The organism is Polynucleobacter campilacus, from assembly GCF_002206625.1.
Lineage (GTDB): Bacteria > Pseudomonadota > Gammaproteobacteria > Burkholderiales > Burkholderiaceae > Polynucleobacter > Polynucleobacter campilacus.
In genome coordinates, this window is record NZ_NGUP01000003.1 from 568,454 (window position 1) to 626,124 (window position 57,671).

At 46.5% G+C, this 57,671-nt stretch carries 52 protein-coding genes, 3 tRNA genes, 1 rRNA gene and 3 pseudogenes (1 of these 59 cut by a window edge); 35 read left to right on the top strand and 24 right to left on the bottom strand.

From position 1 onward, the window contains the following. The 8 genes from CBI31_RS06350 to def all read right to left on the bottom strand — a co-directional run. Positions 1-1,953, bottom strand: partial view of an OsmC domain/YcaO domain-containing protein gene (locus tag CBI31_RS06350; RefSeq protein ID WP_088525552.1) — the 5' portion only. 243 nt of this gene lie to the left of the window's left edge; only the first 1,953 of its 2,196 coding nucleotides appear in the window; its start codon is at positions 1,951-1,953; its stop codon lies beyond the left edge, outside the window. A gap of 91 nt (positions 1,954-2,044) precedes the next feature. Then, entirely contained in the window at positions 2,045-2,728 is a 684-nt protein-coding gene (locus CBI31_RS06355; RefSeq protein WP_088525553.1) for a response regulator, read from the bottom strand. A 2-nt stretch (positions 2,729-2,730) separates the two neighbouring features. Continuing rightward, the gene (locus tag CBI31_RS06360) at positions 2,731-5,040 is read right to left on the bottom strand and encodes a sensor histidine kinase (protein WP_088525554.1); all 2,310 of its coding nucleotides are present in this window, start codon (positions 5,038-5,040) and stop codon (positions 2,731-2,733) included. Continuing rightward, entirely contained in the window at positions 5,037-5,618 is a 582-nt protein-coding gene (locus CBI31_RS06365; RefSeq protein WP_088525555.1) for a DUF4390 domain-containing protein, read from the bottom strand. The genes CBI31_RS06360 and CBI31_RS06365 overlap by 4 nt, the downstream gene beginning before the upstream one ends. Then, complete coding sequence (gene rsmB, locus CBI31_RS06370; RefSeq protein WP_088525556.1) at positions 5,615-6,931, bottom strand: 16S rRNA (cytosine(967)-C(5))-methyltransferase RsmB; 1,317 nt, start codon at positions 6,929-6,931, stop codon at positions 5,615-5,617. The genes CBI31_RS06365 and rsmB overlap by 4 nt, the downstream gene beginning before the upstream one ends. After that, the gene (gene htpX / locus CBI31_RS06375; protein ID WP_088525557.1) at positions 6,924-7,799 is read right to left on the bottom strand and encodes a zinc metalloprotease HtpX; all 876 of its coding nucleotides are present in this window, start codon (positions 7,797-7,799) and stop codon (positions 6,924-6,926) included. The genes rsmB and htpX overlap by 8 nt, the downstream gene beginning before the upstream one ends. A 2-nt stretch (positions 7,800-7,801) precedes the next feature. After that, entirely contained in the window at positions 7,802-8,800 is a 999-nt protein-coding gene (gene fmt, locus CBI31_RS06380) for a methionyl-tRNA formyltransferase (protein ID WP_088525558.1), read from the bottom strand. 9 nt (positions 8,801-8,809) lie between these two features. Further along, positions 8,810-9,325 (bottom strand): peptide deformylase, encoded by a 516-nt coding sequence (gene def, locus CBI31_RS06385; protein WP_088525559.1) that lies wholly within the window; start codon positions 9,323-9,325, stop codon positions 8,810-8,812. A gap of 71 nt (positions 9,326-9,396) precedes the next feature. Between def and dprA the strand changes: the two are divergent. Beyond that, positions 9,397-10,059, top strand: a pseudogene (dprA, locus tag CBI31_RS06390) (DNA-processing protein DprA); the annotation flags it as partial. 233 nt (positions 10,060-10,292) lie between these two features. Further along, positions 10,293-12,956: a DNA topoisomerase III gene (locus CBI31_RS06395; RefSeq protein WP_240553771.1), complete on the top strand. Its 2,664-nt coding sequence runs from the start codon at positions 10,293-10,295 to the stop codon at positions 12,954-12,956. Here the strand turns inward: CBI31_RS06395 and mnmC1 are convergent. The 7 genes and pseudogenes from mnmC1 to rpmH all read right to left on the bottom strand — a co-directional run. Beyond that, a pseudogene (gene mnmC1 / locus CBI31_RS10510) lies at positions 12,929-14,017 on the bottom strand (FAD-dependent 5-carboxymethylaminomethyl-2-thiouridine(34) oxidoreductase MnmC1); the annotation flags it as partial. The gene CBI31_RS06395 and the pseudogene mnmC1 sit on opposite strands and share 28 nt — an antisense overlap. 20 nt (positions 14,018-14,037) lie before the next feature. Beyond that, positions 14,038-15,903, bottom strand: coding sequence for a phosphoenolpyruvate carboxykinase (GTP) (locus CBI31_RS06405; protein ID WP_088525562.1), 1,866 nt, complete (start codon positions 15,901-15,903; stop codon positions 14,038-14,040). An 87-nt stretch (positions 15,904-15,990) separates the two neighbouring features. Beyond that, a complete protein-coding gene (gene mnmE / locus CBI31_RS06410) occupies positions 15,991-17,346 on the bottom strand; it encodes a tRNA uridine-5-carboxymethylaminomethyl(34) synthesis GTPase MnmE (protein ID WP_169709866.1) in 1,356 nt (451 codons plus the stop codon). Positions 17,347-17,366: 20 nt separating this feature from the next. Then, entirely contained in the window at positions 17,367-19,079 is a 1,713-nt protein-coding gene (gene yidC, locus CBI31_RS06415) for a membrane protein insertase YidC (protein WP_088525564.1), read from the bottom strand. A gap of 15 nt (positions 19,080-19,094) precedes the next feature. Next, the gene (gene yidD / locus CBI31_RS06420) at positions 19,095-19,328 is read right to left on the bottom strand and encodes a membrane protein insertion efficiency factor YidD (RefSeq protein ID WP_088525565.1); all 234 of its coding nucleotides are present in this window, start codon (positions 19,326-19,328) and stop codon (positions 19,095-19,097) included. Position 19,329: 1 nt separating this feature from the next. After that, positions 19,330-19,584, bottom strand: a complete 255-nt coding sequence (rnpA, locus tag CBI31_RS06425; protein WP_240553773.1) for a ribonuclease P protein component — start codon at positions 19,582-19,584, stop codon at positions 19,330-19,332. Positions 19,585-19,655: 71 nt separating this feature from the next. After that, positions 19,656-19,790 carry a 50S ribosomal protein L34 gene (rpmH, locus tag CBI31_RS06430; protein ID WP_011903922.1) on the bottom strand — a complete coding sequence of 45 codons (135 nt, stop codon included), beginning with the start codon at positions 19,788-19,790 and terminating at the stop codon, positions 19,656-19,658. A 222-nt stretch (positions 19,791-20,012) separates the two neighbouring features. On the opposite strand from rpmH, the gene dnaA reads away from it, so the two are divergent. From dnaA to CBI31_RS06480, 10 genes and pseudogenes are all read left to right on the top strand, one after another. Further along, positions 20,013-21,440 carry a chromosomal replication initiator protein DnaA gene (gene dnaA / locus CBI31_RS06435; RefSeq protein WP_088525567.1) on the top strand — a complete coding sequence of 476 codons (1,428 nt, stop codon included), beginning with the start codon at positions 20,013-20,015 and terminating at the stop codon, positions 21,438-21,440. A gap of 251 nt (positions 21,441-21,691) precedes the next feature. Next, a complete protein-coding gene (dnaN, locus tag CBI31_RS06440; RefSeq protein ID WP_088525568.1) occupies positions 21,692-22,807 on the top strand; it encodes a DNA polymerase III subunit beta in 1,116 nt (371 codons plus the stop codon). 11 nt (positions 22,808-22,818) lie between these two features. Then, positions 22,819-25,317, top strand: coding sequence for a DNA topoisomerase (ATP-hydrolyzing) subunit B (gyrB, locus tag CBI31_RS06445; protein ID WP_088525569.1), 2,499 nt, complete (start codon positions 22,819-22,821; stop codon positions 25,315-25,317). A 2-nt stretch (positions 25,318-25,319) separates the two neighbouring features. Beyond that, positions 25,320-25,815: pseudogene (locus CBI31_RS06450) on the top strand (SET domain-containing protein). 14 nt (positions 25,816-25,829) lie between these two features. Then, positions 25,830-26,054 carry a DUF3717 domain-containing protein gene (locus tag CBI31_RS06455; RefSeq protein WP_088525570.1) on the top strand — a complete coding sequence of 75 codons (225 nt, stop codon included), beginning with the start codon at positions 25,830-25,832 and terminating at the stop codon, positions 26,052-26,054. Positions 26,055-26,142: 88 nt separating this feature from the next. Next, positions 26,143-26,910, top strand: coding sequence for an ABC transporter ATP-binding protein (locus tag CBI31_RS06460; protein ID WP_338047336.1), 768 nt, complete (start codon positions 26,143-26,145; stop codon positions 26,908-26,910). Next, complete coding sequence (locus CBI31_RS06465) at positions 26,907-27,611, top strand: ABC transporter ATP-binding protein (RefSeq protein WP_088525572.1); 705 nt, start codon at positions 26,907-26,909, stop codon at positions 27,609-27,611. Before CBI31_RS06460 ends, CBI31_RS06465 begins: the two co-directional genes overlap by 4 nt. Positions 27,612-27,640: 29 nt before the next feature. Then, the gene (locus tag CBI31_RS06470) at positions 27,641-28,837 is read left to right on the top strand and encodes an ABC transporter substrate-binding protein (RefSeq protein WP_088525573.1); all 1,197 of its coding nucleotides are present in this window, start codon (positions 27,641-27,643) and stop codon (positions 28,835-28,837) included. A gap of 2 nt (positions 28,838-28,839) precedes the next feature. Continuing rightward, on the top strand, positions 28,840-29,724 hold the full coding sequence (locus tag CBI31_RS06475; protein WP_088525574.1) for a branched-chain amino acid ABC transporter permease: 885 nt from the start codon (positions 28,840-28,842) through the stop codon (positions 29,722-29,724). After that, the gene (locus tag CBI31_RS06480; protein ID WP_088525575.1) at positions 29,721-30,680 is read left to right on the top strand and encodes a branched-chain amino acid ABC transporter permease; all 960 of its coding nucleotides are present in this window, start codon (positions 29,721-29,723) and stop codon (positions 30,678-30,680) included. Before CBI31_RS06475 ends, CBI31_RS06480 begins: the two co-directional genes overlap by 4 nt. Before the next feature lie 2 nt (positions 30,681-30,682). Here CBI31_RS06480 and CBI31_RS06485 read toward each other — a convergent pair whose 3' ends face one another. The 3 genes from CBI31_RS06485 to CBI31_RS06495 are packed head-to-tail and all read right to left on the bottom strand — an operon-like array spanning position 30,683 to position 33,643. Continuing rightward, entirely contained in the window at positions 30,683-31,690 is a 1,008-nt protein-coding gene (locus CBI31_RS06485) for a phosphotransferase family protein (RefSeq protein ID WP_088525576.1), read from the bottom strand. Positions 31,691-31,703: 13 nt separating this feature from the next. Next, positions 31,704-32,474: an SDR family NAD(P)-dependent oxidoreductase gene (locus tag CBI31_RS06490; protein WP_088525577.1), complete on the bottom strand. Its 771-nt coding sequence runs from the start codon at positions 32,472-32,474 to the stop codon at positions 31,704-31,706. Further along, positions 32,474-33,643: an acyl-CoA dehydrogenase family protein gene (locus CBI31_RS06495; RefSeq protein WP_088525578.1), complete on the bottom strand. Its 1,170-nt coding sequence runs from the start codon at positions 33,641-33,643 to the stop codon at positions 32,474-32,476. The genes CBI31_RS06490 and CBI31_RS06495 overlap by 1 nt, the downstream gene beginning before the upstream one ends. Before the next feature lie 147 nt (positions 33,644-33,790). Here CBI31_RS06495 and CBI31_RS06500 point away from each other — a divergent pair, with 147 nt between their 5' ends. The 16 genes from CBI31_RS06500 to priA all read left to right on the top strand — a co-directional run bounded on the left by CBI31_RS06500 (position 33,791) and on the right by priA (position 49,650). Beyond that, complete coding sequence (locus tag CBI31_RS06500) at positions 33,791-34,540, top strand: sulfite exporter TauE/SafE family protein (RefSeq protein WP_240553774.1); 750 nt, start codon at positions 33,791-33,793, stop codon at positions 34,538-34,540. Positions 34,541-34,646: 106 nt separating this feature from the next. Next, complete coding sequence (gene mnmG / locus CBI31_RS06505; RefSeq protein WP_088525580.1) at positions 34,647-36,566, top strand: tRNA uridine-5-carboxymethylaminomethyl(34) synthesis enzyme MnmG; 1,920 nt, start codon at positions 34,647-34,649, stop codon at positions 36,564-36,566. After that, positions 36,563-37,231 carry a 16S rRNA (guanine(527)-N(7))-methyltransferase RsmG gene (rsmG, locus tag CBI31_RS06510; protein ID WP_088525581.1) on the top strand — a complete coding sequence of 223 codons (669 nt, stop codon included), beginning with the start codon at positions 36,563-36,565 and terminating at the stop codon, positions 37,229-37,231. Before mnmG ends, rsmG begins: the two co-directional genes overlap by 4 nt. 16 nt (positions 37,232-37,247) lie before the next feature. Further along, positions 37,248-38,018 carry a ParA family protein gene (locus CBI31_RS06515; protein ID WP_088525582.1) on the top strand — a complete coding sequence of 257 codons (771 nt, stop codon included), beginning with the start codon at positions 37,248-37,250 and terminating at the stop codon, positions 38,016-38,018. Between the two features lie 22 nt (positions 38,019-38,040). Further along, positions 38,041-38,934 carry a ParB/RepB/Spo0J family partition protein gene (locus CBI31_RS06520; protein ID WP_088525583.1) on the top strand — a complete coding sequence of 298 codons (894 nt, stop codon included), beginning with the start codon at positions 38,041-38,043 and terminating at the stop codon, positions 38,932-38,934. A 32-nt stretch (positions 38,935-38,966) separates the two neighbouring features. After that, positions 38,967-39,455, top strand: a complete 489-nt coding sequence (locus CBI31_RS06525; RefSeq protein WP_088525584.1) for an ATP synthase subunit I — start codon at positions 38,967-38,969, stop codon at positions 39,453-39,455. Positions 39,456-39,486: 31 nt separating this feature from the next. After that, positions 39,487-40,377 (top strand): F0F1 ATP synthase subunit A, encoded by an 891-nt coding sequence (atpB, locus tag CBI31_RS06530; protein WP_088525585.1) that lies wholly within the window; start codon positions 39,487-39,489, stop codon positions 40,375-40,377. Between the two features lie 42 nt (positions 40,378-40,419). Next, positions 40,420-40,686, top strand: a complete 267-nt coding sequence (gene atpE / locus CBI31_RS06535) for a F0F1 ATP synthase subunit C (protein ID WP_028818346.1) — start codon at positions 40,420-40,422, stop codon at positions 40,684-40,686. A gap of 63 nt (positions 40,687-40,749) precedes the next feature. Then, positions 40,750-41,220 carry a F0F1 ATP synthase subunit B gene (locus CBI31_RS06540; protein ID WP_088525586.1) on the top strand — a complete coding sequence of 157 codons (471 nt, stop codon included), beginning with the start codon at positions 40,750-40,752 and terminating at the stop codon, positions 41,218-41,220. A gap of 1 nt (position 41,221) precedes the next feature. Beyond that, positions 41,222-41,758, top strand: a complete 537-nt coding sequence (locus CBI31_RS06545; RefSeq protein WP_088525587.1) for a F0F1 ATP synthase subunit delta — start codon at positions 41,222-41,224, stop codon at positions 41,756-41,758. A gap of 45 nt (positions 41,759-41,803) precedes the next feature. Beyond that, a complete protein-coding gene (gene atpA / locus CBI31_RS06550; RefSeq protein ID WP_088525588.1) occupies positions 41,804-43,345 on the top strand; it encodes a F0F1 ATP synthase subunit alpha in 1,542 nt (513 codons plus the stop codon). 17 nt (positions 43,346-43,362) lie between these two features. Beyond that, complete coding sequence (gene atpG, locus CBI31_RS06555; protein ID WP_088525589.1) at positions 43,363-44,232, top strand: F0F1 ATP synthase subunit gamma; 870 nt, start codon at positions 43,363-43,365, stop codon at positions 44,230-44,232. Positions 44,233-44,287: 55 nt separating this feature from the next. After that, complete coding sequence (gene atpD, locus CBI31_RS06560; protein ID WP_088525590.1) at positions 44,288-45,688, top strand: F0F1 ATP synthase subunit beta; 1,401 nt, start codon at positions 44,288-44,290, stop codon at positions 45,686-45,688. 21 nt (positions 45,689-45,709) lie between these two features. Continuing rightward, entirely contained in the window at positions 45,710-46,126 is a 417-nt protein-coding gene (locus CBI31_RS06565; protein ID WP_088525591.1) for a F0F1 ATP synthase subunit epsilon, read from the top strand. 9 nt (positions 46,127-46,135) lie between these two features. Further along, complete coding sequence (gene hemE, locus CBI31_RS06570; RefSeq protein WP_420812075.1) at positions 46,136-47,251, top strand: uroporphyrinogen decarboxylase; 1,116 nt, start codon at positions 46,136-46,138, stop codon at positions 47,249-47,251. A 266-nt stretch (positions 47,252-47,517) separates the two neighbouring features. Beyond that, complete coding sequence (gene priA, locus CBI31_RS06575; RefSeq protein ID WP_088525593.1) at positions 47,518-49,650, top strand: replication restart helicase PriA; 2,133 nt, start codon at positions 47,518-47,520, stop codon at positions 49,648-49,650. Between the two features lie 8 nt (positions 49,651-49,658). Here the strand turns inward: priA and gcvH are convergent, their stop codons facing one another. The 4 genes from gcvH to CBI31_RS06590 all read right to left on the bottom strand — a co-directional run bounded on the left by gcvH (position 49,659) and on the right by CBI31_RS06590 (position 51,644). Then, positions 49,659-50,051 (bottom strand): glycine cleavage system protein GcvH, encoded by a 393-nt coding sequence (gene gcvH / locus CBI31_RS06580; RefSeq protein ID WP_088525594.1) that lies wholly within the window; start codon positions 50,049-50,051, stop codon positions 49,659-49,661. A gap of 68 nt (positions 50,052-50,119) precedes the next feature. Continuing rightward, complete coding sequence (locus CBI31_RS10280) at positions 50,120-50,305, bottom strand: hypothetical protein (protein ID WP_129560400.1); 186 nt, start codon at positions 50,303-50,305, stop codon at positions 50,120-50,122. 42 nt (positions 50,306-50,347) lie between these two features. Continuing rightward, positions 50,348-51,490 carry a fatty acid desaturase gene (locus tag CBI31_RS06585; RefSeq protein WP_169709857.1) on the bottom strand — a complete coding sequence of 381 codons (1,143 nt, stop codon included), beginning with the start codon at positions 51,488-51,490 and terminating at the stop codon, positions 50,348-50,350. 78 nt (positions 51,491-51,568) lie between these two features. Further along, positions 51,569-51,644 (bottom strand) — tRNA-Arg (locus CBI31_RS06590). Positions 51,645-51,746: 102 nt separating this feature from the next. Between CBI31_RS06590 and CBI31_RS06595 the strand changes: the two genes are divergently transcribed. Continuing rightward, complete coding sequence (locus CBI31_RS06595; protein WP_240553776.1) at positions 51,747-51,959, top strand: hypothetical protein; 213 nt, start codon at positions 51,747-51,749, stop codon at positions 51,957-51,959. A 50-nt stretch (positions 51,960-52,009) separates the two neighbouring features. On the opposite strand, the gene rsmI is transcribed toward CBI31_RS06595, so the two are convergent. Continuing rightward, entirely contained in the window at positions 52,010-52,906 is an 897-nt protein-coding gene (rsmI, locus tag CBI31_RS06600; RefSeq protein WP_240553778.1) for a 16S rRNA (cytidine(1402)-2'-O)-methyltransferase, read from the bottom strand. A gap of 85 nt (positions 52,907-52,991) precedes the next feature. Between rsmI and CBI31_RS06605 the strand changes: the two genes are divergently transcribed. The 3 genes from CBI31_RS06605 to CBI31_RS06615 are packed head-to-tail and all read left to right on the top strand — an operon-like array spanning position 52,992 to position 54,656. Beyond that, positions 52,992-53,594, top strand: coding sequence for a phosphoheptose isomerase (locus CBI31_RS06605; protein WP_206075457.1), 603 nt, complete (start codon positions 52,992-52,994; stop codon positions 53,592-53,594). A gap of 35 nt (positions 53,595-53,629) precedes the next feature. Then, positions 53,630-54,280, top strand: a complete 651-nt coding sequence (locus CBI31_RS06610; RefSeq protein WP_088525595.1) for a BON domain-containing protein — start codon at positions 53,630-53,632, stop codon at positions 54,278-54,280. Positions 54,281-54,323: 43 nt separating this feature from the next. Continuing rightward, a complete protein-coding gene (locus CBI31_RS06615; protein WP_240553780.1) occupies positions 54,324-54,656 on the top strand; it encodes a c-type cytochrome in 333 nt (110 codons plus the stop codon). On the opposite strand, the gene CBI31_RS06620 is transcribed toward CBI31_RS06615, so the two are convergent. Continuing rightward, on the bottom strand, positions 54,653-55,309 hold the full coding sequence (locus CBI31_RS06620) for a GNAT family N-acetyltransferase (RefSeq protein WP_088525597.1): 657 nt from the start codon (positions 55,307-55,309) through the stop codon (positions 54,653-54,655). The genes CBI31_RS06615 and CBI31_RS06620 overlap by 4 nt on opposite strands. 410 nt (positions 55,310-55,719) lie before the next feature. Between CBI31_RS06620 and CBI31_RS06625 the strand changes: the two genes are divergently transcribed. From CBI31_RS06625 to CBI31_RS06635, 3 genes are all read left to right on the top strand, one after another. Then, positions 55,720-57,252, top strand: a 16S ribosomal RNA gene (locus CBI31_RS06625). 59 nt (positions 57,253-57,311) lie between these two features. Continuing rightward, positions 57,312-57,388, top strand: a tRNA-Ile gene (locus CBI31_RS06630). A gap of 28 nt (positions 57,389-57,416) precedes the next feature. Further along, positions 57,417-57,492, top strand: a tRNA-Ala gene (locus CBI31_RS06635). Positions 57,493-57,671: the final 179 nt, after the last annotated feature.

Below are 57,671 nucleotides of genomic sequence, written 5' to 3' on the forward strand. Positions count from 1 at the left end.
CTGATAAAACAATCTACGCTCTACTGTGTTGTCGTTATATTGAAGGAAGGCACCGACTAACTCATGCGCTTCATCAAGTTTTTTTATTGCTAGATTAATCAACAACTTTAATTCCAGAACAGTCAACTGACCCCAAGGGGTGTTCTCGTCAAACTCAATACCAATCAATGTAGCAATATCGCCATACTCATCGAGCTCGTTATTCTCTAGGCGCTCAAGCAGCGCACTTAAGCCTGCATTATCAAGCCGATGTAAATTCAAAATATCATTTCGGAACAACAAAGCCTTATTGGTGTTATCCCAAATCAGATCCTCTATCGGATAAACCTCAGAATAGCCTGGTACTAAAATTCTACATGCAGTCGCACCTAGCTGATCGTATATCGCTACATAAGATTCTTTGCCCAGGTCCTTGAGGATGCCAAATAAAGTTTTTGCCTCTTGTGCATTAGCGTTTTCGCCATGGCTAGAGAAATCCCATTCAACAAAATCGTAATCTGATTTAGCGCTAAAGAAACGCCACGATACGATACCGCTTGAATCAATGAAGTGTTCAACAAAGTTGTTTGGCTCAGTCACCGCTTCACTTGCAAAAGTCGGTGGCGGCAAGTCATTCAAGCCCTCTAAGCTGCGCCCCTGTAGTAATTCGGTCAAACTGCGTTCAAGCGCTACCCCTAAACTTGGATGTGCGCCAAAAGATGTGAACACTCCGCCTGTTCTTGGATTCATTAAAGTAACGCACATCACTGGATAGATGCCACCTAGCGATGCATCTTTTACTAATACTGGAAAGCCCTGTTCTTCTAAGCCCCGAATGCCTGCCAAAATACTCGGATATTTTTCGAGCACTTTTTGCGGCACGTCAGGCAGCGCGATTTCACCTTCCAGAATTTCACGCTTCACTGCCCGCTCAAAAATCTCTGATAGGCATTGCACCTGCGCTTCAGCCAGCGTATTACCAGCACTCATGCCATTACTGACATAAAGATTTTCAACCAAATTAGATGGGAAGTAGATCGTTTCTCCATCTGACTGGCGCACATACGGCAAGGAACAAATGCCACGCTGCGCATTGCCAGAGTTCGTATCAATGAGATGTGAGCTGCGCAAATCGCCTTCGGGATTAAAAATTTTCAGGCAGTACTCATCCAAAATTTCTTCTGGTAACGCATCGTCCTTACCTGGCTTGAACCAGCGCTCATTTGGGTAATGCACAAAAGCGGCATTGGCAATGTCTTCCCCCCAAAATGTGCCAGCATAGAAGTGGTTATTGCTGAGGCGCTCGATATACTCGCCTAAAGCTGATGCCAGCGCGCTTTCTTTTGTAGATCCCTTCCCATTCGTAAAGCACATCGGCGAATGCGCATCGCGGATATGCAAAGACCACACGTTAGGAATGATGTTGCGCCACGAGGCGATTTCAATCTTGATTCCTAGATTAGCCAACACACCAGTCATATTACTAATTGTTTGCTCGAGGGGAAGGTCTTTGCCGACAATAAAAGTGCTAGTGTCAGAAGCCGGATTTAAGGTCAACAAGGTCTGCGCATCTGCATCGAGATTCTGTACTTCTTCGATCACAAACTCCGGCCCAGCTTGTACTACTTTTTTAACTGAACAACGTTCAATGGAGCGCAAAATACCTTTGCGATCACTTGCAGAAATGTCTTCTGGTAATTCAACCTGAATCTTGAAAATCTGTTGATACCGGTTTTCAGGATCAACAATATTATTTTGTGAGAGGCGAATATTTTCTGTAGAAATATTGCGAGTGTCGCAATAGAGCTTTACAAAATAAGCGGCGCATAAGGCAGAGGATGCTAGAAAATAATCAAAAGGACCGGGCGCAGAACCATCGCCCTTATAGCGAATAGGCTGGTCAGCAATCACCGTGAAGTCATCAAACTTGGCTTCAAGACGTAGCTTATCGAGAAAGTTGACCTTAATTTCCATGGGAAAATTCTAAAGATAATGGGAGGGCGATATGGACATCATTGTCCCTTGCAACGCCAATGTAAAGAATCGGCGCTTGCTGCGCAAGGCCTTATTGCTCACCCTTGTTGCGAGAGGTATCAATTCCTAGGGCTTTGAGCTTGCGATATAAATGCGTTCTCTCCAATCCGGTGTACTCAGAAATCTTTGTCATGCTGCCACCCATAATTTGCATTTGATGCTCAAAGTAGGCCTTCTCAAAGAGGTCTCTTGCCTCTCTTAACGGCAAATCGAAATAAGTTTTTGCAATGCCGCTAATGAACTCGCCCTCCAAGGGTGCTGGGGCTGCTTCATTTATTGCTGGCTTAGGGATCGCCGCTTGATTAGCGCTGGACTGAGCGACTCTCTGCGTTTCCGGTTCAACGTATTTTGGAGAGCTCTCTAGCGCTTTGCTAACCGTCTTTAACAGCTTTTGTAGGGCGATGGGCTTTTCCAGGAAATTCAATGCGCCAATACGGGTAGCCTCAACCGCTGTATCGATAGTAGCGTGACCAGACATCATTACTACAGGCATAGTGAGCTGCCCTGTTTTAGACCACTCTTTAAGTAATGTGATGCCGTCGATATCTGGCATCCAAATATCGAGCAAGACCAGATCGGGGCGCATTTGTTCACGAATAGTTCGAGCCTGAATAGCGCTCTCTGCTGCATACACGGTATGGCCTTCATCGGTCAGAATCTCATTGAGAAGCTCACGAATTCCCATCTCGTCATCAACAACCAAAATACTAGCCATGTTTAGGCTGCCTCTTTTGCTAAATTCATAAACAATATTGATACCTGCGCACCAACTACTTCAGCTCCATGCATACGATTTCGTATTTCAATTTTGGCAGAGTGATCATCAATAATTTTTTTAACGACTGCCAAACCCAATCCCGTACCCTTGCTCTTTGTTGTGACATAAGGCTCAAATGCTCTTACCAATATCTTAGCTGGAAATCCTACCCCAGAATCGCTTATTGTTAATCGCACTGCCTTTTGCTCTATGCCATTGTGCTCTCCATAGGGAACTAGCTCTGTTTTTACTTCGACTGCTTCGCCAGGATGCGGGCCCTCCAGAGTTGCATCTTGAGCGTTTTGCAATAGATTATGTATCACCTGCCTGAGTTGGGTAGGGTCGCCCATAATGTCTGGGCAATGTGGATCTAGCTGGGTGCGCAATGGACTTCCCTCATACAGACCCAGGATTTCTGAGGTGAGCGTATTGATAGACAGGGGTTTAAGCTGTGGCGCAGGTGTTTTAGCAAAATCTCTAAAGTCATTCACCATCTCCTTCATCGCTTGTACCTGACCAATAATGGTTTCGGTGCTGCGATTGATCATTTCTTCATGCTCGGGAGTCAGTTTGCCAGCAAGCTTGTGCTGCAAACGTTCAGCCGATAACTGAATTGGGGTAAGTGGATTTTTGATTTCATGGGCTAGGCGCCTTGCAACCTCACTCCAAGCAATGGATCTTTGTGCGCTGACTACATCAGTGATGTCATCAAACACCACCATGCGCAAATCTTCAGTTAACTCTGTACCGCGAACAAATAAAGTAACGCCTAACTCATTCTCAAATTCATTAGTCGTGTGTAGTTGAATTTGCTTTTGCCAAACGGGAGCAGCCTTAAGCGTGCCCTGGGAGGTAGGAGCGCCTTCATTGGTAACCGCAAGCCGCATTGTTGCAAAGCCCTCTTTAATGGCGCCCTCAAACTCAGCAAGTGCCGGATTACTGCTTAACGGCTTACCATCTAAATGGGTCAGGTCTTGCGCAAAAATACGGTCTGCGCCTGCGTTGCTGGATACCACGTTATAGCGCTTATCAAAAATGCAAACGCCTGCAGTGAGGTTGCCTAGAACCTTCTCTAGGAAAGCCTTTGATTCTTGCAGGGAGTTACGTGTATCGGCAAGTTGCCGGGTCATCACATTGAACTGACGAGTCAACATTCCCAGCTCATCTCCAGTATCTAACTCGGGCTTTGGAGATAAATCGCCTTGCGCAACGGCCTGGGTTCCTTTGAGCAACATTAATAGTGGGCGAGCCAATTGGCGGCCCAACAATAAGGCCAGGGTGACAGCAACAAATAAGGCAAAAAATAAGGTGAGCGTTAACGTACCAACGAACATTTTTCGCAAACCAGTACGCCCTAAAGATTTCTCTTGATATTCAGTGTAGGCAGACTCAACTGCAAAAATATTTTTAGCCAATGGAGTCGGGATAGTGCGCACTAATTGTAAGAAATATCGATCCTCTGCATCTTTGTTGCCGTCTTGTTTACTAAGGCCGCTCTTCTTGCGCACAATCGGTACGATAGCCCTTACTTGATAGCCCTGCTGTCCACCTTCTATTTCGACTTGATCTAAAAAGGTAATGCCTTTCTTTTTAAAAGCTTCAGCCACTATTTCAGCGCTGGGCGCAGGTAAATATTTTTTGGGCCTTAGCTCGCTAGTCAAAATCAAATTGCGCTGTACATTAAACAGGGTAACCTCTTGAATGCCAAATTGATTACGAATCTTCATAATCATCACGCCAACCTGGTCAGAGCTCGCGCCCGGGGGAACCTGAACAACCTGTTCCGCAATAAATTTTCCCTCAGCTAAAATCTCTTCTTGGGCAATTTGCAAGGTCACACGCCCCAACTCTAGACCAGAGTTCAGCGCTGATTCAACCTTCACATCAAACCAAGTTTCAATGCTGCGTGACACGAACTGCAGTGAGACGCCGTACAAAATCAAGCCCGGGACAACGCCAACCAAAGCAAAAATCATTGCAAGCTTGGCAATCAAGCGAGTACCAAAATGTCCTCTGTACCAACGAATACCAATCACTGTTACCAAAATCAAAATCACTAGAGTTAAGCAAGCTCCAATAACGACATTGGCTGCATAAAGCCAAATAAAATATTTATCAAAAAAATCTGTATTGGATGATGCGATCGATAGTAAAACCAGAAGAAACAAAGCAAATACGCCAATAACACCTATAGAAATGGGAATCGCCTTCTTTCTCCAGACTTTGGATGTAAAAAAAGTGCTCTGAAACAGTGTTGAAAATACTTTCATCGCTTGATGAGATTCGGGCCAGATGGTGAAAAGGGAATGCGCAGCCAATCGCTAGAAACATTCCACTGACGGTTATTTAAGGCATTCACTTGGAAGGGCTTGGGTAGCTTGCTCAAATCTAAAGCCATCCGCAGAGACGCTATATATGACTTGCCTACATCTAACTGACTATTATCAATTACGCGCCAACCACCAACACCACCAACTACTTGCAAGGCCTCTGAAATTGTCTGTGCGGAAAATGTAAATCCCTCTGAAGCAATTCGATATTGTTGAGTTAGGGGCTGGTAAGACAGTCGGGTTTGTCTCTGAATAATCACAGGTTTTTCATCAAACCAATACCAACGCGAGCGCGTTAAATCAAACTCTGTTTGAAAGTAAAGCACTACACCTTTTTGAACCGCATCCTCAAGATCGGGAGAAAGTTCAATCTGAAAAGTGGCATTCATAAGCCAATCAGTATCTACCCTCTCTAACTCAAAGGATTTGATTTTTATTCCTTCTGCGCTTGCATTTATTGAAAATACAGTCAGCGCCATCAAGCATAAAAAGAGGTATTGTTTAATTCTTTGGCTCATTGCCCATTCTTCTTAAACAAAGCATAGTAAAAACCGTCGCTTACGTCAGTCGGCAGAATCTGTCCTGGAGCGCCTAATCGTAACGCATTGCCATGCTGGGCAGCAAACCAAATGGCCTGCTCCTCTCCCTCCTCGGGAAATACCGAGCAAGTAACGTAGAGCATGAGCCCTTCCGGCTTCAACATTTTCCAGGCCTGCTCCAAGATTCCGCGCTGCTTTTGCTGCAAGGACTTGATATCAGCCTCGCGTCTTAGAAAGGGTATATCTGGGTGTCTAGCCACAATGCCTGAGGCGGAACATGGCGCATCGAGCAAGATTTTGTCAAAAGGGCGGCCGTCCCACCAAGATGCTTTTGAAGCGTCGCCCCGCAGCACCTGTACTTTGTCAGAATGCAAACGCAAGCGATCTAAATTACCGCTGACTTTACTAAGGCGCTCGCCGTCAAGCTCCAAAGCCACCATCTCACAATTAGCCAACTCGAGTAAATGCGCAGTCTTGCCGCCAGGCGCCGCACAAGCATCCAAAACTCGCTCACCTGACTGAGGACTTAAGAGGGCTGCTGCCAACTGTGCTCCAGCATCTTGAACCGAGACTGCGCCAGCATAAAAACCTGGTAGATCTGAAACCGGGACCGGGCTAGACAATACCAAAGCTGCAGCCAGCTTTACCCCAGCAACTTCCTCGACTGGAGCGGATGTAATTCCACTCTCGCTTAACAAGGCTTGATATTGATCTCGTGAATATTGTTTTTGATTGACACGCAAAATTAATGGCGCCCGCTTTGCTTGTGCAAACAGAATCGATTGCCATGTCTTTGAGTAATGCCGCTTTAGATTAGCGCGCCACCAAGGCGGAACAAACATTGGAATAGGGTCTGGCGCAAAACGGGTTTCGCCATCTGCTGGCTGAACGACAAGGCTTGCCTTGCGAAGTACCGCGTTCACCAAGCCTTTGGCATACATGGTCTTATCGTAATTGTCACAGGCACTGACAGCTTGATCAACAATAGTGTGAGCTGCATAGCCCTTGCCGTCTGCGTTTTCATTTAAGAACAGCGCAATAGCAACGCTCAACAAATGATCTACCTCTGGAGGGGGGTTCTTTGGGATAAATTGTTTGATGAGCTCATGCGATCGCACCCATTTACGCAAAGCGTCAAAGCTTAAGCTTTGCACAATAGGGCGCTCATGGGGCTCTAATTCATCCAAAACCTCCGTTAGCGACCTCCCACTCATTACCTCACCGACAGCCTGAGCAGCAATAGTGATTGCCTCAGAAAGTGGAAGACTAAGCGACGTTTTTTTATCAGTCAACTGAATTTGCTCTGGGGTATGACCCGGTTTTTGCCATAGCCATCAGGCGCCCCACCCGCTCCTCAGTAGGTGGATGGGTTGAAAATAATTGCGCAAGGCCGCCAGCGCTTAAGGGATTTAGGATCATCATTTGCGCCGTTTCTGGGTGCTGCTCTACTGCTCTAAATGGCATGCCTTGTGCATAGTTATGTATTTTCTCTAGCGCATGGGCCAAAGCCTCGGGATCGGCGCTAATCTCTGCTCCGCCACGATCTGCCTCATATTCTCTTGCTCGCGAAATACTCATTTGAATCAAACTTGCGGCAATCGGCGCCAAGATAGCAACCAATAAACTGGCGATCGGATTGTGGGGTCTACCTTCAGAGTCACGCCCACCAAAAAACATTGCAAAGTTAGCAAGGGCTGAAATTGCGCCTGCCATCGTTGCCGCAACGGTTGAAATCAAAATGTCGCGGTGCTGCACATGCGCTAGCTCGTGAGCCATCACACCACGCAACTCGCGATTAGACAAAATCTTAAGAATGCCCGTGGTAGCTGCTACTGAAGCGTTCTCAGGGTTTCGTCCTGTTGCAAAGGCGTTAGGCGCGTCTTCATCAATTAAAAAAACTTTGGGCATTGGTAAACCAGCTCTATCTGCAAGCTCTTTTACCAATGCATAAAACTGGGGCGCAGACCGCTCATCAACTTGCTGAGCATTTGTCATCTTCAACACCATGGTGTCGGAAAACCAGTAGCTAAAAAAGTTCATGCCAACTGCGAGCAACAAAGCTATCAACATTCCTTGCTCGCCACCTAACATGCCGCCAACCACAATAAACAATGCAGTAATTGCTGCCATCAAAATAGCAGTTTTTGCGAAATTAAACATTCCTACTCCTTTTTATGAAAGCGCAATACTTGTTCACGGAAAGTAAACGCCTGCAAGCAAATACTGGCAGGCATCTTCTTGCCACCCGGCTTTTGCATTTCTAAAATTTCTATCGCTCCCTGCCCGCACTGAATATAGGCGCCGTTTTCACTAAGGCCTAATAGTTCGCCGGGATGTCCAGTTGCGCTAACAGCACCCGCTTTTGGAATACGAGAGTTCCAAAATTTGATCTCGAGCTCTTGGGCATTACTAGTGGCGCCAGGAAAAGGGTTAAAGGCCCGAATCCGTCGATCAATTTCTTGGGCACTCAAGTTCCAGTCAATTTCTGCTTCGCTCTTTAATATTTTTTCTGCATAAGTTACGCCGTTTGTTGCTTGCTGGGTGCGTACTAAAGCTTTGCCTACTTGCAAACAATTTAGCGTTTCCACAATTGATTGGGCGCCTAATTCTGCCAATCGATGATGCAGGCTACTACTGGTTTCTTCAGGCGCAATTTCAAGCTCACTAACAAGGACCGTATCGCCCGTATCAAGACCGACATCCATTTGCATAATACAAATGCCCGTTTTTGTGTCGCCCGACTCAATCGCTCGCTGTATCGGTGCGGCGCCACGCCAACGCGGCAATAAGGATGCGTGAATATTAAAACTGCCGTTTCTTCCGGGCTGCTGCGAAATATCTAAAACATCTTGTGGCAAGATAAGTCCATAAGCAACTACCACCATAGCATCAAAATCTATAGCGGATAAGCGCTCGTACGCCTCTTGAGCCTGAGCTTGTTTTTCGGGATCGGTACTATTACGCTTTAGCGTTTCTGGCTGAAGCACAGGAATATTTTTTTCTAATGCAAACTCTTTGACGGGGCTTGCCTGCAAGTGCATGCCCCTTCCGGCGCGACGATCAGGCTGGGTCAGCGCAAGAACAATTTCATAGCCTGCATCATCAATTGCGCGCATTGCGCACGCCGCAAACTCAGGGGTTCCAGCAAATACAATTTTCATCGGCAGCGCCTAGCGCTCACCCGCAAACTCTTTGGCGCGCTTTTTTAGTTTTTGAGAAATACGAGTTCGCTTGAGTATCGACAAATACGCAACAAATACCTTGCCCTGTAAATGGTCAAGCTCATGTTGTAAACAGACCGCCAATAAACCATCTGCATCAAGCTCGAACTCTTTTCCATCAATATCTAAGGCCTTCACTCGAACTTGTGATGGCCTTTCAACTTCATCATAAAAATCGGGAACCGAAAGACAGCCTTCGCGCCAGGATTTTTTTTCAGGGCTTGACCAAATAATTTCTGGATTAATAAAAACCTTCAAATCATTTTGGTCTTCTGATATGTCGATAACGACAATGCGCTCGTGAATATCAACCTGGGTTGCAGCTAGGCCAACCCCTGGGGCCTCATACATTGTGTCGGCCATATCAGCAACGATTTTTTTTATGCGCGCATCCACTTGCGCTACCGGTTTAGCAACCTGATTTAAGCGCGGGTCTGGGTAACAAAGGACGTTTAACAAAGCCATCTAGGAATTATCTAACAGAGCAATCAGTCTGTCCTGATTGCGGTAATTCCCCTGAAGATCAAAATCTTTTTATGCATCCATTCCCAAAACCAAATCAAATCTCTTGTATTGCTAGGGGCGATGAAAAATACCCGCCCCGTCTTAATGATTTGTATGATCCGCCCGAGCGTCTATATATAGACGGGGATCTTGGCTTACTCAAAACCCCCATGATTGCCATTGTGGGCTCTCGCAAGGCTAGCACTGAGGGCCTTAAAAACGCCGCCGCTTTTGCCAAGGAGCTCTCGCAAGCAGGCTTGCTGATTGTCTCAGGGCTTGCAAGGGGCATTGATGGGGCTGCCCATCAAGCAACCCTTGGGCTCGGCACCAAGCACCTCACCATGGCAGTGTGTGGGACCGGCCTGGACGTGATTTACCCCAAAGAACATCTTGATTTAGCCAGAAACATCAGAAATCAAGGACTTTTAGTCTCTGAGCTGCCCTTGGGCGCCCCGCCCAAATCATGTCATTTCCCTAGGCGCAACCGGATTATTGCAGCGCTATCAATTGGCGTCGTTGTGATTGAAGCAGCCGAAAAATCGGGCTCCCTCATCACAGCAAGGCTTGCATCAGAGCTGGGAAGAGAGGTTTTTGCTGTGCCAGGGTCGATTCGTCACCCCCTTTCTAGCGGCTGCCACCTTCTAATTCAGCAAGGCGCAAAACTGGTGCGCAACCCCAAAGAAGTGCTAGAAGAGTTGGTTTTTTGAGAAAACCCCTATTTAAAAGGGTTTAAATGCGGTTTTTTACCCATAAACGGCCCCAAAGGGGGTCTCTATGTCGTCGAAAAGCTGACCTTTTTGGACTTTTCCCAATTTATCGGTTAATAATAAAAAAGGGGGTAAGCAATTGACCAAACCCTGATTTGGTTTAAATTGTTCATCTTTTTTCTATTAGAAACATCATTTCAGGCTCAAATTTAGGCAAACGCGTGGCTAAAGCATCTACTAAAAGCAGCACCAAGACCGCATCTGTGGATCACCCAAAGACCCTCGTCATTGCGGAGAAGCCATCTGTGGCCAATGACATTGCTAAGGCCCTGGGCGGCTTTACTAAGCATGAGGACTATTTTGAAAACGACGACTTCGTTATCTCCTCTGCAGTTGGCCATCTCTTAGAAATAGCGGCCCCCGAAGAGCATGATGTTAAGCGCGGCAAATGGTCTTTCGCTAACCTGCCGGTAGTGCCCCCCTATTTTGATTTGCGGCCGATTGTAAAAACAGAATCGCGCCTGAAGGTTTTGCAAAAACTCATCAAGCGTAAAGACATCACTGCTCTGATTAATGCATGTGACGCGGGACGCGAAGGCGAGCTGATCTTCCGCTTAATTGCACAACATGCAAAAGCATCGCAGAGCGTCAAGCGTTTGTGGCTCCGGTCAATGACTCCAGCAGCAATTCGAGATGGCTTTGCAAACTTGCGCACTGATGTAGATATGCAACCGCTTGCTGATGCAGCACGTTGCCGCTCAGAAGCTGACTGGCTAGTTGGCATTAATGGCACTCGTGCCATGACTGCATTTAACAGCAAGAGTGGTGGCTTCTTTTTAACCACCGTGGGTCGCGTTCAAACCCCAACCCTCTCGATTGTTGTCGAGCGAGAAGAACTCATTCGTAAGTTTATTTCCAAAGATTATTGGGAAGTAAAAGCGGAATTTATTGCTGCTGCTGGAGTTTATGAGGGTCGCTGGTTTGACCCCAAATTCAAGAAAGATGTCGCCGAACCAGATGCACGTGAGAATCGCCTCTGGAGTGAGGCTGCAGCGCAAAGCATTGTTGCGGCATGTCGCGATAAAAAAGCAAGTGTTACAGAGGAGTCCAAGCCAGCAACCCAGCTTGCCCCGCAACTTTTTGATCTCACCAGCTTACAACGTGAAGCAAATGCCCGTTTTGGTTTTTCTGCAAAAAATACTTTGGGTCTTGCGCAAGCGCTTTATGAACGTCACAAAGTTTTAACGTACCCCCGTACCGATGCAAAAGCACTGCCAGAAGACTATTTAGATACCGTTAAACAAACCATGGAAATTCTTGCAGAGAACTCTCAAGACTATCGTGCGTTTGCCAATCAAATTCTGAAGGGCGATCCGAAAGATCCAAAATCAAAAGCGGGTTATGGTTGGATCAAACCAAACAAACGCATCTTTGATAACTCTAAAATTTCAGATCACTTTGCCATTATTCCAACCCTGGAAACGCCCAAGACCTTAAGCGAGCCAGAGGCAAAGTTATATGACTTAGTGGTCCGGCGCTTCTTAGCAGTCTTTTATCCTGCTGCCGAATTCAAAGTTACCACCCGAATTACCGAGGTTTCTGGACACCATTTCAAAACCGAGGGTCGCGTACTAGTCCATCCTGGCTTCCTCACCGTCTATGGCAAATCAAATCAAGCCGATGATGAGTTGGTGCCCGTTCAAGAGGGTGAGGCCGTTCAAAGCGAATCGATCGCAGCGGTACCACTAAAAACAAAGCCGCCTGCTCGCTACACAGAGGCGACTTTGCTTTCAGCAATGGAAGGCGCCGGCAAATGGGTTGATGATGATGACATGCGTGAGGCTATGGCAGAGAAAGGTTTGGGAACGCCTGCAACGCGCGCAGCAATTATCGAAGGCTTGCTCGCTGAAAGATATATCGTGCGCGAGGCGCGTGAACTCATCCCCACAGCAAAAGCGTTTCAGCTAATGACTTTATTGCGCGGCCTAGATGTTGAAGAACTAACCCGCCCTGACTTGACTGGTAGCTGGGAAAACAAGCTCTCTCTCATTGAGCAGGGCAAAATGAATCGCGATACCTTCATGCAAGAAATTGCACAAATGACTCAGCGTATCGTCAAACGCGCCAAGGAATATGACAGCGATACTATTCCGGGCGACTATGCAACGCTGACCACACCATGCCCGCACTGTAAGGGCTCGGTGAAAGAAAACTATCGTCGCTTTGCTTGTGAAAAGTGTGGCTTTACGATCAGTAAAACTCCGGGCGGGCGGGCGTTTGAATATCCTGAAGTAGAAGAATTGCTGCGTGAGAAAACAATCGGACCTCTGCAAGGCTTCCGCAGCAAAATAGGTCGCCCATTTGCTGCCATTATTAAGTTAAGCGAAATTCCAGAAGATGATGCTGACTATCCAAATGCGGGCTTCAAGCTTGAGTTTGATTTTGGCAACACTCAAGATGAAGAAACTGAGGCAATCGATTTCACGGGTCGCCTGGCTTTGGGTGCTTGTCCAAAATGTTCTGGCGCAGTATATGAAGATGGCATGCGTTACCTTTGCGAGAAAAATACTGGGCCAAGCAAAACGTGTGATTTCAAAACAGGCAAGGTAGTTTTGCAACAAGAAATTTCACCTGAGCAGGTGCAAAAACTGCTGACAGAAGGTAAGACTGACCTCTTGACCAACTTCAAATCAAACCGAACTGGTCGTGGCTTTAAGGCCTATTTAGCCTTAGGCGCTGATGGCAAAATTGGTTTTGAGTTTGAAGCCAAAGCTGCAGGTGCGGCTAAGGCTCCGGCAAAGAAACGTGTGGGGGCTAGTGCCGCAACTAAGTCTACTGCAAAGCCCAAGCGCGTAAGCAAAGCAAAGTCATCATCTAGCAGCTGAGCGGTAATCAGCTTGGCTGCTAGCGCTGACCATAAAATACCTCGTGAGCCCAAAGCGGTAGCTAAAAAGATTCCTGGTCTTTGAGTAAGCGCGCCAATGATTGGCAAGCGATCGCCGGCAACGCAGCGCACCCCAACAAAATCGCCAGCCTTAATCAGCCCCTTGAGATCTCCTTCAGAATAAGCAAGCAAGCCTTGTGCTTGCTCACGATTGAATGCATCGCTGCTATCTCTTGAGCCCAGATCATCTTCGCCCTCATCAAAACTAGAGCCAACCATCCAACGATAGCTACCGTCCTCAAGCCGCTGGGCAGGAAGACAATAGCCATCGCCCGATATTCCAACTCGCGGTAATTTTGATGCCCAAGCATCCTCTTTTTTGATTGAAAAAATACTGAGTTGTCCACGCACAGGTTTTAAGGGCAGCTTTATTCCGATACTGCTCATTAAAACCTTGCTATCCATTGCCGTTGCAAGCACCACCTTATCTGCAGTAAGAATGACTTCATCAGCCTCATTCAATAAAAGCCATTTGCCATTAGCTTGTTCGAGTTTTGCGACACGCGTGTTCCATAAACAAGTTAAATGCTGTTGCTCTTGCAGTAGTGCATTGCTCGCCTCAAATATGTTTAAGGATGCTCCACGAGAAAGCCACACCCCATTTTGTTTAATGCCACAAATTTTTTCTGCTTCTTGGGCATCTAAAGCAACCGCAATATCTTCATCAAGGCCTAATGACTTCAAATAATTGGCAACCTCTACTCGGTCAAAGTGCTTGTCTTTTTTGCTGGGCTGAAAAATACCGTGCTGGTTCCAGACCTTGCCCCATCTAGCCTCAGCCAACAAAAAGGCGATGCGCGTTAAGCGCAATAAACGCGGCGATCCTCTACCTATGTGTGGATGCGCAATAGCATATGCATGACTTGAACAGGCGGTAGCTGCAGATGATGCAGCATCAACAATGCATACAGATTTGCCAAGTTGGAGCAACTCATTTGCGATGGTTGCGCCGCAAATGCCTGCCCCTATCACCACTATTTCATGGTGTTGGGGTTTGGTCATTTAACTAATTAGAAAAAAGCTTAAGCGTTTAAGCGCTGTTCAATTTTCGCGCGAGTTTCTTTGAGCTCTTTTGGTAATCGATCGCCAAGGTGATCAAATAATTCGGTGTGAAGCTTCAACTCGCTCTTCCAGTCATCAACGGAAACATGAATGGCTTTAGCAAATTTCTCGGCTGAATAATCTAGGCCATTCCAATGGATATCGCCGTGCTCTGGGCAAATGCCAAAAGGCGTTTCTTTGCCTTCTGCCTTTCCTTGTGCTCGCTCCAAAATCCAAGAAAGCACGCGCATGTTTTCGCCAAAGCCTGGCCAAACAAATTTGCCATTCTCATCCTTGCGGAACCAGTTAACGCAATAAATCTTAGGCAAAACGGCGCCTTCGGCCTCTAACTTCTTGCCGATATTGAGCCAATGCTGAAAATAGTCGCTCATGTTGTAGCCAGCAAATGCGATCATCGCAAACGGGTCGCGACGCACGACACCAATTTGACCAGTGATCGCTGCGGTCGTTTCTGAGCCAAGGGTAGCAGCCATGTAAACACCCTCAACCCAATCCCGCGCCTCACTAACCAAAGGCACCGTGTTTGAGCGACGGCCGCCAAACAAGAATGCATCAATTGGAACGCCTTCTGGATCGTCCCATTTAGGATCAACAGCTGGGTTGTTGGTGGCAGCAACAGTAAAACGTGAATTTGGATGTGCAGCTTTGCGACCTGCGGCACCATCTGCTGGAGTCCAGTCTTTGCCTTGCCAGTCAATCAAATGGGCTGGCGGGGTTTCTGTCAAGCCTTCCCACCAAACATCACCATCGTCAGTCAAACCAACGTTCGTGAAGATCACGTCCTGATTTAAAGAGTCGATACAGTTTTGATTGGTCTGACGATTTGTGCCAGGCGCTACACCGAAGTAACCGGACTCCGGGTTAATTGCAAACAAACGGGTTTTGCCAGTAACCGGATCCTTACGCGGCTTGATCCATGCAATGTCATCACCAATCGTAGTGACCTTCCAGCCATCAAATCCTTTGGGTGGAATCATCATAGAGAAATTGGTTTTGCCACAAGCCGATGGGAATGCAGCGGCAATATGATGTTTTTTGCCCTCGGGTGAAGTTACTCCCAAGATCAACATATGCTCTGCTAACCAACCTTGTTCACGGCCCATATTGGATGCGATACGCAGTGCAAAACATTTTTTACCTAACAATGCATTGCCTCCGTAACCAGACCCAAACGACCAGATCTCACGGGTTTCTGGATAGTGAACAATGTACTTAGTCTTGTTGTTTGGCCAAGCAACGTCCTTTTCGCCAGCGGCTAGGGGCTTGCCAACAGTATGGACACAGGGCACGAACGCGCCATTAGCGCCCAGCTGATCAATCACAGCTCTGCCCATGCGGGTCATCAGGCGCATATTGATTGCAACATAAGGGCTGTCGGAGAGCTCAACACCAATGTGAGCAATCGGGGATCCTATTGGGCCCATGGAGAATGGCACAACATACATTGTTCTGCCGCGCATGCAGCCATCAAACAAAGGGTTTAGTGTTGCACGCATTTCGCTTGGCTCCACCCAGTTATTGGTGGGGCCAGCATCGTCTTTTTTTGCAGAGCAAATAAACGTTCGGTCTTCGACTCGCGCTACATCCTCTGGGTCTGAAAGGGCTAAAAATGAGTTTTTACGCTTGCTTGGGTTTAAGCGCTTAAATACTCCAGCCTTCACCAGGAGCTCACAAAATTCGTCATATTCAGCCTGGGAGCCATCACACCAACGGATTGCGTCTGGCTTAGTAAGGGCGGCCATTTTGCTAACCCACCCAATCAATTGCTTGTTTTTTACGTAAGCTGGCGCATTCGCATCAATTTGGTCAGTAGTTGCTGTAGTCATATATTTACCCGTGAAAATTTAATTTTTTAATCCGGTGATTTTATCATTTTGGAGATATTTGGCCCTTTAAGCGGATACAAAGGGGCCTTATTTGCCAATACAGAATTGGCTAAAAATTTTGCCCAAAAGATCGTCTGGAAGCAATTTTCCAGTGATTTGTCCTAGGTGATTTTGCGCTAAAAATAGCTCTTCAGCGAATAATTCGAGCGAATTGTTGCCATTTGCAGCGAATTGCTCTGATCTTGCAATATGCTCGGATGCCCGCTCCAGGCAGTCTAAATGCCTTCTTCTAGCCACAATTGCCCCCTCTTGCGAGCCATTCCAGCCCACCATCTCTAATATCTTCTGTTTTAGGGCCTCAACCCCTTCGCCAGTCTTCGCTGAAATCCAAATCGCGTCTTTTGGAGGGGCAACTGAACCCGATGACATCAAATCTGATTTATTAAGCGCCTCTAAAACGGGGCATTTTGGCGGCAGCTCTCGCAGAATTTGTTCTTTCAGACCATCTTCACCAGAACTGGGGTCAGTCAAAAAAATCACGAGGTCTGCCAAGCGAATTGCATCCCAAGATCTTTCAATGCCTTTTGCCTCGACCAAGTCATCCGTCGCTCGTAAGCCCGCTGTATCGATAATGTGCATCGGTACGCCCTGGATGGTAATGCTTTCCTTCACGCGATCACGTGTAGTGCCCGCAATGGGAGTCACGATTGCCACCTCTTCACCTGCAAGCCTATTGAGCAAAGAGCTCTTCCCCACATTGGGGGCGCCTGCCAAAACTAGCTGGATGCCATCACGCAAAATTTTTCCCTGCTTGGCCTCGCTGCGTAGAGACTGTAATTTCTCTTTCACTGCGGCTAAACGTTCGCGCGCTTGCGCATTCTCTAGAAACTCAATTTCTTCTTCAGGAAAGTCTAGGGTTGATTCAACCAAAATGCGTAGCTGTGTAATTTCTTCTATCAGATCGTTGATGTTCTCTGAAAAGATACCCTGCAGTGATCTGGCGGCGCCACGAACTGCGGCCTCACTCTGCGCATCAATTAAATCAGCAATTGCTTCAGCCTGAGCTAAATCGATTTTGTTATTCAGATAAGCGCGAAGTGTAAATTCGCCAGGCTCTGCAATCACCAAGCCCTCATCTTTGCTGAGCTCAAGACAGCGCTTCATGACCAGCTCGAGAAGCTGTGGCCCACCATGACACTGCAGCTCTAAGACATCTTCGCCCGTAAATGAAGCTGGCGCAGCAAAATAAATCGCAATGAGTTGGTCGATAGCTTGACCTGTAGCATCACGCAAAGTGAGTAAATTTGCTTGTCGTGGAGAAAGCACTTTTTGAAAAAGTGCTTTTGTAATTGCACTTAGGTTTTGTCCGCTAATGCGCACAACCCCAACACCCGCCCTACCTGGGGCGGTAGCTACAGCAATGATGGGCAACTTTCTGGTCATCATTGCTATGCCATCAAAAATTACTTGGCTTCTTTTTTGCCAAACATTTGGTTAATCTGCCATTGTTGTGCAATCGACAACAGGTTATTCACCACCCAGTACAAGACCAAGCCAGCCGGGAAGAAAAAGAACATCACTGAAAATATAATTGGCATATACATCATCACCTTAGCCTGAATTGGATCAGGTGGCGTTGGATTGAGTTTGGTTTGCACATACATCGAAATGGCCATAATGATCGGCAGAATTCCGACAGGGAAGTGCTGCGTAAAGCCCAATAGGTCACTAATTGAGGTGTCTGGCAAAGATAGGTCATGCACCCACAAGATCCAAGGGGCGCCGCGTAGCTCAACGGAAGACAACAACACCCAATACAAAGCAATAAATACTGGGATCTGAACTACCACTGGCAAACACCCCCCCAGTGGATTGATTTTCTCTTTGCGATACATCTCCATCATCGCTTGGTTTAACTTCTGTGGATCGCCCTTGTATTGGTCTCTCATGGCCATTAATCGTGGTTGCACCTCTTTCATGCGCGCCATAGATTTATAGCTTGCCGCAGAGAGGGGGAAGAACACTAACTTGATCAAAACCGTGAGGAGAATAATTGACCAGCCCCAATTTCCAACATAGCCATGAATTTTTTCCAAGAGCCAAAAAATGGGTTTTGCCAAAATAGTCAAATAGCCGTAATCTTTCAGCAACTCAAAACCAGGTGCAATCGTTTCTAGAACGCTTTCCTCTTGTGGCCCAACGAAGAGGCGGGACTTTTCAACAACCGTTGAGCCTTGGGCAACTACTCCAAGCGGCGTTTGCATGCCTATGCGATATAAACCGTTATCAATTTTTCCAGCATAAATGTCGCGAGCAAATTTATCGCTTGGAATCCATGCGCCAGCAAAATAATGCTGCACCATTGCAATCCAGCCCGGGTCTCCAGCAGGAACTTGGGTTGGGGTTGTGATTTTATTTTTATCAATCGCCGTAAATTCTAATTTATTGAATTTTTCTTTATCGGTATAAACAGCCGGGCCAGTAAATGTGCTCGCCGAAAAAGCGCCATCAAACGGGCCAATTTTTTGCTCTTGACTGCCATCACGCACTAGCTCTGTATAGAGAACTAAGGGAGTAGCATTGCTGCTTGACTGAGTAACGCGGTGATCAACCTCAACAACATAACTTCCAGGGTTAAGGCTGAAAGTTTTTTCTAGCTTAACCCCGTTGCGATCACTAGCAAGAGTAAGAAAGGGTCGTCCAGCCCCGTCTTTACCAGATTGAGTTAACTTAAATGTACTGGTGTGATTTGGCAAATCATTGTTATTTAGAGAAATCAAGCCAGAGCGTGCAAAATATTTGTGGTTTGGCGTGTATTGAAACAGCTCAATCGGTTTATTGTCAGCGGTCAACGCTTTCAGTAATTTCGCATCGATGACATTGGCGCCATTAGCACTAATTTCTAACACCAACACATCATTTTTTAATGTGAATTTTTCCGCGCCCTCAATTGCGCCTGAGGTAACAATCGGAGCTGTAGCGATTGCTGGCGCAGCTGATATTTGAGTTGGGAGATCTGCTTTGCTGTTTGTGGTGGACTTTTCTGAAGGCGCTGTTGCACTGACGGGCGTTCCGCCAAATAAAGATGGTTTACCCTCATGAACCTGCCAATTGCTGTAGAGCATCAGGCCCGACATCGAGAACACTGCCCAAAGAATTGTTTTTTTAAAGTCCATTTGTATTCACTTAAGTTAAGGAGATGTTTGTTTTACTGCAGGATCATAACCACCGTGTGACCATGGGTTACAGCGCAGAATGCGCCAACCAACCAGGCCTAAGCTTTTGGTAAATCCATAATGATTGAAACAGTCGCAGGCATATTGAGAGCAGCTTGGTACATATTTACATTGCATGCCCAGGTAGGGGCTCAAAGCCAGTTGATAAATTTTGACCAACTTTACAGCGGCATTATTTAGAAATCGCACTTTAAATTAATTCCAAGATCTCTGAGCGCAGAAGTTCTTTTTCTTTTTTTCTGAGCCTGCCCTGCGTTTGGCGACCAATTGGTTTTTTTAGCTTGACCACCACATCTTTGTTCAGTGTGTTGGCTTGCGCAGTCCAAACCAACTCTCGAATCATTCTCTTTAGGCGATTGCGGTCGACAGCTCTTTTTGCTAATTTTTTAGCTACCGCAACACCTAAATCCGGTTTGCACCCGTCTTGAGTGGGTGCAACATACATACCCCAAAACAAACTTGTTTTAGGGTGTATTTTTAATAATTCAGAAATCCTGGCGCTGTTCAATGGTTAAATTAAACGGCCAAACGCTTGCGACCTTTTGCGCGGCGTGCGTTTAATACTGCGCGGCCGCTCTTAGTTTTCATGCGAATACGAAAGCCATGTGTGCGCTTACGACGTGTTACTGATGGTTGGTAGGTTCTTTTCATGATATATCCTGGGAAAACCGATTATTTTCCTTGTTGCAAGGCAAAAGGTCAATCTATCTTGATGAATATCTAGGTGTTTTTCTCTATTTTGCTTCTGTTTTATCTTAAACCATTAATTTATATGGCTTTTTTGTCTTTATACACAAGTTATCCACAGTTTTTCCACGTTTTTGTAGCTTGTGGATAACTTTGCAGCATCGCTACAATGGATCCTCTAAAAATATGAGTAACCTACAAAATCCCGCCGCCTTGAATTCAATCAACCCTCTGGGTTTTTGGGATGGTGCCGTTAGCACGCTCTCCCGTGAGTTGTCGCCCCAACAGTTTAAAACATGGATCCAGCCCTTAACACTCGTTTCTTTTGATGAGAGTGAGCACTTGCTAACAATTGGCGCTCCAAACAGGTTCAAGCTTGATTGGATCAAGAAAACGTTTGCAGACCGCTTCCAGGAGCTGGCCTCACAGTATTTTGGTCTGCCTATAAATGTTAGTTTTGTACTTGATCTTGACATGGGTGCACCGTCGGTTGCGACCCCGGCGGCACTCGAGATTTTAGTAGCCGAACCCCAACAAAATAGTGTGGTCGAAGCCGCCACTTCACTAGATGAGGGTGCGTTTGAGATTGAAGATCATTCAAAACTTAACCCCAACCTTACCTTTGAAACCTTTGTTACCGGTAAAGCAAACCAGCTTGCCAGGGCGGCATCAATTCAGGTTGCGCATAACCCCGGTAGCTCATACAACCCCATGTTTTTATATGGTGGGGTAGGGCTTGGCAAGACCCACCTAATTCATGCAATTGGCAACCACCTTTTAAAAGAGAAGCCCAACGCCCGCATTCGCTATATACATGCCGAACAATATGTCTCAGATGTGGTGCGCGCTTATCAACAAAAAGCGTTTGATCGCTTTAAGCGCTACTACCACTCGCTAGACCTTTTATTAATTGACGATATTCAATTTTTTAGCGGTAAGTCGAGAACTCAAGAAGAGTTTTTCTATGCCTTTGAGGCACTGCTTAGCAACAAGGCCCAAGTCATCATTACCAGTGATACCTACCCAAAAGAAATGGCTGGTATTGATGATCGCTTAATTTCGCGCTTTGATTCTGGTTTGACGGTAGCGATTGAGCCGCCAGAACTGGAAATGCGAGTTGCTATTTTGATGAAAAAGGCAATTAGTGAGGGCATCCCCATGAGTGAGGATGTTGCTTTCTTTGTGGCGAAGCATTTGCGTTCAAACGTGCGCGAGCTTGAGGGTGCGCTGCGAAAGATATTGGCCTTTGTTCGCTTTCACGGGCGCGAGGTCACCATTGAGGTTGCTAGAGCGGCACTGAAGGACCTCCTCTCAATACAAAACCGTCAAATATCTGTCGAAAATATTCAAAAGTCTGTTGCTGATTTTTACAGCATTAAAGTTGCTGATATGTACTCGAAAAAGCGGCCTGCCAATATTGCGCGCCCACGCCAAATTGCCATGTTTATGGCCAAAGAGTTGACCCAAAAAAGCCTTCCGGAGATTGGCGAGCTTTTTGGTGGCAGGGACCACACGACTGTTTTGCATGCGGTTCGCAAGATAGCGGAGGAGAGGGCCCATGATGGGCAGCTAAACCATGAAATTCATGTTATTGAACAAACCTTAAAGGCTTAGTTTTTACTTGTGGATAAGCCATAGGATAAGTTTGGGGATTGTATGTGGATAAGTTGTGGAAAGTCCGGGCTTCATGCAAAAATAGGATGTTGAAAGAAAGTTGTTCACTTTTTATGCGGTACTTATACAGGGGTTTTCCACAGTTTTTTTGTCTTTCAATGCGCTGATTTATATGGCTTTTTTGACTTATCCACTAAAATAAGAAGCCTTATTACTACTACTAATAAGATATATACAAGGATTTAAAAGCAATGCAACTCGTTAACACTTCTCGCGATAACTTACTAAAACCCCTGCAGGTTGTTAGTGGAATTGTTGAACGTAGACACACGCTGCCAATTTTGGCAAACCTACTATTTAAAAAAAGTGGTGAAAAAGTTTCTTTTATCTCAACTGATATTGAAATTCAAATCACCACGAACGCAAATTTTGGTGTTAGTACAGAAGAGGCAACAACAACGGTTGCCGCCAGAAAACTGCTTGATATTTTGCGCGCACTCCCAGAGGGCCCAGTTTCTCTTAACCTAAAAGATAACCGCATGGTTGTTCAGAGCGGCAAAAGCCGTTTCTCACTGCAAACTCTATCGGCCGCTGAGTTTCCAGTAATGCAAAGTGTTGGTGAAGTTACTGCTACGTGGAAGATGTCGCAAAAAAGTTTTCGTCAGCTCATTAGCCAGGTTCATTTTTCGATGGCGCAGCAGGACATTCGTTACTACCTAAATGGAATGTTGTTAGTTGTAGAGGGTAAGGAGGTTGTGGCGGTTGCAACAGATGGCCACCGTCTTGCCTACTCCCAAGTTGAATTAGCCGAAGCACCATCAGGCCTTGGGCAAAGACAGGAAATTATTATTCCTCGAAAAACTATTTTAGAGTGCCAACATCTTTTAGAGGATTCGGATGAGCCCTTGGAAATAAGCCTAACAACCAACCAGGTGAAGTTTGCGTTTGGAGACATTGAATTAATTTCTAAGTTAGTCGAAGGTAAGTTCCCGGACTTCCAAAGAGTTATCCCTAAGGGACACAAAAATACACTGGTTGTTGGTCGTGACGTATTGCAAGCAGCGCTTCAGCGCGCAGCTATTCTAACTACAGATAAATTTAAAGGTGTTCGCTTTTCTTTATCACCAAACCGTATCACCGTCCAATCTACTAATGCCGAACAAGAAGAGGCCCAAGAGGATATTGAAACCGAGTACAGTGGCGAGACTGTAGAGATTGGCTTTAATGTAAGTTATTTATTGGATGTTTTATCTAATCTAAAGAACGAAAAAATTCAAATTAGTTTGGGCGATGCAAATAGTAGCGCCGTAATTACTCTGCCTGGCTCAGAGAGCTTTAAGTATGTCGTGATGCCAATGCGTATTTAACTTAGAAAAAAATGACTGAAGAAAAAAAAGTAGTAGAGCAGTACGGCGCCGCATCGATTCAAATCTTAGAGGGACTTGAGGCTGTACGTAAGCGCCCTGGAATGTATATCGGAGACACCTCCGACGGAACAGGATTACATCATCTAGTTTTTGAGGTTTTAGATAACTCGATTGACGAGGCCTTGGCTGGCTATTGCTCAGAAATTACCGTTGTTATTCAAACCGACAACTCTATCTCCATTGTTGATAATGGACGTGGCGTTCCAACCGGGATTAAACACGACGATAAGCATGAGCCAAAGCGCAGCGCGGCTGAAATTGTGATGACCGAGCTTCATGCGGGTGGTAAGTTTGACCAAAACAGCTACAAGGTTTCAGGCGGCCTGCACGGTGTGGGCGTAAGCTGTGTAAACGCATTGTCTAAATGGCTAAAACTCACCATTCGTCGCGACGGAAAAGCCCACTATATGGAGTTTGAGCGCGGCGTTATTAAAAATCGCAATATTCAAGAGGAGAACGGCGTTGCTGTATCTCCCATTACCGTTACAGGTGATACAGAGCTATCGGGAACAGAAGTTCATTTCTTGGCTGACGAGACCATTTTTGGAAACGTAGAGTTTCATTATGAAATTCTTGTAAAGCGCATTCGCGAACTTTCATTTTTAAATAATGGCGTACACATCAAACTAATTGATCAGCGCACGGGCCAAGAAGAAGACTTTGCCTTTTCGGGTGGAGTGAAAGGTTTTGTTGAGTACATCAACCAAACCAAAAACGTTTTACATCCCAACATTTTTTATGCGGAAGGTGTTCGCCCATCTGATCTTGGTGGACAAATTACCGCTGAAGTATCAATGCAGTGGAATGACAGCTTTAGTGAACAAGTGCTTTGTTTTACAAACAACATCCCTCAGCGCGATGGCGGCACACATTTAACAGGCCTGCGCGCAGCAATGACCCGCGTTATCAATAAGTATATTGATGAGCATGAGGTTGCTAAAAAAGCGAAGGTAGAAATTTCTGGTGATGACATGCGGGAAGGCTTAACTTGCGTTCTATCAGTCAAGGTGCCAGAGCCAAAATTCTCAAGCCAAACAAAAGATAAATTAGTTTCTAGTGAGGTTCGTGGGCCAATAGAAGAGATCGTTGCAGAGGCGCTTTCGGCATATTTGCAAGAGCGCCCAGCAGACGCAAAAATTCTTTGTGGAAAAATTGTCGACGCTGCACGAGCGCGCGAAGCCGCTCGCAAAGCTCGCGACATGACAAGACGCAAGGGTGTGTTGGACGGTCTTGGCCTTCCTGGAAAGTTGGCCGACTGCCAAGAAAAAGACCCCACCAAATCAGAGCTGTTTATTGTTGAGGGCGACTCCGCCGGCGGCTCCGCCAAGCAAGGGCGTGATCGTCGCTTTCAGGCAATTCTCCCCTTAAAAGGAAAAATCCTGAACGTAGAAAAGGCCCGCTTTGACAAAATGCTGGCGAGCCAAGAAGTTGTTACCTTAATTACCGTTCTCGGGACGGGCATCGGCATTGAAGAATATAAAGCGGACAAACTTCGCTATCACCGTATCATCATCATGACCGACGCTGACGTTGACGGTAGCCACATCCGCACACTGCTACTCACCTTCTTTTATAGGCAGATGCCGGAGTTAATTGAGCGCGGGCACATTTACATTGCGCAACCACCGCTTTACAAAGTGAAATTCGGTAAGAGCGAGCAATATATAAAAGATGATGTGGAGCTTAATCAACTCTTGCTAAAAATAGCACTAGAAACCGCTTCCCTACAAACACCTACCGGCGAAATAGTTGAGGGCGCTGCCTTAAACGAGCTGGCCAAACACTATCAAGTTATTCAATCAATTGTTGATCGCCTATCTCGCACAATCGACGAAGATGCGTTGAGGGCAATTGCCTCGGGCACCCAATTAAATTTAGATACTGAGAAATCTGCAAATGATTCTGCTGACCGCCTAAGGGTTGCTTTGGCAGCATCACTAAACCCGTTGGCTCTACCACCCGAAATCATTGTGCAAAAAGAGGATCGTACTGAGCGCTTTAGATTGTTGTTATCGCGGCGCATCCATGGCAACCTCAAGCTGTCATCAATTAATTCTGACTTTGTCCATGGGGATGATTATCAGAGTCTTGCTAATGCTGCCGCTGTTTTGTCGGGCAAAGTTTTGCCGGGCTCAAAAGTTCGTCGTGGCGATCCCGACAAGAATCAAAAAGAACAAACTATTGGCGACTTTAGGGCCGCATTCTCTTGGTTGTTGTCAGAGGCTGAGCGCGTTCTGAGTCGTCAACGCTATAAGGGCTTGGGCGAGATGAACCCATCGCAGCTGTGGGAAACCACCATGGATGCCAGCTCACGCACCTTATTACAAGTGAAGATCGAAGACGCTATTGCAGCAGATCAAGTCTTTACAACATTGATGGGGGATGAGGTTGAGCCTCGCCGAGCATTTATTGAAAAAAATGCACTCATTGCGCGCAACCTAGACGTTTAAATATGAAATCAAAAAAAATAACACCACCTAAGGTGGATAGATCTTCTATTGTTGTGAAATCCTCACCCATACATGGCAAGGGTGTTTTTGTAGCAAAGCCAATCAAAAAAGGCCAAGCCATTATTGAGTACAAGGGTGAGCGCATTAGTTGGAAGCTGGCCATCAAGCGCCACCCCCACGACAAGAAGGATCCAAACCATACGTTTTACTTTTCTTTGGATGATGGCCGTGTAATTGATGCAAAGTATGGCGGCAATGCTGCGCGTTGGATCAACCATTCTTGTAAGCCAATCTGCGAGACGAAAGAGGGTATTTATAAGGGCGAGCCCCGTGTTTTTATTTATGCCAAGCGCGACCTCAAGGTTGGCGAAGAGCTTTTTTATGACTACTCCCTCGACATAGAGGGCCGCATTACCAAGCAAATGAAAAAAGATTATGAGTGTCGCTGTGGTGCCAAAAAAATGTCGTGGCACCATGCTTGCCCTCAAGGGTAAGTAAGGCACCCAATACACATGTTGTATGTCAGCATTCAAGAGCTTGAGGCCGCGATTAATTATTGGCGGAGTCAGTCGCCCGCAGAAGGTGAGGAGTTGCGTTTGTGTTCCGAGGCCTCTGCCCTTGCAAAGCCTTATGCCTTGATGATTGTCCAAGGATCCCAGCGCGTCCCAATGGATGTTTTAGATGGCGCTGCACAGGCGGCAATTCAGGGCTTTCAAAAAATCACTAAAGCCCCTTAATCAAACCTCTTATTTAGGGTTATCGCTATATAAAGCAAGGCTATCTTGGGTTATCCTCAACATCTTGCCCCGCTTGGGGGCAGAGGACATAAGTTTGCCAGAAACAATATTAGAGACAATTGGATTAGGAAAGTCCTTTAAGGGGTTTTCTGCGGTGACCGACGTAAACCTCAAGGTTGCTCGAGGGGCTATTCACGCCCTAATAGGTCCAAATGGTGCCGGTAAAACCACTTGCTTCAATTTGCTCACTAAATTCTTAGAGCCTAGTAGTGGTCAAATTCTATTTAATGGCGTAGACATCACAAGCGAGGCCCCAGCCTTAATTGCCCGTCGCGGAATTATTCGCTCTTTTCAAATTTCTGCAGTTTTCCCCCATTTAACTGTTTTAGAAAACGTTCGTGTTGCACTGCAGCGAGAGCTGGGGACAGAGTTTTATTTTTGGAGGTCTGGCGACTCCCTTAATGTTCTCAACGATCGGGCCCTAGAACTTCTTCATGAGGTTGGCCTGGAGGAGTTTGCCCATGAGCAAACCCTAAACCTGGCTTATGGGCGTAAGCGAGCACTCGAAATTGCAACCACCTTAGCCATGGAGCCAGAGCTAATGCTCTTAGATGAGCCGACGCAAGGCATGGGCCACGAGGATGTTGAGCGCGTAACAGAGTTAATTGATCGCGTTGCTAAGGGCCGGACTATTTTGATGGTTGAGCACAATATGAAAGTTGTTGCCTCGATTGCTGATCGGATTACCGTTCTCCAGCGCGGGGCCGTTTTGGCAGAAGGCTCATATCAAGAGGTTTCTAAAAACCCACTCGTAGTTGAGGCCTACATGGGCAGCCACGGGGGCGACAATTTATGAGCAGCATGGCGCTAGAGGTTAAAAATTTAGAGTCTTGGTATGGGGAGTCCCATATTTTGCATGGCGTCAATTTTGCGGTGCGCGATGGCGAGGTTGTAACGCTTTTAGGTAGAAATGGTGCTGGCAGAAGCACCATTCTTAAAACGATTCTAGGCATGACCAGTAGGCGCAAGGGCGTTATTAATGTTTTTGGAGTGGAGACTGTTGATCTCCCAACCTATCAAATTGCTCGCCTGGGCATTGGTTACTGCCCAGAAGAGAGAGGAATTTTTGGCAGCTTAGATGCCCAAGAAAACCTACTGCTCCCACCAAAAGTTTCTTCTGGTGGGATGGAGTTAGAAGAAATTTATGAGATGTTTCCCAATCTTTATGAAAGACGGAATAGCCCCGGTACTAGGCTTTCTGGTGGCGAGCAGCAAATGTTAGCAATGGCTCGAATTTTAAGAACTGGCGCCAAACTGTTGTTGCTAGATGAGATCACTGAAGGCCTTGCGCCCGTCATTGTTGAAAAGCTGGGCGAAGTGGTTACTAAATTAAGGAATAAGGGCTTTACGATTGTGTTGGTAGAGCAAAACTTTAGATTTGCGGCTGAGCTTGCAGACAGACATTATGTAGTTGAAAGCGGGTTGATAGTAGAGGTGGTTGAGAGGGCGGACTTAAAGGCGAAGGCCGAGGTCTTAAACGGGTATTTAGGCGTTTAGTTGAGAGTTTATTTTTAAAGGAAAAAATAATGAAACGGACTTTAATTTCTATGGCGGTGGCGGCTTTGGCTGCAGTTTCTAGCGGTGCAAATGCGGCGGACCCATCTGCCGTCAAAATCGGCTTTATTACTGATATCTCTGGCTTGTATTCAGATATTGATGGTCAGGGGGGTTTGGAGGCGATCAAGATGGCCATTGCCGACTTTGGTGGTACTGTTTTAGGTAAAAAAATTGAAGTCGTTTCTGCCGACCACCAAAACAAAGCAGATATTGCTGCATCTAAAACTAGAGAGTGGATTGACCAGGACGGCGTTACTGTTGTATTTGGTGGAACTAACTCGGGAACTGCGCTGGCAACTTCAAAGGTGGCTGCAGAAAAAAAACGGATTTACATTAACAACGGCGCCGGTACTTCTGCATTAACCAATGAGCAGTGCACCCCATACACCATTCATTACACCTATGACACGGTTGCTTTGGCAAACGGCTCGGCCAAGGGGATGATGGATAAAGGTTTGAAGACTTGGTATTTTTTGACTGCTGACTATGCGTTTGGCTATGCACTTGAGAAAGATGCAACTAACGTGATTAATGCGAGCGGTGGAAAGGTTTTGGGAACTTCGAAGCACCCACTAAATGCGAGTGATTTTTCATCTTATTTATTGCAAGCACAAGCTTCAAAAGCCCAAGTTTTGGGTTTAGCGAATGCAGGTGGCGACACAATTAATTCCGTGAAGGCCGCCAATGAGTTTGGCATTACCAAAACCATGAAGATTGCTGGTTTGTTGGTGTTTATTACTGATGTACACGCAATTGGTATCCAAAATGCACAAGGTTTGCTTGCTACTGAAGCCTGGTATTGGGATCAGAATGACCAGACTCGCAAGTTTGCAAAACGCTTCTTTGAAAAAATGAAGCGTATGCCAACGATGGTTCAGGCAGGAAATTATTCATCTACGATGACTTATTTGAATGCTGTTAAAGCGGCTGGTACCAGCGATTCAGACAAGGTGATGCAGCAATTACGCAAGGTCAAAATTAACGATATGTTTACAAAAAACGGTTATATCCGCAAGGACGGAACCATGGTTCACGACATGTACTTGTTTGAAGTTAAAACACCAAGCGAAGTTAAAAGCCCATGGGATTACTACAAGCTAGTTGCTACCGTACCTGGTGAGAAAGCTTTTGCTCCAGAGGCCTATTCTCAGTGCGGCAATAAGTAATCTTGGAAATCTTCGGCCTTTCTATTTCCGCCTTGTTAAGCCAGCTCCTTTTGGGGCTGGTTAACGGCAGTTTCTATGCAATCCTCAGTTTGGGATTGGCGGTGATCTTTGGCCTTTTAAATGTTATTAACTTTTCACATGGCGCCATGTTTATGTTGGGCGCCATTGTGACTTGGATGGCCGGACAATATTTTGGAATCAATTATTGGGTGATGCTGATATTGGCGCCAATCGTTGTTGGCTTGATTGGTATTGTGATTGAGCGTTTATTGCTAAGGCATTTGTATAAGCTCGATCATTTGTATGGATTGTTGTTGACTTTTGGTTTAACGCTTTTTATAGAGGGCGTGCTGCGCTCCATATATGGCGCTTCGGGCTTGTCATATAGTGCTCCCGATGCCTTACGTGGGGCCACCGATTTAGGATTTATGGTTTTGCCAAACTATCGCGCATGGGTGGTGTTTGCTTCCCTAACGGTGTGTTTTGCTACTTGGTACGTGATAGAAAAAACTAGCATTGGCGCCTATTTGCGCGCTGGCACAGAAAACCCAACACTCGTTCAGGCATTTGGAGTGAACTTTCCTCTGATGACAACATTGACTTACGGGTTTGGAGTGGCGCTCGCAGCTTTTTCAGGCGTGCTCGCAGCGCCGATCATTCAGGTTTCGCCTTTGATGGGCTCTAACCTCATCATTGTTGTTTTTGCTGTGGTGGTGATTGGGGGCATGGGTTCTATCATGGGCTCAATTGTTACCGGCTTAGGATTGGGTTTAGTTGAGGGTTTAACCAAGGTGTTTTATCCAGAGGCTTCAAGTACCGTGGTGTTTGCGATCATGGTGATTGTTTTGCTCTTTAGGCCAGCAGGCCTGTTTGGGCGCGAAAAATGAAATCATTTAAGTTCTGGCTTTTTCTGGCCATTCTTGCTGTCGCAATAGCGGCACCATTTTTTGCTTATCCCATTTTCCTGATGAAGATTTTGTGCTTCGCTCTTTTTGCGGCAGCATTTAATTTATTGTTGGGCTACACAGGGCTTTTATCTTTCGGTCATGCCGCATTTTTTGGTGGCGCTGGGTACTGTGCGGGATATTTGATGCGCGACATGGGCGTTGGCCCTGGCGGCGCAATCATTCTTGGCGTTCTGTTTGCAGCAGCCTTGGGCGCCTTGATTGGCGGCCTTGCAATTAGAAGACAAGGCATTTACTTTTCGATGATTACTTTGGCCTTAGCGCAAATGTTTTACTTTATTTGCCTGCAAGCCCCAGCTTCTGGCGGTGAGGATGGTTTTCAGGGCATTCCAAGGGGCGAGCTGTTTGGCTTAATTGACTTGCAGGCTGACTTGAATCTTTACTACTGTGTTTTAGCTACGGTGCTTGCCGGATTCTTATTTATTTCTAGGATTATCTCTTCCCCGTTTGGGCAGATCCTTAAGGCGATTAAAGAAAACGAACCACGTGCAATATCTCTGGGTTACAACGTCAATCGCTTTAAGTTTTTAGTATTTATTTTGTCTGCTGCGCTGGCCGGTTTGGCTGGAGCCGTTCAAGCTTTGGTGTTGGGTTTTGAGACATTGACAGATGTGCACTGGTCAATGTCTGGCCTAGTTATTTTGATGACCTTGGTTGGTGGTGTTGGTACCTTGGCGGGCCCGTTCGTTGGGTCGTTGGTAATTGTGCTGCTTGAACATAGAGTGGGCGAGATTGGAAACTTCTTGGCTCAAATTACTGGTGTAAATTGGTTTAACTCTTTGGGCGAATCCGTCACGATTGTTACGGGCCTGATATTTATTTTCTGTGTAATGGCTTTTCGCCGCGGCCTGGTCGGGATCTTTACTAAAAAGCAATAGCTTTACTGTTGGGTACAAGCCCAGCCAAGATCAGCAAGCGCCCCCGCTTTTGCCCCGTTTTCAATTGCATCGCTCGCATTGGCATTGCCACCCATCGCGCGCTTGGTAATGCCATGCAAAATTGCTGAAATCCGGAATAGGTTGTAAGCCATCAAAAATGGCCAATGCTCTGAAATTGATCTTCCCGCTTGTTTCTCATACATGGCGATATATTCAGATTCACTAGGAATTCCTAAGGCAATCAAGTCAAGGCCTTGTATTCCGCGCCACAGGGTCGGCGGGATTCTCCAGGCCATGCATTGGTAAGCAAAGTCAGCCAGTGGGTTACCAAGCGTAGAAAGCTCCCAATCTAAAACACCAATGATGCGTAAATCTGTTTTGTGAAAGATGAGATTGTCCATCCGAAAGTCACCATGGATTAGTGAGGTTTCGTCCTCAGCGGGAATGTGCTCGGGTAACCAGTCCATTAATCGATTAAGAGAATCTGGAATGGCAATGTTGGCTTCTCGTACTTGCCGAGACCAGCGCGCAATTTGCCGCAAAAAATAATTGCCGGGCTTGCCAAAGGTTTCTAATCCAAGCGATACATAATCTAGCTGATGTATGGCAGAGATAGTGCGATTCATTTGTTCGTAAATATGCTGACGTTCACTGGCCGCGAGCCCAGGTAAAGATTGGTCTGCAAAGACGCGCCCATCTAAATATTCCATGATGAAAAACGCAGTTCCAATAACGCTCTCATCATCACAATAGGCTAGCATTTGGGGGGTGGGAACGTCTGTAGCCGCTAGCGCTTTCATCACTCGATACTCCCGATCTACCGCATGTGCTGATGGTAATAAAGCCCCGCTCGGTTTTTTTCTGAGCACGTAATGAGAATTGCCATTACTAATTTTGTATGTCGGGTTCGATTGGCCACCAGTTAGTTGGCTAAGCTCGATGGGGCCTTTGCAGAGGCCTAATGCATTTAAGTGTTTACCAAGCGACTCTTGAAAAGAGAGGGTTTGCATAAGCAATTTGTATTTATAGGCCGCTAATCAGGTGGCCGCTATCTACCGCAATAGTTGCACCAGTCATTGCGGTGCTGGCATCAGAGGCTAGCAACAATAATGGCCCATTTAAATCTTCCAAATTATTGAAACGCCGCGAAGGTATGCGCGACAGAATTTTTTGACCAGCCTCACTCAGCAGAAATTCGCGATTGAGGTCAGTAATCACATAACCTGGCAACAAGGCATTGACTCGGATTTGATGGCGCGCTAATTCAAGAGCCATTACTTTTGTGAGTTGAACTACGCCCGCTTTCGAGATGACATAAGGAGCCACTCCACCGATAACTCTCTCCCCCAAGATCGAGGCAATATTGACGATATTTCCCGGTGTATTAGTGGCTGCTAGGTGCCGCGCCGCCTCAGTAGCAACCAACCAACAACCCTTCAGATTAGTATCGATTACTCGATCCCAGTCTTCCTCGGTTTGATCAAGCAGTTTGCGATTGATGCTCATGCCCGCATTGTTGACAACGATCGTTGGCAATGACCATTGCGCAATCTCATCAAAACATTTCGTCACACTTTTTTTGTTCGTAACGTCTAATTCAAATGCTTTCGCTTGGCCACCCAATTGTGCAATTTCATCTACAACAGATTGCAGCTGATCTATGCGACGCGATGCGATGGCTACCTTTGCGCCCGCTTGAGACAGCAGCATGGCGCAGTGTTTGCCAATGCCGCTAGATGCGCCTGTAATTAAGGCTGTTTTGTTATCTAAGCGAAACAACTGACCGATATCCATTACTTGAGCTCTTTGTTTGCAATCATTTTTCGAGCCATACTCCAGCGGTGAACCTCGCTTGGCCCATCATAAATTCGGAAGCCACGCATATCTTTAAAAATTTTCATCAGTACGGTTTCACCAGTGACGCCTTGCCCGCCCAACATTTGCACGCAACGATCTACCACTCGCCACTCGGCCTCAGAGCAAATAACTTTAGCGCGACTAGACTCAAAATTGCAACGCTCTCCTTGATCCAAAAGCCAGGCAGTATGCCAAATATTTAGGCGAGAGGTTTGCAAATCCATGTCGTTATCTGCCAACATAAATCCAACGCCCTCGTGCTCGCCTAAGATTTTCCCAAAGGCCTCTCTTTTCTTTACGTAGGCAATGGCAATGTCTTGCGCACGTTGGGCTTGACCAAGCCAACGCATGCAATGGGTTAGCCTGGCAGGCGCTAAACGTACTTGGGCATTTTTAAAGCCCTTACCAAGCTCGCCTAATATTTGTTTGGAAGAGACGTGTAAATTTGTAAACTGAAGAACGCCATGTCCGCCAACAAAGCAGCTATCCATCGCATCCATATTTCGAACAAGCTCAATGCCTGGCGCATTCATGTCTGACAAAAACATAGTTGCAGAGCCGTCTTCGCCGCGAGCCATGATGATGACAAAGTCAGCTCCATCGGCCCCAGTAATAAACCACTTTTGGCCATTAATAAGATAGTCTTCGCCATCTTTGATGGCTGTGGTCATGAGCATTGAAGGATCTGAGCCGGCGCCGGGAGCAGGCTCTGTCATGGCAAAGCACGAACGAATTTTTCCGGCAACCAAGGGGCGAAGCCAGCGCTCTTTTTGTTCTGGACTAGCAATTTCTTCCAGTAAATGAATATTGCCTTCATCGGGGGCGTGGATATTCATCGCGGTCGGCCCTAGTGAGGAGTAACCGGCCTCCTCAAAAACAATCGCTTTTTCTATATGACTTAAGCCTAATCCCCCCATTTCAACAGAGGCATGGGGCGTCAGCAATCCCGCCTTACGCGCTAACTCCATTAATTCTTTGCGGAGATCCTCACCTGGGCCATGCTCATTTTGGCGCAAGTCTTTTTCGAATGGAATAACTTGATCACGAATAAATGATCGCGTCCGATCCCGCAACTCTTCTAGTTTGGGCGTTAAGGAGAAGTCCATCGCTCGATTGTAATAGCAGGTAAAACTCAAATCACACTTAAAGTCTCCTACGACTAAAATACGTTTTGAATGAGGCTGCCATGTAAGACCTTATGATTAATTTTTTTAATTGAGCTTGTTATCGAATTTTCAATTTTCGTTTGGCCCTTGCTACTGGCGGCGGCTTTTTTTGCTGGCTTAGTCGATGCAGTGGCTGGCGGCGGCGGCTTAATTCAGGTCCCCGCTCTATTTGCTGCTTACCCTAACGAGCATCCCGCAACATTGCTTTCAACTAATAAAGTTTCTGCTGTTGGTGGAACCTTAAATGCTGCGCGAAAATATTTACGTCATGTTTCTTTGCCCTGGGCTGTTGTGTTGCCTGCAATTGTGGCCGGTTTTGTGGGATCGCTTTTGGGTGCCAGCGCCGTCAGCACCTTCCCCGCAGAGCCTTTGCGAAAGGCGCTGCCCTTCGTTTTGCTCTTTCTTTTGCTTTACACCTGGTTTCAACCATCGCTTGGTGAGGCCCACGCCCCCAAAGGCGAAAGTCGTTTTCAGCAATTTAAAGCTGCTGTCCTTGGTCTCACTATTGGGTTTTACGACGGCTTCTTTGGCCCTGGTACCGGTAGCTTTTTACTTTTTGGTTTTGTGCGATTCTTCGCTTTTGACTTTTTGCATGCATCTGCTGCAACAAAGTTGGTGAACGTTGCAACAAATTTGGCGGCGATTTTGTTGCTGGCTAGCTTGGGGCAAATTAATTGGCCACTTGGAATCGCCATGATGGTGGCCAATATTGTGGGCAGCCAATTCGGTAGCCGGCTTGCAATTCAGCATGGAAGTGCTTTTGTGAGAAAAGCTTTTCTGGTAATTGTGAGCGCCTTAATTTTGAAGTCTGCATGGAATGCTTATTTCTTGAATTAAATCAATTACTTACAAAACCTACCCTTAATTTCCCCTTATCTTGTTGACCTTTGTTTCACGTGAAACAAACAAAATGCTATGATCATCGCCCTATCTGAGGCAAATCATGCGTTATTCCAAAAGTTTCGATGTCATCGTAGTTGGCGGCGGCCACGCTGGAACTGAGGCCGCCTTAGCTGCGGCACGCATGGGTTGCGATACTCTATTAGTAACCCACAGTATTGAGAGCCTAGGCTCAATGAGCTGTAATCCCTCTATCGGCGGCATTGGTAAGGGCCACCTGGTCAAAGAAATTGACGCTATGGGCGGCGCCATGGCTGCAGCCACTGATGAGGCTGGAATCCAGTTTCGTATTCTCAACTCCAGCAAGGGGCCCGCTGTAAGAGCAACCCGAGCCCAGGGCGACCGAATTCTCTACAAGGCGGCCATACGTAGCCGCTTAGAAAATCAAGAAAACCTCACCCTTTTCCAGGCTGCAGTTGATGATCTTTTAGTTAAGGGCGATGAGGTTAGGGGTGTTGTAACTCAAATGGGCTTAGAGTTTATGGCCAAAAAGGTTGTCCTAACTGCGGGAACCTTTTTGGATGGAAAAATTCATGTTGGCTTAAATAATTATGCTGGTGGCCGCGCCGGTGATCCAGCAGCAGTTTCTCTGTCTGCACGATTAAAAGAGCTAAAGCTCCCACAGGGCAGGCTCAAGACTGGCACTCCACCCCGCATTGATGGTCGAACCATTAATTTCTCGGCCATGCTTGAGCAACCAGGAGATTTGGACCCAGTGCCAGTGTTTTCTTATTTGGGGCGTCCGGAGCAGCATCCAAAACAGGTGCCCTGCTGGATTTCTCATACCAACGAAAAGACCCATGACATTATTCGGGGTGGCTTAGATCGCTCGCCCATGTATACCGGATTAATTGAGGGGGTTGGCCCGCGCTATTGCCCTTCTATTGAGGACAAAATTCATCGTTTTGCCTCTAGAAATAGTCACCAGATCTTTTTGGAGCCAGAGGGCTTAACTACAAACGAGTTCTACCCCAATGGAATCTCGACTAGCTTGCCTTTTGATATTCAGTGGGATCTGGTCCGAAGTATTCGTGGCCTGGAGTCTGCGGTGATTGTTCGTCCTGGTTATGCGATTGAGTATGACTTCTTTGATCCCCGCCAGTTAAGCCACAGCCTAGAAACGAAGGCCATTGTTGGTCTTTACTTTGCTGGGCAGATTAACGGCACCACTGGCTATGAGGAGGCCGCAGCCCAAGGAATGCTGGCCGGCATTAATGCTGGACTTGCTGCCAAGGGTAAAGAGCCCTGGTTGCCTAAGCGAAGCGAATCTTACATTGGCGTATTAGTGGATGATTTAATTACTCGTGGGGTTCAGGAGCCCTATCGAATGTTTACTAGTCGAGCTGAGTATCGCCTTAGCTTGAGGGAAGATAACGCCGATATGCGCTTAACCCCTATTGGGCGCGACCTAGGCTTAGTTGGTGATTGCCGCTGGGAAGTATTTTGCAGGAAACAGGAGGCTGTTTCACGTGAAACATCTCGTCTGCAGGATATCTGGGTCGGGCCAAAGCATGAGGCTGCCCCCTTGGTTTCGGAGCTGTTGGGCCAAGATTTGTCGCATGAGTGCACCCTGACTGAGCTTTTGAGGCGCCCGGGCGTTACTTATGAGGCGATTACAGGCCTGGGCAATGGTTTATGGTCGCCCGGAACCTTGGATGACGATATTGGGCTTGCTGCACAAATTAGTGACCAGGTCGAGATTTCGGTGAAGTATCAAGGCTATATTGAGCGTCAAGCCCTTGAAATTGCCCGCCAAGAGCATAACGAGAGCTTTCCTCTCCCCGGGGCCCTGGATTACTCCCATGTATTGGGTCTATCCAAGGAAGTTCAACAAAAGTTGAATCAGCACAAGCCTGAAACATTGGGACAGGCCGGTAGGATTTCTGGGGTGACTCCAGCAGCACTTTCTTTGCTGCTCGTTCATCTGAAAAAAGGTTTGGGGCGCCCCCAAGAAACTACATGAGCCAAGGTTTGCTTGCTCTGGGAATTGAGGGCCTAGGTTTAAATTTAAGCGCGGCAAATATAGCTGACTTAGAGCTTTTTCTGCAAGAAATGGGCCGCTGGAATCAGGTTCATAACCTCACTGCAATTGAGGGTGAAGCCGATTCTATTCAATTACATCTTATTGATTCTATTGCAGTTTTACCTGTTTTAAGGCAGTTTTTAAAAGCCCCCAACCCTAAAATTGCAGACCTTGGGTCGGGCGGCGGCTTACCCGCAATTCCGATTGCCATTGTTGAGCCAGAATGGCACCTAAGCTTAATCGAGGCGGTTAGAAAAAAGACCGCTTTTCTTCAGCATGCTCGAGGAAGGTTGAAGTTAAAAAACATCAATATTCTGAGTGAGCGAGTTGAAAATGCTGCAATGCATCAAAAAGGCCAATTCGATGCCGTAATTTCAAGGGCCTTTACTAGCCTTGCGCGCTTTTTAGAGCTTTCACTGCCCTTTTTAAAGCCTGATGGACTTGTATTTGCAATGAAAGGCAAGCGTGCAGATGAAGAGATGCAAGAGGTTTGTATGAGTGATTGGCGTTTGTTAGTCGACGAGCCCTTACATATACCCAATTTATCAGTGGAGCGACGCATTTTGGTGTTGAGCCCCATGAGAAAATCACACCCCTCCCTTTAGAAAAAACACAGCAGCCATGGCAAAAATATTCTGTATCGCAAATCAAAAAGGTGGCGTTGGTAAAACCACTACAGCTGTAAATTTGGCCGCTGGCTTGGCTGGACTTAAGCAGCGGGTATTGCTGGTTGACTTAGACCCGCAGGGCAATGCCACTATGGGCTCTGGGGTTGAAAAAGCAGATTTAAATAACAGCGTTTATCAGGTTTTGATTGGGCAAGCCAGAGTCAAAGATTGTGCGCAACGCTGCGAAAGCTCTGCTTACGATGTGTTGCCAGCAAATCGTGATTTGGCTGGTGCAGAAATCGAATTAGTAGATATCGATGCACGCGAATCACGTCTGAAAGATGCTTTAGCAGAAGTGGCCAATGATTACGATTTCATTTTGATTGACTGCCCCCCCGCACTGTCATTGTTAACGCTCAATGGATTGTGCGCAGCAAATGGCGTCATCGTTCCAATGCAGTGTGAATATTTTGCGCTCGAAGGTTTGTCAGATTTGGTGAACACGATTAAACAAGTGCATGCAAATTTGAATCCCGATTTAGCCATCATTGGTTTGCTACGTGTAATGTTTGATGCGCGTATGACATTGCAACAGCAAGTGTCCGATCAGTTGCTTGAACACTTCGGTGACAAAGTATTTAAGGCCATTATTCCCCGCAATGTGCGTTTGGCAGAAGCCCCATCCTATGGGCTTCCTGGGGTAGCTTTTGATCGTTCATCAAGAGGTGCAAAGGCGTATTTAGAGTTTGGCGCCGAGATGATCGAGCGCATCAAACACCTGTAACTTTTAGAAAGATTAAAACAGTATGGTTGCCATTAAGAAAAAAGGTTTGGGCAGAGGGCTAGAGGCGCTCCTCGGCGAAAAAACTCAGCAAGCAAACTCCACTACAGATATCAACCGTTTGCCATTGACCGCACTTCAGGCCGGCAAATATCAGCCCCGTCAAAAAATGGAGGCCAGCGCTTTGCAAGAATTAGCAGAAAGCATTCGTGAACAGGGCGTGATGCAGCCATTGTTAGTAAGGCTTGTAGCTCCAGGCAAGTACGAAATCATTGCTGGCGAGCGACGCTTTAGGGCGGCCTCTATTGCTGGACTGAAAGAGGTGCCCGTCTTAGTTTCTGGTGCAGATGATCAGGCAGCGGCGGCAATGGCTTTAGTTGAAAACATGCAGCGGGAGGATTTAAATCCTCTGGAAGAATCACAGGGCCTGGCAAGGCTGATTGAAGAGTTTGGCTTTACTCATGAGCAGGCTGCAAAAGCAGTAGGAAAATCTCGTAGCGCGATTACCAATTTATTGCGCTTAGCTCAGCTGGCAAAACCTGTTCAGGCGATGCTATTGGCTGGCGATATCGACATGGGCCATGCCCGTGCTCTGTTGCCATTGCCGGGCGCTAGCCAGGTTGCGCTAGCCCAAAGAATTGCCGCTCAAGGCCTATCGGTGCGCGAAGCGGAAAAAATGTCTGCGGCCTTAGCAATTGCCGGTGGTCAGATTGGGGATAAAAAGCCCAAAACCAAGGCAGGCGCTAGTGCGCCAAGCCGCGACCCTGATATGCGTCGTCTTTCACAGGACATCGCTGATTTAATAGGGTTAAACGTGGAATTTAAGTTTAAAGGTAAGGGTGGAGAGATCCGAATCGGCTTTAGCCAGTTTGATGAGCTTGATTCCTTATTAAAAAAGTTGGGTATTGAGGCTGCCTAGCAAGCCTTTGCCAGCTTGAAGAAAAGTATTTTGTGAATAGAAAGCAGCCACTCAATAAGCGCGAATGGGACGAAGTCGAGGACGATTCCTTTAAGACCCTCAGCAAAGAGGAAATGAATGCCTTGCGAAAAGCAAAGCCACGCAACTTTGCCTCGATGAATGCATGGTGGGTTGTTTTAAGTCAGGTTGCTATTACCCTTCTAATTGCCACCGCTTGCTATGTATTTTCGAGTCTAGCTGACAAAAGCGTTTATACTTATTCGGCTTTAGTAGGCGGTTTGATTGGATTTTTGCCTTCCGCGTTGTTTTTGATGCGAATAGAGGCGGCAAAGAAGAGCGTCAAATCTAGCCCCGGCGGTTTTTTGACGGCAGTGGTTTCTGGTGAATTTATCAAAATCCTAGCAACTATCGTTTTGTTCATAGGCTTTGCCCTAAAGCAGCCTGATTTGAAATGGATCCCGTTGCTTGTTACGTATTTAGCTACGCTTAAATGTTATTTGTTGGCGTGGTTCTGGAAGTAGCAAGATGTATATAAACAAGGACAAGTAAGAGATGTCTAGTGAAGTTAAAGTAGCAGCAGAAGTAGGCCAACACGCGGCCACAGAAGCGCTTACACCCACCGCTTACATTGCAGAGCATCTGCAAAACCTCAATAATATTGGGGGGCCACAGGCATCCATCATTGACTTCAGTGTTATTCATTTCGACACCATTTTTTGGACCACCCTCATGGGCTTGGTCACGGTATTTTTATTGGTGATTGCTGCTCGCAGAGCCTCACCTGGTGTTCCAGGACGCTTTCAATGTTTAGTTGAAATGTTGGTTGAAATGGTCGAGAGCCAATCAAAGGGAATTGTTCACGGCGACAGGTCTTATATTGCACCTTTAGCACTCTTTGTTTTTTGCTGGATCATTCTTTTAAACACGCTAGACCTGGTCCCAGTTGATTGGGTTGTTGGTGTAAATCACTTCATTGAAGGTTTTGGTGTGCACGTTCCGCACCACAAGATTGTTCCCACCACCGACTTGAATGCCACCCTCGGAATGTCTTTCTCAGTGTTGCTATTAGTCTTTTTCTATAGCTTCAAGGTCAAAGGTTTTGGCGGCTTTATGCATGAGCTTGTCTCAGCTCCCTTCGGTGCAAAGTGGTACTTAGCGCCATTCAATCTCATTTTGAACATCATTGAATATGTTGCTAAAGGTGTTTCCTTAGGAATGCGACTTTTTGGAAATATGTACGCAGGCGAGTTGATCTTTTTGTTGATCGCCCTTTTAGGAAGTATGTGGACTTTTAATTTGGATTTGTACATGCTTGGCTTTGTGGGCAATGTGCTCGCGGGCTCTGCTTGGGCAATCTTCCATATTTTGGTCATTTTGTTGCAAGCTTTTATTTTCATGATGTTGACTTTGGTCTACATAGGCCAAGCTCATAGTCACCATTAATCTTTTTATTTTTAACCTCACTTTCAATACTTAGGAGTAGACATGCAAGCATTCTTAGCCAACATTCAAGGACTCACCGCGATCGGTATTGGCCTTATCATCGGCCTCGGCGCTTTAGGAGCCTGTTTGGGCATTGGCCTCATGGGTGGCAAGTTCATTGAGGGCGCTGCCCGTCAACCAGAACTCATCAACGAATTGCAAACCAAAATGTTCCTTTTGGCCGGTTTGATCGACGCTGCGTTTTTGATTGGCGTTGGTGTTGCAATGTTGTTTGCTTTCGCAAACCCACTGCTCGCAGTTATTAAGTAATTGTTTTGGCGTGGATGACCAACGGTTCATCCAACCGTTCTCAACAATACTGAAAGGAATATCGTGAATCTGAACGCGACCCTATTCGCGCAAATGATCGTCTTCTTTGTCTTATGGTGGGTAGTTGCACGTTTTGTGTGGCCTCCATTAGTAAAGGCATTGGATGAGCGTTCAACCAAAATTGCCGATGGTTTGGCTGCTGCCGAGCGTGGAAAAGAAGAATTAGCGCTCGCAAATAATGCGGCTGAGCAAGAGCTTTCTAAAGCACGTCAAGAAGGTGTGCTACGTGTAGCTGAAGCAGAAAAACGCGCACAAATGTCGGCCGATGAAATTCGTGCCAACGCACAAGCGGAAGCTACGCGCATTATTTCTCAAGCCAAAGAAGATGCAGATCAACAAGTGACGCGCGCACGCGAAGTGTTGCGTGCCGAAGTTGCTGTATTGGCCGTTAAAGGCGCTGAGCAAATTTTGCGTCGTGAAGTTGATGCCAAAGCGCACGGTGCATTGCTTGATCAATTGAAGGCAGAGCTTTGATATGGCTGAGTTAGCCACCATTGCCCGTCCTTATGCTGAAGCGCTTTTTCAAAGCGCCAAGCCTGCCGAGCTTGCCTCAATGTTGGAGCAACTAAACGAGTTAGCACAGCTTGCTGCGCTGCCTGAAGTTGCTAGCTTGTCTAACAACCCAAAAGTTTCTGCGGCTGACTTGACTAAGCTTTTATCTGGCATGGTGAAGACAAAGTTAGATGTCAAAGTCTCAAGCTTTTTAAGTCTCGTGAATCAAAGCCATCGCTTGGCAGCCATCCCTGAAATTGCAAGTCAATTTGAGGCGATGAAGAACAAAAGCGAAGGTGCAGCAGAAGTAATGATTACCAGCGCATTCCCGATAGAGGGCTCTGCGTTAAATGATTTGTTGTCAAGCTTGAAGAAGCGCTTTGGGGGTAGAGATTTACGCCCAACTATTCAGATTGATCCAGCATTGATTGGCGGTGTTCGCATTCAAGTTGGTGACGAGGTGATGGATAGTTCTGTGAAGGCACGGTTAGCTCAAATGCAAGTAAGTCTTGGCGCATAAGTTATCCCTATTAAGAACATACGAAATAAGACCCAGGAGTAAGTAATGCAACTCAACCCTTCCGAGATCAGCGAGCTGATCAAAAGCCGAATTAGCGAAATGGGTGTTGACACCCAGTCTCGCAACGAAGGCACTGTTATTTCAGTGACCGACGGTATTTGCCGCGTCCACGGCTTGTCTGGCGTGATGCAGGGCGAAATGTTGGAATTCCCAAACAACACTATTGGCCTCGCTTTGAACCTTGAGCGTGATTCAGTGGGTGCTGTGGTGTTGGGTGAATACACCCACATTAAAGAAGGCGATTCAGTTAAATGTACGGGCCGTATTTTGGAAGTTCCAGTGGGCCCAGAGTTGCTCGGTCGCGTTGTAAACGCGCTTGGTCAGCCGATTGATGGCAAGGGTCCAATCAATACCAAATTAACGGACTTTATTGAAAAAGTTGCTCCTGGTGTTATCGCACGGCAATCTGTTAGCCAGCCACTGCAAACTGGTTTGAAGGCAATTGATGCAATGGTTCCAATCGGCCGTGGTCAGCGTGAGTTGATCATTGGCGACCGTCAAACTGGTAAGACTGCAGTTGCAGTTGATGCGATCATTAACCAAAAAGGTAAAGGCGTTTATTGCGTTTACGTTGCGATTGGTCAAAAAGCTTCTACGATTGCTAACGTTGTTCGTAAGCTCACTGAATTGGGCGCGATGGAGTACACCGTGGTTGTTGCAGCAAGCGCTTCTGAGTCTGCAGCGATGCAGTACCTCTCTGCCTATGCAGGTTGCACGATGGGTGAATACTTCCGTGATCGCGGTGAAGATGCTTTGATTGTTTACGATGACTTGACTAAACAAGCGGTTGCTTATCGTCAAATTTCCTTATTACTCCGTCGCCCACCAGGACGCGAAGCTTATCCTGGAGACGTATTTTACCTTCACTCACGCTTACTTGAGCGTGCTGCTCGTGTAAACGCTGAGTATGTTGAGAAGTTCACCAATGGCGCAGTAAAAGGTAAAACCGGTTCTTTGACCGCATTGCCTATTATTGAAACTCAAGCTGGCGACGTTTCTGCATTCGTTCCAACGAACGTGATTTCGATTACCGATGGCCAGATCTTCTTAGAAACAGACTTGTTCAACGCTGGCGTGCGCCCTGCGATTAACGCTGGTATTTCTGTTTCCCGTGTTGGTGGTGCAGCACAAACCAAAGTGATCAAGAAATTGTCCGGCGGTATTCGTACTGACTTGGCGCAATATCGTGAATTGGCCGCATTTGCGCAGTTTGCGTCTGACCTTGATGATGCAACCCGTAAGCAACTTGAGCGCGGTAAGCGTGTTACAGAGTTGTGCAAACAGGCTCAGTACAAACCTTTACAGGTTTGGGAAATGGCCGTCTCACTTTATGCAATGAATAACCGTTACTTCGATGATCTTGAAGTAAAGCATGTATTGGCATTTGAAAAAGGCTTGCAAGATCATTTGAAATCTAAATACGCTGATTTAGTTGCGCGCATTGAAGAAACCAAAGACTTAAGTAAAGATGACGAAGCTGCTTTGCGTGCTGCAATTGAGGACTACAAGCGCTCAGCCTCTTTCTAAGAGGGCTCGCATAAATCATGGCAAGCACAAAAGAGATACGATCCAAGATCAAGAGCGTGCAAAACACGCGCAAGATCACTAAGGCAATGGAAATGGTCGCCGCATCCAAGATGCGTCGCGCCCAGGAGCGTATGCGTAATGCGCGCCCATATGCAGAAAAAATTCGTGAAATTGTTGCCAATCTTTCTAAAGCAAATCCTGAGTTCCGACCTGCTTATATGGCAACTCGCGAAGTCAAGAAGGCTGGCACTATTTTGGTCACAACAGACAAAGGCTTGTGCGGCGGTTTAAACACCAACGTCTTGCGTTTAATTGCTAACCAAGTACGCGATTTTCAGGAAAAAAACATTGAGATTGCCTATACCGCAATTGGCTCAAAGGGTCTGCAGTTTTTGAACCGCTCAAAAGCAAAATTACTTTCTCAAACAATCCACATTGGTGATACACCGCATTTGGATGTGTTGATCGGCGCAATTACTGCCCAATTAGAAGCGTTTGAGCGTGGCGAGATCGATGCTGTTTATTTGGCATACACCCGCTTTGTAAATGCAATGAAACAAGAGCCTGTTTTAGAAAAGCTTTTGCCTTTGGAGCCAGCGCAGCTGACGTCTGAAGATAAAGCAGGACCATCTTGGGATTACATCTACGAACCTGATGCTGAGTCCATTTTGAATGGCTTATTAAAGCGTTATGTTGAAGCAATGATTTATCAAGCTGTTGCCGAAAATATGGCTTCTGAGCAATCTGCCCGTATGGTCTCAATGAAGGCAGCGTCAGATAACGCAAAGAACGTGATTGGTGAGCTGCAATTGGATTACAACAAAACACGACAAGCTGCTATTACCAAAGAGCTGTCTGAAATTGTTGGCGGAGCGGCCGCTGTTTAAGCGGTCAGCATTTAGAAATACGAAAGAATTCAGGAATTAAAAGCGGAGAAATGCGATGAGTAACGGAAATATCGTGCAATGTATCGGTCCAGTTGTGGACATTCAGTTCCCACGAGACAAAATGCCAAGCATCTACGATGCGTTGACATTAGTTGAGAGCGGTGAAAAATCATTTGCTGAAAAAGGTTTGACTTTTGAAGTCCAGCAACAAATTGGTGATGGCGTAGTTCGCGCAATTGCCATGGGAGCAAGCGATGGCTTGCGACGTGGCATGGAAGTGAAATCTACTGGTAAGCCAATTTCTGTACCGGTTGGCCCAGCAACTTTGGGCCGCATTATGGACGTTTTGGGCCGCCCAATTGACGACGCAGGTCCGATTGCCACTGAAGAGCGTCGCGCCATTCACCAACCAGCACCTAAATTTGACGAACTATCACCCTCCGTTGACTTGTTAGAAACTGGCATTAAAGTTATTGACCTAGTTTGCCCGTTTGCTAAGGGCGGCAAGGTTGGCTTGTTCGGTGGTGCGGGCGTTGGTAAGACCGTGAACATGATGGAATTGATTAACAACATCGCAAAGCAACACTCAGGTTTATCCGTGTTTGCTGGTGTTGGTGAGCGTACTCGTGAAGGTAATGACTTCTATCACGAGATGAAAGAATCAAACGTTGTAGATAAAGTGGCAATGGTGTTTGGTCAAATGAATGAGCCTCCTGGCAACCGTTTACGTGTTGCATTGACTGGCTTGACAATGGCTGAAGCATTCCGAGACGAAGGCCGTGATATTTTGTTCTTCGTTGACAATATTTATCGCTATACATTGGCTGGTACGGAAGTTTCTGCCTTGCTCGGTCGTATGCCTTCTGCTGTGGGTTACCAGCCTACATTGGCTGAAGAGATGGGCAAATTGCAAGAGCGTATTACTTCAACAAAAACGGGCTCTGTTACTTCTATTCAGGCCGTGTATGTTCCTGCGGATGACTTAACCGATCCATCACCAGCGACAACCTTCTTACACTTAGACTCCACTGTTGTGTTGTCACGTGACATTGCTGCTTTGGGTATTTATCCAGCGGTTGATCCCTTGGATTCAACCAGCCGTCAGCTGGATCCACAAGTAGTTGGTCAAGAGCACTATGACGTAGCTCGTGAAGTGCAGATGACATTGCAGCGCTACAAAGAGTTGCGCGACATCATTGCAATTTTGGGCATGGACGAATTGTCACCAGAAGATAAGTTGGCCGTATCCCGCGCGCGTAAGATTCAGCGTTTCTTGTCCCAGCCTTTCCACGTTGCTGAGGTATTTACTGGTTCACCAGGCAAATACGTGCCACTGAAAGAAACCATCCGCGGCTTCAAGATGATTTGTAGCGGTGAGTTAGATCACTTGCCAGAGCAAGCGTTCTACATGGTGGGTTCAATTGATGAAGCCATCGAGAAAGCCAAGAAGCTTTAATCGCTTTCATCTAGGGAAATTATGTCAAACATATATGTCGACGTAGTGAGTGCAGAGAGGTCCATTTTCAGTGGAGAGGCGAAGTTTGTAGCCCTTCCAGGCGAAGGTGGCGAGCTCGGCATCTTGCATGGCCACACCCCGTTAATTACACGCATTCGTCCTGGATCTGTGCGCATTGAAAAGGCAGATGGCGATGAAGAGTTCGTGTTTGTCGCTGGCGGCTATTTAGAAGTTCAGCCAGATCGCGTCACTGTATTGGCAGACACCGCTATTCGTGGACATGATCTTGACGAAGCAAAAGCGCTAGAAGCAAAGAGACGCGCAGAAGAGGCGATGCAAAATCGTGGTGCCGACTTTGATTTGGCTTTGGCACAATCCGAGTTTGCTATGGCGGCTGCACAATTGGCCGCAATTGCCCGTTTCCGTCGCAAAAAATAATCTCCGACCATTCCAATGCTCTTAAATGATCGGTTTTTGAAGGCGTGCCTGGGCGAAGCTATTGATCAAACGCCACTTTGGCTTATGCGCCAAGCGGGCCGCTACCTCCCTGAATACAACGCTACACGCGCTAAGGCCGGAAGCTTTCTTGGGTTAGCTAAAAATCCTGCTTATGCAACTGAAGTGACCCTTCAGCCTTTGGATCGCTATCCGTTAGACGCAGCGATTCTGTTTTCTGACATTTTGACCGTTCCTGATGCAATGGGATTGGGGCTTAAATTTACCGCAGGTGAAGGCCCCAGCTTTGATCACCCTCTTCGTACTGAAGAGGCGGTAAAAAAATTACGCGTAGCTGACATGGGTCAGTTGCAATATGTATTTGATGCAGTGTCTGAAATTCGCAAAGCTTTAATTCAGGATGGCAAGCAACGCGTGCCCTTGATTGGTTTCTCCGGAAGTCCATGGACATTGGCCTGCTACATGATTGATGGCTCTAGTTCAGAAGATTTTCGTCATGCTAAAACGATGATGTTTAGTCGCCCTGATTTGTTAGAGCATATTCTCGAAATCAACGCTCAATCAGTGGCTGCGTATTTAACTGAGCAATTAAAAGCCGGCGCACAAGCGCTGATGATTTTTGATACTTGGGGCGGCATGCTGCCAGACGGCTGGTATCAAAGAATGTCTTTGGCATCCATGCAAAAAGTGATTGCCCTATTGCCTCGCGAACATGAGGGCAGAAAAGTCCCCGTGATTATGTTTACTAAAGGTGGCGGAATTTGGTTGAATGACATGGCACAGGTTGGCGCCGATGTTATTGCAATGGACTGGACCATGTCACTAAGCCGTGCTCGCAAACAGTTGCTTGCATTGAATAAGCCTCTGGCATTGCAGGGCAATCTAGACCCTCTAATTCTCTTCTCTGAAGCCAAGCAGATAGCTGAGCAGGCAAATCTACTGCTGGAGGATTTGGCGAGCGCTCCAGCCCTTAAACCAGCGTTACACCCCCTAGATGGACACATCTTCAATTTGGGTCATGGAATCTCGCAATTTACCCCGCCTGAAAGCGTGACTGCATTGGCAGAAACCGTTATTCAGCGCTCAAGGGCCCTTAGATCGAAGTAATAATCCTGAGTAGCCGCTAACTTAGGTTTGAAATTTTGATGAAAGTTATGCACAGATCAGTGCAAAACTCAAAATTCATGAAGATTCGGAATAAAGATAAACATTAACCTCCGAAATTGTTTGTAATTCATTGATTTATATAGATTTTATTAAAAAAGCCCGAAAACAGTGCAAAGCTAGATAACTGGTAAATTGGCTTATAAATCAAAATCATTAGATGATATCCACAGACTTATCCACAGGTAAAAGAAAGTCCCAAGTAAAAAATGGCCCCACTAATTGTGGTTCAGGTAGTTGTTGACAGGCCCTTGGCCCAGGGCTTTGATTACTTGTGGGATTCCGAAAGGCTCGGGGGTTCTCCAGAAATAGGACAGCTTGTTGAGGTGCCATTTGGGCGCTCTAACGTGGTTGGGGTGGTTATCAAAGTTGGCACTCACTCTGATTTTGATTTGGAAAAGCTAAAGTCAATTAATGGCTTTGCCCCCCTTCCCCCTCTAGATCCAGCAGCCCTAAGGCTGATTAACTTTGCAAGCCAGTATTACATTCATGCGCTTGGCGAAACGATTATTCCAACCATTCCACAGATGTGGAAAAAGCCAGATAGCTGGAAAAAAATCCCTCAAAAACTCATTGCTGCACAAGAGAAGAAAAAGAAAAAAGTTCAGCTAGATCAAGGCGCAGGATTCATTCAAGAAGTAGACCTTAATGCAGAACAAAAGCAGGCCCTAGAGAAATTGCGCCATTGCAGCAGTAAGAAAAATGAATTCACGACCATGCTACTTCAAGGCCAAACAGGCAGTGGAAAAACTGCAGTTTTTTTGAATTGGTTAAGCGCGATCTTGGATGATGCTAGCGCACAAGTCTTGATCCTTGTCCCCGAAATTAATTTGACACCGCAGCTAGAGCGAAGAGTGCGCACCTATTTTCCTGAAAAGAAAATGGTAGTGCTGCATAGTGGAGTCTCAGAAAAAGAAAGAGGTATTGCTTGGCACGAGGCAATGACTGGCAAGGCGCAAATTATTTTGGGAACAAGATTGGCGGCATTAACCCCGTTACCAAATCTGCGCGCAATCGTTGTGGATGAGGAGCATGACCCATCCTATAAACAGCAAGACGGTATTCGGTATTCGGCGCGAGACCTTGCGATTTGGCGAGCACACGATGTGAAAGTGCCGATTCTGCTTTCTTCGGCTACGCCCTCTTTAGAAACCTGGTTAGCTGCTAAAGCTGGACGCTATGAGCACATCCGGCTTGATCAGAGGGCTCAGGGAGCTGGCTTACCTAAGGTTCACCTCATCAACACCCGCGATCCTCAGAATCAATTTAGCCCTGGTGACGTCAGCAAGCCTAAGGGCAAAAGTCTAATTACCAAGACATTAGCTAATGCCATCAGTAAAAATTTAGAAGATAAAAAACAAAGCCTGATCTTAATTAATCGCAGGGGGTATGCCCCAGTATTAAGTTGCAGCGCTTGTACCTGGCTCTCTAAATGTCAGCAATGCAGCTCCTATATGGTGATGCATAAAGCGGGTGCATTGACTAAAAAATCTGTCTTGAGCTGTCACCATTGCGGCTTAGCGAAACCCATTCCAAGTCATTGCCCTGATTGCGGCAATGCCGATCTCAAAACCCTCGGACAGGGTACGCAAAAGATTGAAGACGCAATTGAGGAAATGTGGCCGCGCGCCCGAGTCTTGCGAGTTGATACAGACTCTAGCAAAAGTAGTAAAGGCGCAGAGGAGCTATTCCAAGAAATTCATCAGGGCAAGGTAGACATTGTTGTCGGTACACAAATGATTGCCAAAGGACATGATTATCAAAACATCGGACTCGTAGCTGTATTGGATGCAGATGCGAGATTGTTCTCTCAAGACTTTAGAGCAGCAGAAAGGCTATTTGCACAATTAGTCCAAGTGGCAGGTCGTGCAGGGCGATCTGGAAAAGATGGTCAAGATAGCGGGGATATTTATATTGAGACTCAATACCCTGAGTCGGCAGTATTTCAATATTTACTTGGACACGATGTAGATGGCTTTTTGTCGCACATTACTAGTGAGAGACAGGAGGCTGGTTTACCGCCTTTTTCATATCAAGCTCTAATACATGCTGAGGCAAAAAGTTTGGATAAAGCCATTCAACTTTTAAGCACTCTCAAGGCGCAATTAAAGTCACAAGGTCATATATCAAAAGGTCTGCGAGTCTATGATCCTGTTCCAAAAGCAGTTATGCGAGTGGCGGGCTCGGAGCGCGCTCAACTCCTAATTGAATCTGATAGTCGCAAACAGTTGCAGGAAGTTTTGGAGGCGGTGGATCGAGGTTTGCGCGAAAACTCTCAGGGGCGTATTAGTAAAGCAGCACGCGTCCGCTGGTTGATTGAGCGTGACCCTAGCGCAATCTGATTTTAGGGTTAAGCGCCGGCAGTAGCGTTATATTTTTCTAAACTGATTAGTTGCTCAAGCTCGGACGCAAGATTGCTGTCTGAGCTTGGTTTGATTTTGAATAACCAAACACCATAAGGATTTTCATTAACCACTTCAGGAGATGCATCAAGCTCTTCGTTGAGGGCAACAATCTCTCCACTGACTGGCGCATGAATATCGCTGGCTGCTTTTACTGATTCAATCGCCGCAATGGCCTCGCCCTGCTTTACTTGTTGACCAAGCTTGGGGGCTTGAAAGAACACCACATCACCCAAAGCTTCTTGAGCATGGTTGCTGATACCCACCCACACTAAGCCATCGCTTTCAAGATCGGCCCACTCATGAGTCTGGGCAAATTGGAATGTATCTTGGGTATTCATTTTCAGCGTTTCATTTGGGATTGAATTTCAATCCGCCTGTGAGTGATGGCCCGCGCCATCACTACGTATTAAGTTTTGGCTGAACCGGTACGATGTGTACGGTTGTATAGGCAGCTCGCGCAAATCCAACGTTGTTTGCGATTGCTCGTCGGAATCCATGTGCCACCCTCAAGGCGCTTTTCGCGACTACAAGAAGAGCAAAACTTAAGGCTCTGAGAGGTATCTTGGGTAGCGGCTGGAGTTGAAGTAGTCATGAGCAATCCGGGGTAAGGCGATCTTTAAACAGAAGGTCTATTTTACCCGTTTTGTCCCACTGGGGCTGGGCTTAAGACAACCCTGACCGAATCAGCCGTTTTATTGCCATCAAAGTCTAGCCAGGCTTTGTTCTCAAAGTCATATAGCTTGCACTTGCGGGCAGTATCGAAATACCAGTCCCAAGAGAACTTTTGCACAAAAATACGCTCTGGAAGGATGGTTTCCAGGGTATTTTGAGCCTCTTGGAGGCGATAAAGGGGGACACTCATATCTACGTGATGGGCTATGTGCTCCATGATGTGGTGCATTAAGGCACCCCAAATCCAGTTAAATGTCAGGTGAACCGTGGTTGAAACAAACGGCTGGGCACGCAACCACTCCGATTTTTTGTCATACCAAGAGACAGACGGATGTGTATGGTGAACGTAGACCACAAAACCAATCATGCCGTTCCAGAACAAGAAAGGAACTACAAAACCGGTAATGAGGCCGAGCCAGATGGATTGGCCAGTAGCAATTGCACCAGCAATTAAGCAAACCAGCCAAACAATTGCAAAACCTGTAACAAGCAAGTTGTCTTTCAGGAAAATGGGGCGATCGCCCGGCTTGTTTTTAGCATTTGGAAAGTACTCGCGTCTCCACCAAATCTCAATGAGATAGTAGAAAACCGGACCCCAGCCGCTACGGTAAAGATGCTCTAGAGCCTTGCGCCATGAGGGTAGCGCATCATATTCAGACTTTGATAAAGGCGCCCAAACGAAGTCAAAACCTTTTAAATTTGTTTGTCCGTGGTGCACAACGTTGTGTCCAACATCCCACAAGCTATATGGTGTTAGTGACGGCAAGAATGCAATGCGGCCCAATACTTTGTTGAGCTCACGATTGGGTGTGAAGCTTTGATGGCAAGCATCGTGACCCAAAATAAAGATGCGACCAGTGACAAAACCAGCAACTACGCCCAATACCAGCTTTAGGAAAATATTTTCAACAAAGATTGTCCCGGCAATACAGCCAAGCCATAGGGCAGCATCAATCATGAGGAGCATGATGGCGCGGCCAGTCTCACCTTGTGCCATTGGGATTAGCCAACTCCGAATAATTTTGCGGTGTGGCAATGGCGCCTCTGGGGGCAGTGGATTAGCTAGGGACGGCTCTGAAAGGGCTGAATTTAGATGTGTAGACATGATAAGAATCAATAAGTTAGCCCAAATGATAGTAGCTTTTGCAACCTTGCGCATGATGAAGGTCAAAACCCCTTGTTTTGGCGCGCCCGGCAGGAATCGAACCTGCGACCCTTGGCTTCGGAGGCCAATACTCTATCCACTGAGCTACGGGCGCCAGCGAAACTGCATGCCTCTATATTGTAAGTGCCTTATTGCCATACTCACTAGTTATAATCTTCGCCAAGCAGCCCTTTAACCCGTTAAATAATAAATTCCTATGAGCAACGAGCACGGTAGTCTAATTAAGTCCCCAAAACAACTCATCATCATGGTGTTTGTATGCTTTTTTGTACCCCTGATCATTATTTTGTTGCTGATGGTGTTTGTGAATAACGGTAAGCGCGGCGAGTCTACTGACACCACTGAGCAACTGATTAAACCAGTAGCCCAGTTAAATGTTCAGGAAGCCACTACTCCGGCAGCTAAATAAAATTTAGCGCAATATAAAAAGTTGGCTACATGCCAACTTTTTATTTCTGCTTACTCCCGTCTTTTGCGTCTAAGGCAATTTGATAAGCTTCTTTTTTTTGTAATATCTAAAGCTTGTGACAAAACAGCGGCAATTTCTTTGCTGCCCAGATAGGGGCTCAGAGTATTTGCCCATAGCAAGAGAGATGCATACTCCGGAGTCTCGCCGGAGCTGGCTTGGCGCCCTGCTACCAGAATAATAAATTCACCTTTTAAGCTCTCCGCATTTTCTAGCCATGATGCGATTTCACCCGCCTGAATTGAAACAATCTGTTCAAACTTTTTGGTGAGTTCACGACAAATCAATACTTGGCGCTCTGACTCCAATGCATTTGCAAGAATAAGTAGAGTTTCACGAATATGGTGCGGAGATTCAAAAAAGATACTGGTTTTTATGCTGCTACAAATATCGTGTAGCAGTGCATCTCGCTCTTTAGCTTTATTAGGCCAGAAGCCTAGGAACTGAAAGTGCCCTTCTGAATTCAGCATGACAGAACCCGCTGCTGAGATTGCACAAGACACTGAGCTAGGACCAGGAATGGGAATCACTCGAAACCCTGCTTTCTGTACTTCGTTTACTAACCTGGCGCCAGGGTCAGAGACTCCTGGAGTACCCGCATCAGAAATGTATGCCCAGCGCTCGTTATTCGCAAGACCATGAATGACGGTTTGTGCGCCTCCAACTTCGTTATGTTCGTGCAGTGCCAGACATTTTTTATGAATACCAAATTGCTGTAATAGAGCCGCACTGTGCCTAGTGTCTTCACAGGCAATGCCATCTACTGCGTTCAATACATGCAGCGCGCGCAAAGTGATGTCTCCCATATTGCCAATGGGCGTGGCAAGCATGTAGAGAGCCCCAGCAGGCAAATCCTGTTGTTTTAAAAAATCAAAAGAGCCTATTTCCATGGGGCAATATTCTGCGTAAGATTGGTCATAAGTAAGAGGATACGTTGCTTTAGAAATTACCCCCAGTTTGGCGCATAATATCGTTATGGATAAAGACACTATTGAGCACTTGCGCAAACGCGCATCACAGCATTTTTTAGACAGCATTGCGGTAAAGCAAGAGGCTGAAAAAGTCCTTCCGGAATCTGTTGCTCGCGGAGTATTGGCTATGGTGGATTGTTTGAAATCTGGGGGCAAGATCATGGCTTGCGGCAATGGCGGCTCTGCGGCCGATGCTCAGCACTTTGCTGCTGAACTCATTGGTCGATTTGAGCGAGAGCGTGAAGAGCTGGCAGCGATTGCATTAACAACAGACTCATCTATTCTCACCGCAGTTGGAAATGATTACAGCTATGACGATATCTTTAGTAAGCAAGTTCGTGGTCTTGGCAAGAAAGGCGACATCCTCTTAGGCATTTCAACATCAGGCAACTCTAAGAACGTAGTGAAAGCCATCGAGGCAGCAAAGAAGATGGGCATCAAAGTTATTGCCTTTACTGGCAATGGGGGTGGCAAGATTGCTACTTTGCTCGACAAAGATGACGTTCATCTGTGCGTTCCCTCTACCCGCACTGCTCGTATTCAAGAGACACATTTAGTTCTATTACATGGCCTGTGCGATGGCGTCGATCACGTTTTGTACGACTAAGCTTTTTAGTTCAATTCATTTCAGAAAATAGACAAATGCAAACCTCTTCTTTCCTTAAGCTTGTTGTTACAGTACTGACAGTATCCCAATTGTCATCTTGCGCAGTTGTTGCCGTTGGAGGCGTCGCCGCAACTGCAACTGTATTGTCCGATCGACGTAGTCCAGGTGTACAGGCAATCGACAAAGGAATTGCACTTGAAGCAAACAATGCTCTTGATAAAAAGTTTGGAGACAAGGCTCACATCAACGTCACTTCATTCAATCAGAAAGTACTCTTAACTGGTGAAGTGAAAGATGCTGATATCAAGGGTGAAGCAGGCGCATATGTGAAGGCAATGAAGAATGCACGCACTGTATATAACGAACTCATCATTGGACCCAATAGCAGCTACACAGCCCGCGCCAACGACTCTTATTTAGAGTCTAAGATCAAAACACAAATGATTTTTACAGAGAAGCTACCATCAAACTCAATGGCGATCATCGCTGAAGGTAGCAGCGTTTACTTGATGGGCATCTTGACGCAAAGTGAAGCAGATTTGGCTAAGAAGATTGCTAGTAATACAAACGGCGTTAAGGATGTCTATGTTTATTTCGACATTATTTCTGAGGCCGAGAAGGTGCGCCTAGAAAAGCAAGGGAAAGCTGAGCAATCACAATCAGATAGCCCGCCAAAATATCAGTAATCTTTTTTACGAATAGATGTTGATATATTCGTTGTCTAAATTTGTGAAAATATTTTTTTCATTTGCACTGCTAGTTTTTCATTTTCAATATGTGCAAGCAAGTAGTGAAGATCAAAAAGCGTTTGCAGTTGCAAAACAAAACGCATGCTTAGGCTGTCACGCAATTAATAAAAAAATTGTAGGGCCTAGTTTTGAATCAGTAGCGCAAAAATATCAAGCCGACTCAAGTGCGCAAGCGTTCTTAAAAAATAAAATTGCTAAAGGTGGAGCAGGGTCTTGGGGTGTTGTGCCAATGCCTGCTAATGCAAAATTAAGCGATGCAGATTTATCGCTCTTAACGTCTTGGATATTGCGTGGTGCGCCAAATAAAAATTAAGGTGCGAGTTTTGGTCTGCCAAGGAACCACCACCAGGCTTGATTAGATCTCTTTAGGTTTTGTTTCAATGCGTAATCCATATCGGCCCACTGTTCATTTACAGCCTCTTCAACAATTGTTGAAGAATTTGCTGGTGGTAACTTTAGGTAAGCATCCGCATCTCCATGGGCATATTCAATGCTCATCCCAGCCTTTTGCGCTAAATGCATCATTGCCTTATTACTTGTTAAACAATGAACGTACAGAGTATCAATGTGAGTATTGCGCGAATGAACGGCACAGCGCTGCAATAGCGCAGTGCCAAAACCTTTCGAGCGCCCGTCTAGCAGAACTGAAACGCCAAATTCAGCTGCACGCACACCCCCCCTTACTTCGGGTAAATAGGCTAAGTGAGCCATCCCAATGAGCTTTAAATTCAAATCAAAGATGCCAAAAATTGCGTCTTTACTGAAATCCAGGCCAGCAACATAGCGTGCAATTACTTCGTCGGAAGTCTGAGTGCCAAATCGTAGGCGGCGATCACCATCATTGAGCTGCAACAAGTGCCGGAGTATCTCTTTGGTATGCCCAGCATGTAGCTCTCGTATGGGAACAGCTTGCCTTGCCAAATAGGGCTTACCGGGTGAGTGTTTACTAGCTAATTTATTGTGCATTGCAATATAGTAGCAGGCTTATATGAAAATTACAGGGTTTACCCTAGTAAATGAAGTAATGCACATTAAAAGGGATCAAAAATGTTGTTTTCCTTCTGAGCCCATGATTTGATTGAGTTTATTTTTAAAGTAGGAATAAACCCCCTTTTTTTAGGAAAAAGACTGCGAAAGGTGTTGACAACCCACTTTTTGTGTGTCATAGTCTCACCTCTTCGCTGAATGTTTTTCAAAAAACGATTTAGCCCCTCTTTAAAAATTAGTCAACCGATAAATGTGGGTACTAGGCGAAAGCATCCAGTCCTTCGGGACAGATGTAAACAAATAGTACTCATAGACAGTAAAAAGATTTGGTTTTATTACCAAGTCAATTTCTTGAATGGGTGCGACGATCCGCAAGGATCACAGGAATTAAACTGAAGAGTTTGATCCTGGCTCAGATTGAACGCTGGCGGCATGCCTTACACATGCAAGTCGAACGGCAGCACGGGTGCTTGCACCTGGTGGCGAGTGGCGAACGGGTGAGTAATACATCGGAACGTACCTTATCGTGGGGGATAACGCAGCGAAAGCTGTGCTAATACCGCATACGCCCTGAGGGGGAAAGCGGGGGATCGAAAGACCTCGCGCGATTAGAGCGGCCGATGCCTGATTAGCTTGTTGGTGGGGTAAAAGCCCACCAAGGCGACGATCAGTAGCTGGTCTGAGAGGACGATCAGCCACACTGGGACTGAGACACGGCCCAGACTCCTACGGGAGGCAGCAGTGGGGAATTTTGGACAATGGGGGCAACCCTGATCCAGCAATGCCGCGTGAGTGAAGAAGGCCTTCGGGTTGTAAAGCTCTTTTGTCAGGGAAGAAACACCGGCTCTAACACAGTCCGGGAATGACGGTACCTGAAGAATAAGCACCGGCTAACTACGTGCCAGCAGCCGCGGTAATACGTAGGGTGCAAGCGTTAATCGGAATTACTGGGCGTAAAGCGTGCGCAGGCGGTTATACAAGACAGGCGTGAAATCCCCGGGCTTAACCTGGGAATGGCGCCTGTGACTGTATAGCTAGAGTGTGTCAGAGGGGGGTAGAATTCCACGTGTAGCAGTGAAATGCGTAGATATGTGGAGGAATACCAATGGCGAAGGCAGCCCCCTGGGATAACACTGACGCTCATGCACGAAAGCGTGGGGAGCAAACAGGATTAGATACCCTGGTAGTCCACGCCCTAAACGATGCTGACTAGTTGTTCGGGATTTACATCCTGAGTAACGTAGCTAACGCGTGAAGTCAGCCGCCTGGGGAGTACGGTCGCAAGATTAAAACTCAAAGGAATTGACGGGGACCCGCACAAGCGGTGGATGATGTGGATTAATTCGATGCAACGCGAAAAACCTTACCTACCCTTGACATGTCACTAACGAAGTAGAGATACATTAGGTGCTCGTAAGAGAAAGTGAACACAGGTGCTGCATGGCTGTCGTCAGCTCGTGTCGTGAGATGTTGGGTTAAGTCCCGCAACGAGCGCAACCCTTGTCTTTAGTTGCTACGCAAGAGCACTCTAAAGAGACTGCCGGTGACAAACCGGAGGAAGGTGGGGATGACGTCAAGTCCTCATGGCCCTTATGGGTAGGGCTTCACACGTCATACAATGGTGCATACAGAGGGTTGCCAACCCGCGAGGGGGAGCTAATCTCAGAAAATGCATCGTAGTCCGGATCGTAGTCTGCAACTCGACTACGTGAAGCTGGAATCGCTAGTAATCGCGGATCAGAATGTCGCGGTGAATACGTTCCCGGGTCTTGTACACACCGCCCGTCATACCATGGGAGTGGGTTTTGCCAGAAGCCGTTAGCCTAACCGCAAGGGGGGCGACTGCCACGGCAGGGTTCATGACTGGGGTAAAGTCGTAACAAGGTAGCCGTATCGGAAGGTGCGGCTGGATCACCTCCTTTCTAGAGAAAAGATGTTGGAGCTATAGTGCCCACACTTATCGGTTGACAATAAAAGCCACGGGTCTGTAGCTCAGCTGGTTAGAGCACTGTGTTGATAACGCAGGGGTCGTAGGTTCAAGTCCTACCAGACCCACCACCAGCCAGAAACATACTTAGTGGACGTTGGGGGATTAGCTCAGCTGGGAGAGCACCTGCTTTGCAAGCAGGGGGTCGTCGGTTCGATCCCGTCATCCTCCACCAACATCTAAATGTCAAAACTAAGCGATCTATTGATTGTTTAGTTTTGCCATTTATGGCTGTTCTTTAAAAATTTGAGTAAGCAAAGTGTCAAATGTTTCTTTGAGAGAACATTTGACAATGTAATAAGGGTAAAGATTGAATCATCAATCAGTAATACAAACGAGTTTTACCAAGTTCTT

Bases quoted from the DNA above. Each gene is read 5' to 3' on its own strand.
- CBI31_RS06355 (WP_088525553.1), bottom strand. From the start codon at position 2,728: ATGGCTAGTATTTTGGTTGTTGATGACGAGATGGGAATTCGTGAGCTT.
- CBI31_RS06360 (WP_088525554.1), bottom strand. From the start codon at position 5,040: ATGAAAGTATTTTCAACACTGTTTCAGAGCACTTTTTTTACATCCAAA.
- CBI31_RS06365 (WP_088525555.1), bottom strand. From the start codon at position 5,618: ATGAGCCAAAGAATTAAACAATACCTCTTTTTATGCTTGATGGCGCTG.
- htpX (WP_088525557.1), bottom strand. From the start codon at position 7,799: ATGTTTAATTTCGCAAAAACTGCTATTTTGATGGCAGCAATTACTGCA.
- fmt (WP_088525558.1), bottom strand. From the start codon at position 8,800: ATGAAAATTGTATTTGCTGGAACCCCTGAGTTTGCGGCGTGCGCAATG.
- def (WP_088525559.1), bottom strand. From the start codon at position 9,325: ATGGCTTTGTTAAACGTCCTTTGTTACCCAGACCCGCGCTTAAATCAG.
- CBI31_RS06405 (WP_088525562.1), bottom strand. From the start codon at position 15,903: ATGACTACAGCAACTACTGACCAAATTGATGCGAATGCGCCAGCTTAC.
- mnmE (WP_169709866.1), bottom strand. From the start codon at position 17,346: ATGACCAGAAAGTTGCCCATCATTGCTGTAGCTACCGCCCCAGGTAGG.
- yidC (WP_088525564.1), bottom strand. From the start codon at position 19,079: ATGGACTTTAAAAAAACAATTCTTTGGGCAGTGTTCTCGATGTCGGGC.
- rnpA (WP_240553773.1), bottom strand. From the start codon at position 19,584: ATGTATGTTGCACCCACTCAAGACGGGTGCAAACCGGATTTAGGTGTT.
- rpmH (WP_011903922.1), bottom strand. From the start codon at position 19,790: ATGAAAAGAACCTACCAACCATCAGTAACACGTCGTAAGCGCACACAT.
- dnaA (WP_088525567.1), top strand. From the start codon at position 20,013: ATGAGTAACCTACAAAATCCCGCCGCCTTGAATTCAATCAACCCTCTG.
- dnaN (WP_088525568.1), top strand. From the start codon at position 21,692: ATGCAACTCGTTAACACTTCTCGCGATAACTTACTAAAACCCCTGCAG.
- gyrB (WP_088525569.1), top strand. From the start codon at position 22,819: ATGACTGAAGAAAAAAAAGTAGTAGAGCAGTACGGCGCCGCATCGATT.
- CBI31_RS06455 (WP_088525570.1), top strand. From the start codon at position 25,830: ATGTTGTATGTCAGCATTCAAGAGCTTGAGGCCGCGATTAATTATTGG.
- CBI31_RS06465 (WP_088525572.1), top strand. From the start codon at position 26,907: ATGAGCAGCATGGCGCTAGAGGTTAAAAATTTAGAGTCTTGGTATGGG.
- CBI31_RS06470 (WP_088525573.1), top strand. From the start codon at position 27,641: ATGAAACGGACTTTAATTTCTATGGCGGTGGCGGCTTTGGCTGCAGTT.
- CBI31_RS06480 (WP_088525575.1), top strand. From the start codon at position 29,721: ATGAAATCATTTAAGTTCTGGCTTTTTCTGGCCATTCTTGCTGTCGCA.
- CBI31_RS06485 (WP_088525576.1), bottom strand. From the start codon at position 31,690: ATGCAAACCCTCTCTTTTCAAGAGTCGCTTGGTAAACACTTAAATGCA.
- CBI31_RS06490 (WP_088525577.1), bottom strand. From the start codon at position 32,474: ATGGATATCGGTCAGTTGTTTCGCTTAGATAACAAAACAGCCTTAATT.
- CBI31_RS06495 (WP_088525578.1), bottom strand. From the start codon at position 33,643: ATGGACTTCTCCTTAACGCCCAAACTAGAAGAGTTGCGGGATCGGACG.
- mnmG (WP_088525580.1), top strand. From the start codon at position 34,647: ATGCGTTATTCCAAAAGTTTCGATGTCATCGTAGTTGGCGGCGGCCAC.
- rsmG (WP_088525581.1), top strand. From the start codon at position 36,563: ATGAGCCAAGGTTTGCTTGCTCTGGGAATTGAGGGCCTAGGTTTAAAT.
- CBI31_RS06515 (WP_088525582.1), top strand. From the start codon at position 37,248: ATGGCAAAAATATTCTGTATCGCAAATCAAAAAGGTGGCGTTGGTAAA.
- CBI31_RS06520 (WP_088525583.1), top strand. From the start codon at position 38,041: ATGGTTGCCATTAAGAAAAAAGGTTTGGGCAGAGGGCTAGAGGCGCTC.
- atpB (WP_088525585.1), top strand. From the start codon at position 39,487: ATGTCTAGTGAAGTTAAAGTAGCAGCAGAAGTAGGCCAACACGCGGCC.
- atpE (WP_028818346.1), top strand. From the start codon at position 40,420: ATGCAAGCATTCTTAGCCAACATTCAAGGACTCACCGCGATCGGTATT.
- CBI31_RS06545 (WP_088525587.1), top strand. From the start codon at position 41,222: ATGGCTGAGTTAGCCACCATTGCCCGTCCTTATGCTGAAGCGCTTTTT.
- atpA (WP_088525588.1), top strand. From the start codon at position 41,804: ATGCAACTCAACCCTTCCGAGATCAGCGAGCTGATCAAAAGCCGAATT.
- atpG (WP_088525589.1), top strand. From the start codon at position 43,363: ATGGCAAGCACAAAAGAGATACGATCCAAGATCAAGAGCGTGCAAAAC.
- atpD (WP_088525590.1), top strand. From the start codon at position 44,288: ATGAGTAACGGAAATATCGTGCAATGTATCGGTCCAGTTGTGGACATT.
- CBI31_RS06565 (WP_088525591.1), top strand. From the start codon at position 45,710: ATGTCAAACATATATGTCGACGTAGTGAGTGCAGAGAGGTCCATTTTC.
- priA (WP_088525593.1), top strand. From the start codon at position 47,518: ATGGCCCCACTAATTGTGGTTCAGGTAGTTGTTGACAGGCCCTTGGCC.
- gcvH (WP_088525594.1), bottom strand. From the start codon at position 50,051: ATGAATACCCAAGATACATTCCAATTTGCCCAGACTCATGAGTGGGCC.
- CBI31_RS10280 (WP_129560400.1), bottom strand. From the start codon at position 50,305: ATGACTACTTCAACTCCAGCCGCTACCCAAGATACCTCTCAGAGCCTT.
- CBI31_RS06585 (WP_169709857.1), bottom strand. From the start codon at position 51,490: ATGTCTACACATCTAAATTCAGCCCTTTCAGAGCCGTCCCTAGCTAAT.
- CBI31_RS06595 (WP_240553776.1), top strand. From the start codon at position 51,747: ATGAGCAACGAGCACGGTAGTCTAATTAAGTCCCCAAAACAACTCATC.
- rsmI (WP_240553778.1), bottom strand. From the start codon at position 52,906: ATGGAAATAGGCTCTTTTGATTTTTTAAAACAACAGGATTTGCCTGCT.
- CBI31_RS06605 (WP_206075457.1), top strand. From the start codon at position 52,992: ATGGATAAAGACACTATTGAGCACTTGCGCAAACGCGCATCACAGCAT.
- CBI31_RS06610 (WP_088525595.1), top strand. From the start codon at position 53,630: ATGCAAACCTCTTCTTTCCTTAAGCTTGTTGTTACAGTACTGACAGTA.
- CBI31_RS06620 (WP_088525597.1), bottom strand. From the start codon at position 55,309: ATGCACAATAAATTAGCTAGTAAACACTCACCCGGTAAGCCCTATTTG.